Here is a 57,671-nt window from a genome sequence, read left to right as displayed (position 1 = left end):
TTAACGGTGGGGGTAATGTACTGATTGGCGGAGATTATCAGGGTTTGGGGACTGTGCCCAATGCTGCGCGGACTTTTGTCAGCAGCGACTCGACGATTAATGCTGATGCTATTAGTAATGGGAATGGCGGGCGAGTTATAGTTTGGGCTGATGAAACTACTCGCTTTCATGGCAATATTACAGCCAGAGGTGGCTTGTTTTCTGGGAATGGCGGCTTTGCGGAAGTGTCTGGAAAGCAATGGCTGGATTTTCAAGGATTAGTTGATTTGCGATCGACCTTTGGGATTGCTGGTACCTTATTGTTAGATCCTACTGATATTACTATTATCGTAGGTCCGAATACTGTTCCTACGGGGGATGCATTTGTTGACTCCGGCCCTCCTTCTGTGATTAATAATGGGAGGCTGCAAGCACAGCTAAATTTGGGAAATGTTACTATTTCTACGGCGTCAGGTAATACGGAGCAAGGCAATATTAACGTTGACGCACCGATCGCTTGGAATAATAATAATTCGCTGACTCTGAATGCTAATAATAATATTAATCTTAATAAGACCACTATCACCACTCAGGGAGGCACTATTACTCTGAATGCTGATAGCGATAATCTAAACGGTGGTTCTCTCAGTATCGTAGGTTCCACGATCGCTACTAATGGTGGTAATTTCCTGGGTAAGGGTCAGGGGACTCTTGTGTTCGGGCCGGGAATCAATGTCCAGAACAGCAAAATTAATGCCGGAAGTGGAAAAATTGACCTGAATGGTACGGGAAGAAAATCGACAGGGGGAAACAATGTCGGTATTTCTATTTCGGGTGCTACCACATTACAAACTACTGACAGCGGCAATATTACTTTCAACGGTACTGGCGGCAACGGGACAGATGGTAATCAAGGGATATCTATTGACGGCAGTACAGTGCGGGCTGGGGGAAGTGTCAGCCTGACTGGAACAGGTGCGGGGACAGGAATCGAAAATACAGGCGTTAATCTCAACAACGCTACAGTGGAGTCAACGGCGGAGAATGGGAATGTGACTCTGATCGGTGTTGGCGGTAATGGGACTCGTGACAATCGAGGGATATTCGTTGAGAACAGTACAGTGAAAGCGCTTTCTGGAAATGTCAGTCTGACGGGTACAGGTGGTGGGAGTGGGTCTTCCAACCACGGTATAGAGATATTAAATGATGCTACAATCCAAACCGCAGGCTTGGGAAAGGTGACGTTGACGGGGACGAGCAGTGCAGGCATCAGCACTACAGTCGCGAGCGGTAATTCCGGGATCAGGCTCTTCGAGGGCACGGTAAAATCGGAGAATGGAGATATTGTTTTAACCGGTACGAGTGTAGGGACTGGATTGAACACCTACGGGATTGACATGCCCCCGATTCTTACTACCATGGTACCGAGCACAATACAAGCTACGGGAACGGGTAATATTAGTCTCACGGGAAAGGCTAACAACTCCGATAATTCCATTAGACTCACCCCAGGTGTGATTGAGGCGACTTTAGGTGGCAATATTACTTTGACGGGCGATGACATTTCATTGTCATCAATAACTCAAATTAAAGGTACTGGGATTATCCAGTTGCAGCCGCTTACTCCCAGTTTAGATATTACTGTGGGTGGTAATACTGCGGACGCTCGTTTGAATCTCAGCAGTGCTGAACTCGCGCCTCCGGTTTTAAATGATGGGTTTTCCCAAATGATTATCGGGCGCACGGATGGGACGGGGAATATTGCAATTGACCCTGCTGGTGTTACTTTTAATTTCCCCGTCACAATGCAAGCTGGGACAATTGCAGTCGATGGAAACATTACAGGTGTAAACAACGCTTCAATTACTTTTAATGCTCCAACGACTAACTTAAACAAAAATATTCTCACCAAGGAAAAGAAGATTGACTTTGGTGGCAAAGTCTCTCTCGGTACGGGTTCTAATGTCACTCTCGATACTGGGCTAACGAATGCAGGCGACATTACTTTTGGGGGAACGGTTGACGGCGATGGCAACCTAGTTTTGACTACGGGAACAGGCGTGATTAATGTCAACGGGCCCATTGGAAATACAGTACCTTTAGGTTCCCTGAAAACAATCAATTCTTTGGATGTTAAGAGTCCGATCGATTTTTCGATTGAAACTACAGGCAATATTACTGTTGGTAGTATGAGAAATCCCGGAGGGGCGATCGCCCTTACCAGCACTAATGGCAATATTGATACGACAGCAGGGGCAATTGATACCACATCCACTATCGGAAATGGTGGCCCGATCGCACTCAGTGCTAACAATACGATTAACGCTAGCAATCTTAACTCTAGTTCCACTGCTGGTAATGGCGGAAAAATAGATATCACTAGCACAACTGGCGATATTATTGCAGCCCCAGGAGTTGTTTGGAATTCTCGTTCTAATTCTGGTAGCGCCGGAGATATTGCGATCGCAACTCCCAAGCAAGTTGGGATACAAGGCATTGATGCTAATGGATTGCCCGGTACTGGAAATATTACCATTAGCGGCAATGAGATTGGCTTTTTGGGAGGCCCAGATTCCGTGCAGAGTAAAGGTACTTTGTCAATTCAGCCTTTGCCAACTTTCGGAATCCTCTTCCAGACGGAACCTGCTGACGATGATCCACAGGCGATCGATTTAGGAACGCCGTTTTTATCGGCATTGGCTAATGGATTTAGTGAAATTGTTTTGGGAACTAATACTACCACGGGCAATATCACTGTAGAGGATTTGCAGGTCTCTTTTAAAGATCCTGTGACTTTCAATACTCAAGGCACTATTTCTGTAAATCCCGATAGCTCGATTTCGGGAACTGATAATGCTTCAATTACTCTCAACGCTACCACTAATAACTTAAGTGGCGATATTACCACCCAATCTCAAGATATCACAATTAACGGCAATACCTTAGTTGGAGATAGCGTCTTAGTCAGCAATGGCATTTCAGCAGGTGGCAATATTCTGTTTAACAATAACATTGATGGCACTGGCAATCTCACTTTAGAAACAGGTACTGGAGAAATTGAGGTTAAAGGCTTGATCGGTGACGCGACAGTATTAGGAAATCTCACCGTCAACAGTGCTGGTTCCACTACATTTAATGCTGTCAAGGCTACCAGTTTCACCACCAATGCTGGCGGTACAACCGAACTTAAGGGCAATGTCACTACAATTGGCGCTCAAACTTATGGAGATGCAGTTACAATTGCCAATAATCCGATTCTCTCCGGCAGCGAAATTACTTTCAATACAACTGTTGACGGTAGCAGCGATTTAACTGTGAATGGCGGTACTGGTAATGTTACCTTCAATGGTGCAGTTGGTGCTGTAACTCCGATCGGCAATTTAACAGCTAACTCTACAGGCACAACCGCATTTAATCAAACAGTCAATGCCGCGAGTTTGACTACAGATGCTGGCGGCACAACTCAAGTCAAGGGAAATGTTACTACAACTGGTGCTCAAACTTATGGAGATGCAGTTACAATTGCCAACAATCCGATTCTTTCAGGTGACAGCATTACTTTCAATAATACTGTTGATGGTACCAGCGATTTGACTGTGAAGGCGACTAGCGGTAATCTTACCTTCAAAAGTGCGATCGGCGAAACAACTCCTCTCACAAGTTTAACTGCCAACAGCAAGATATCTTTAGGGGGGAATGTCACTACAATCGGCAGTCAAACTTATGCAGATGCTGTGACGGTTGCCAATAATCCGATTCTCGCAGGCAGCGACATTACTTTCAATAATACAGTTGACGCACCTGGAAATCTCGGTATTGCTGCGGACAATGTTAATCTCAAAGGAACTGTAACAACCACCAACGACGGCACGCTCACAATTACCAATAAGGTGAATCTCAATATTGAGAAAAACCTGAACTTGGACGGTGAATTTATTCAAAATGGCGGTGGAACAGTTGCGGCTAGCGGAAATATTACAACAACTAATGATAACATTAGTTTTAGCAATCCAGTGACATTAAAAGCTCCTGTAACTTTTACACTGGGGGATGCAACTATTGCTTTCGGTTCTACTTTATCTGCAGGTAGTAACCCGCTGAATTTAACAGCAGGTGAAATTGATTTTGCCGGGAATGTTTCTGGTACGGGCGCGTTAACGCTGCAACCCGCAACAGCCGGACAAAATATTGTTGTTGGCGGAATTGATAACAATACTAGCGCTTTAGATTTGACTGCATCGGAAATTAGTTTAATTCAAAATGGATTTAGCTCGATCGCGATCGGGCGATCGGATAGCAGTGCAAATGTTAGTATTTCCTCTAATCTTACATTTTTAGATCCAGTAAATATTCAAACGGGAACGGGTACGATCGCACTTGATGGCACTCTTACCGGCAATGACAACAGTAGCATTGCTCTCAAGGCTGCCACAATTAATTTGAATGATGGCATCAATACCAATAAAAATCCGATCGATCTCAACGGCACTGTCACACTCGGCAACGATATTAATCTCACTACCGGCGGCGGAGATATTAAGATAATTGGTGCGATAGGTGGTAATCATTTGCTGAACTTAGATGCCGCTACAGGCAATGTGTTAGTGCAAGGAAATATCGGAGAAACAACGCCATTATCTGTTTTGAAGGCTACTGCATCAAATGCAGAATTTATTGGAAACGTTAACAGTAATTCTGGTTTTAATATTACGGGATTAAATACTAAATTAGGCGGTAATATTACCACTAATAACGGCAACCTTAATATTAGCAATGCTGTGGTTTTGACAAAGGATGCGGTATTTAGTACGGCAGGGGGAAATATTGCTTTGGGTGCGATCGACAGTGACAGCATTAATGCCCGCAACTTAACTCTAGCCTCCGGTAGCGGCAGCATCACTTTCAACGGTGCGGTGGGTGCCACCAGCAAGTTAGGAAATCTTGCGATCGAAAATGCTGGCAATGTGACAGGAAACTCGACAATTAACGCGCAACAATTGACTGCACTAAACACGGAAAAAGTCAATTTATTGGGAGATGTCACCGCCGCCAAAGTCGATATTACTGCCAAGGGTGATCTAACCGTTAAAAATATTACTGCTAATGGCGGAGAAATTCTATTTACAACTGGTAACAATTTCACCGCAGGCAATTTGAATACATCGGCAAACAGTGGCGGCAACATAACTGTTAAGGCGATAACTTCAATTACAACCGGACAAATTAACTCTAGCGGTATAGTCGGAAATGCCGGCAATGTGTTCTTAGATCCGATCGGCGATATTCAAGTAGAGTTTATCAATGCCCAAGGCGGTACAGGCGGCACCGGTGGCGATGTCACAGCAATAACAGGCAATTATTTCCGCGCTACGGGTACTTTTTCCACCCCACTGTCGCCGACGGGATTTGCTAGCATTTCTACTGCTGGCGGCACAGGTAGCGGAAATATCGCAATTACACACGCTGGGGGAGATAGAGGGACGCCGATTCAACCGTTTGTGGTGGGGGATGCTGCTAGCAACGGTACGGCGGGTGCAATTACCACGGGACAATCTACCATTACATCGCAGTCGTTTCCGCGTTCTAGTAGTGTTGGTAATATTGTATTTTCCACTGATGACGCGATCGACCCGCCGCCAACACCAACTCCCACTCCGGTAGAAACTCCGACTCCGACTCCGAGTGAAACTCCCACTCCGGTAGAAACTCCGACTCCGACTCCGAGTGAAACTCCAACTCCGGTAGTAACTCCAACTCCGACTGCAATTGTCACTCCAACTCCGGTAGTAACTCCGACTCCGACTGCAATTGTCACTCCAACTCCGGTAGTAACTCCGACTCCGACTGCAATTGTCACTCCAACTCCGGTAGTAACTCCCACTCCGACTGCAGTTGTCACTCCAACTCCGGTAGTAACTCCCACTCCGACTGCAGTTGTCACTCCAACTCCGGTAGTAACTCCCACTCCGACTGCAGTTGTCACTCCCACTCCGACTGCAGTTGTCACTCCCACTCCGCTAGTAACTCCCACTCCGACTGCAGTTGTCACTCCCACTCCGGTAGTAACTCCAACTCCGACTGCAGTTGTCACTCCAACTCCGGTAGTAACTCCAACTCCGACTGCAGTTGTCACTCCCACTCCGCTAATAACTCCAACTCCCACTCCGGTAGTAACTCCAACTCCGACTGCAGTTTTCACTCCCACTCCGCTAATAACTCCAACTCCCACTCCAAGTGTCACCCTAACTCCCACTCCAAGTGTCACTCCCGCTTCGATCGATCCTACGGAAATACAAGTGCCCACACCTGTGACAGCGCCAAAATCGCCCACAGCCGCCGATACACCCACACCCGAACCGTCAACCTCCGATGAACAAGACTTTAAACGCCCCGAAAGTCGATCGCTAGACAATCTCGGTGTTGCTGCTGCCGATCGTCGAGTTTTAACCATCGATCAAAGTATCATCAGTCAATTACCCGCTGGCATCGTAGCCTCTTCACTCGCATCCCAACAAGCACCAACAGTTAACCCTACTTCTAATTTAGTTCTGGGATATGTTCCGTCTCCCGATCGACTTTTTGAAGGTAACGACATACAGAAAACAGTCTGGGGAATCGAAGAAATGAGGAATCAAGAATTTGCAGAATACCTGGGGGTAGAAGCCAACATCCTAGAGGAAAAAACCTTGATTTCGACATCCCAACAAACTTTACAAAATATCGAACAGCAAACCGGCAAGCGGTCTGGTATTATCTACATGGTCTCGCGAGAAGATCAATTGGAACTAATTTTAGTTCCTCCCGCCGGGTGGCCGATTCACTACAGCGTCCCCGAAGCCAACAAAGCAGCTCTTTTCCCCACCGTCCAGGAGTTTCGCGCTGAAATCACCAATCCCGCAAAACGCGATACTAGCACTTATCTAGCCGCCGCTCAGCAACTATATAAATGGGCGATCGCACCCCTAGAAAAAGACCTACAAAACTTAGGAATTCAAACTTTATTACTGTCAGTCGATCCCGGATTGCGGAGCCTGCCCTTTGCCGCTTTGCACGACGGTAAAGGCTTCTTGATTGAAAAATACAGTTTTAGCCTAATTCCGAGTTTTAGTTCGACTAATACCGATTATAAAGCTGTTAGAGACGCCACAGTGCTAGCAATGGGAAGGTCAGAATTTGTTGACCAACAGCCCTTGCCCAGTGTGCCGATCGAATTGCAGGCGATTTCGGCTCAGTGGCAGGGCCCATCTTTCCTCAATTCTGCTTTCACTTTAGATAATCTCACGTCGGAACACACCAAGGGAGGATTTCGGATCGTTCATCTAGCAACTCACGCTGAATTCAAACCGGGAAAAGCGAGCAATTCCTACATTCAAATGTGGAATTCCAAATTGCAGCTCGATCGCATAGAGAGTTTGAATTGGCGCAATCCGCAGGTAGACTTGTTAGTATTAAGTGCTTGTAGAACTGCTATGGGCGATCGGGAAGCAGAGTTAGGTTTTGGAGGTTTAGCAGTAAAATCCGGCGCAAAATCTGCTTTAGGGAGTTTGTGGTATGTTGACGATGGAGGCACCTTGGCGCTGATGAGCGAATTTTACCATCAGTTGCGAGGAACCACAACTAAAGCAGAAGCTTTGCAACTGGCTCAACAAGCAATAATGTCCGGTAAAGTGCGGCTGGAAAACGGACAGCTAGTAACAACAGGCGGCCAGTTAAATTTACCTGCTAATTTACAACAACCAAACCAAAATTTTTCTCATCCTTACTACTGGAGTAGTTTCACCATGATCGGAAGCCCTTGGTAAGCTGCCATATTTTATACCAAATCCCGTTGAAAGATCGCGTTTATTCTTTAGTCCGCGCAGTCGGGCTTTAGTTGTGTAGTAGAGGTTTCAACCGCTGAACTCGCGAGAAAAAAGTTCTATTTCTGCTTCATCACCACCAAAGTAATATCATCAAAAACCTTCTGAGCGCCAATATACTGCCGCACATCATTAATTACAACTTCCCGAATTTCTTGGGCACAGCGGTGACGATTTTCAACCACCACTTGCCACAACCTCTTTAATCCGTACTGCCCTTTATTAATATCGAAAGCTTCAGGAATTCCATCAGTATAAAGCACCACCACATCCCCAGGATTTAACTGCACTTCTGCTTGAGCAATAAACTCGCCAATCTCTTCTACTAAGCCAATGGGAAAGCCTAAATCCATCGTATCTATGCACTCCAATTTCCCATCAGCGCGCACCACAATCATTTCCTCATGTTGTCCGCTTAATTTCAGGACGCCTCCGGCATAGTCTAAGATAGCTAGAGACATATTTCTAGAGGAGTCCATGCGCTGGAGATTATCATACAGAGTCTGGTTGAGGACATCCAAAAACTTCACTGGATCTGTTTCGTTAATTTTCTGAAGCGTCCTGACCGCCGTTTGTGCCATAATCATCAACACGCCGCTTTCTAAACCATGTCCCGTGACATCGCCAATGCTAATCTTGACTTGACCATCCTGTTGCAATACATCGTAGTAATCGCCGCCAACTTCGTCAGCCGGTTCCATGAAACCAGCTATTTCTAAGCCTTCAATTGCTGCGAATTCTGACTGTTTTGGCAACACCATTTGTTGCAGTTGTTTGACTATATCGAGTTCTGCACTCATGCGGATATTTTCTGCCTTGAGTTTCTGATTCAGGGTGCTAATTTCTTGATTCGCTTCAGCTAGTTGAGCCGTGCGTTCTTGAACTTTATCTTCTAAAGTGCGATATAGCAGGGCATTTTCAATGGAAATCGCAGCTTGAGAAGAAAGGACTTTGAGAATTTCTAGGCGATCGCGCGTAAAAGCTCCCGTAGTCAGATTATTTTCTAGATACAGAATGCCGAGCAGTTTACCTTGATTAATAATAGGAGCGCATAAGACTGACTTAGGCTGATTTTTTATAATATAGGGTTCGCTAGTAAAGACACCCTCTTTCGTAGCTTCTGATAGCACTACATCTTCCTGAGTTCTCGCTACATATTTTATCATCCCTACAGGAAGATTCTCGCTGCCTTCAATCGAAATACTTTGCCCAACTTCTACTTGTTCATTATCAACTTCACCTCTAGCTTCAATGGTTAAGTTATCCTTATTTGATAAGACAATAAAGCCTTTTTGGGCTCCGCCATTTTCCAGTAAAATTGTCATTAACTTCTCTAACAATTTGTTGCTCGCAATTTCACCAGCCAGAACTTGGGAAGCTTTGATAACTGTGGACAAGTCTATATTAAGATTTCCTCCCGTCGTCGAATAAGCTGTGCCCCTAGCTGTAGTCTGCAAATCAATTTGTTTCTTGGCAGATACCTTGGAGATTAACTGCGGATATTTCTGCTCTAAATCCTCTACTTTACGCTTAGCACCCCAAAGTTGGTAGCCATAGTGTGCCTTTTTCATGTAAAGTTTGGCAATTTCATTTTGGCTTTTCCCTAACCAGAATTTAGCGACTAATTCATTGCCTAAAGCTTCATTCTGAATGTATTCATTTTCATTAGCTGAACTAATAGCGCGATCGTATAAATCTATTGCTTCCATTTCTTTACCAGAAATACGCGCAATTTCTGCCTCGACCAACAGGTATTTGTGCAGAAAGTTTTCAGGACAGTTATCTGCCCAAATTTTCATCTGTTGTTGGTTGGTTTCAATTTGTTTTTGATAACTAATTTGTTCTGATTTGCTAACGGTTGGATAAACAGCCAGTAAAATTAAAGAATTATAGAAATTATTAACGGCATTGGTAATCATCCCTTGCACATAAGGTAACATTGTTTGAGCTTCTTGGATACAATGTAAAGCGATAACATTGTCACCATACAAGTAGAGGACTTGGGCTTTATAGGTTAAATAGTTACCCAGAGCAAAAAAGTTTTGATGAGTTTGACAATCTTCGATATAATCAGCTTCATTGAGGGATTCGCTGGCAAATTCTCTGGGTTTGGGACTCAAGCCACTTAAATTATAAATGAATAGTTGACTGGCAAGGATGGTATGATAAGCTAATAAATTTTTAGTTTTAGCTGTGAATTTTAAATAATCATTGAGAAGCGCTAATATTTCGAGAAGATTTTTACCAGAAACAAAAAAATTAAGCATTTGATGGAAGGTGATATAGCCGGCAAACTGTAGCTCTCCTGACTCCAAACCCGCTTGATAACCTTCGTTATTAATCGCTTCAGCTTCTTTTATGGGGAGAACCCAATGTTGGATGTGATTAGCCATGTTATTAGCAGCTTTCGCTTTCATGGATGAGTCATTAAAGCGCTTAGAAATGTTGAAACCTAAACGAGCAAATTCATAGCCTGAGCGATATTCTTGTAAAACTGAACTGAGGGTAAGTCCATAGCTGGTATAAGCTTTAGCGGAAGCAGCAATAGCACCGTATTTAATGCAAATAGAAGCCATTTTTGCCGCAATAATTCCATACAGTTCAGGGTTACTGAAATAAGCTGGTGGATCGGCGCTGACTAATAAAGTTAGGGCTGCTCTCATTTCCAGGCTCGTCATTTCTGGTTGCTCTTGTAGGGTGCTAATTTCCCCAGGTTGCCAAAGTTTTCGCACTTCTGCTAGTTCTTTTTGTAAAGCCGTGGTGAAATCTTTATCCGTTAACTCAATTCCCAATAAGTTCAAGGCTTGTCGAGCGGCGGTAATAGCTTTTTCATGTTTAGACATCATGGTTAACATGACTATTAAAAGATTATAAACTTCGGCTTTTTCTAACTTATTTTTGCATCTCTCAATTACCAAATAGATCAATTCTTCAGCATAATCAAAGTTACTGTTTAAATATTCAATTTCGGCTTTTTCCTTATGAAGTTGCAGGGTCAATTGATATTCTTCTTGCCAAAAATCACCACTTAATAAAGATATGCCGATCGTCAAATATTCTCGCGCCGCTAGATAAGCGGTTGAGTCTTTCGCTTTGCGGGCGGCGATTAAATTAAATTTGGCTAAGGCTATTTTTTCGGTTTGATCGGTAATTAACTCGCGCCCCAGATTAAAATGTTCAACTATATCGAAAATTTTTGCATCTCGCTCTGTCACTGGAGTATTAACTTGTAACAAGCGTCCAATCTTCAAGTGAACTGCTTTTTTTTCATTTTCACAAATTAAACTATAAGCAGCTTGCTGTACTCGGTCATGCAGAAATTTATAATCTTGAATTAATAGGTTTTCATCAAACTCCGATGCTGGCAATATGAATCCGGTCTGAATTGCTGCGAGTAGATCCGAAAAAATTACTTCTGGCGGTTCCTCACAAACAATCGACAGGGTACTTAAGTAAAAAGATGCGCCTATACAAGAGGCTAAACGTAAAACCTGCTGTGTGATAGGAGGCAGTTTCTTTAACTTGTAGATCATCAATTCTACGACATTATCAGTGATATTTTGTGCCTCTATTTGGGCAATATTCCACTGCCAACTCTGCTGCTGCACATCAAAACTTATCAGTTTTTCCGCGTGCAGAGTTTTCAGAAATTGGTTGACAAAGAATGGATTGCCTCCGGTTTTCTTCATCACCAGTTCTGCTAGGGATTCTACTGATTTATTGTCGCTATATAATGTGTCGGCAATGAGTTGGCTAATATTTTCTAGTTCTAAAGGTGCTAAAGTAATATAATTGATAGTTGCTCCTTCTTTAAGCAATCCATCAAGGGTCATGATCAAGGGATGAGTGGGGCTGACTTCGTTATCCCGATAGGCTCCAATTAAAAACAGATATTGCATATCTGCATCTGTCATCATCAGTTCAATTAATTTGAGCGTGGCGGAGTCGGCCCACTGCAAATCGTCGAGGAATATGACTAAGGGATGTTCTTTTGTGCAAAAGGCTCGGATGAAGTTACCCAAGACAATATTAAACCGATTTTGTGATTCGGTTGCCCCTAATTCTGGCACTGGAGGCTGCTTGCCGACAATCAGTTCCACTTCGGGAATTACATCAATAATCACTTGACCATTGACACCAAAAGCATCTCTAAGTTTTTCTCGCCATTGTTCAAGCTGTATTTCACTTTCCGTTAATAGTTGCCGCACTAATCCCTTAAAAGCGCTAACTACAGCGGAGTAAGGAAGACTCTTTTGAAATTGGTCAAATTTGCCTGCGGTGAAATAGCCGCGCAGTCGGGTATTTGGTTTGTGAATTTCGGCTACTAGAGATGATTTGCCAATACCAGAATAACCGGCTATCAACATCATTTCTATTTTGGATTGGGGATTGTCCCCTACTCGCTCAAATGCTGTTAGTAGTGCTTCTACTTCGGCTTCGCGTCCGTAGAGCTTTTGGGGAATTTGAAACTGGTCGGAAATGTCTTGAGTCCCTAAAGAGAAATCAGATATATTTCCTGTGGTTTGTAACTGATGCAAACATTCTGCTAAATCATTTTTGATTCCGAAACCACTTTGGTATCGCTCCTCAGCGGTTTTTGCCATCAGTTTCATTACGATATCTGACACGGGCTTGGGAATTTCTGGATTAACTTGATGAGGACAAATTGGCACTTTAGCAATATGACAATGCACTAACTCCAGGGCATCATTTGTTTCAAAAGGGAGTTTTCCTGTCAGTAACTCATAGAAAGTGACACCGAGAGAGTAAAAGTCGGTGCGGTAATCTAGGGAACGATTCATTCTTCCTGTTTGTTCAGGTGAAATATAAGCTAAAGTACCTTCTAAGACGTTAGGATTTTTTAGCGTAGGATTTTCGCGGGTGAATTTAGTAGAAATACCAAAGTCTATAATTTTGAGTTGCCTGATTTCTGGGTTGAAAATAATATTGGCAGGGTTAATATCTTTGTGGACAATATTCGCAGCGTGAATACTGCTTAGAATTTCAGCCGTTTTAATAGCAATGCTCAGAAATTTCTGTAGGGGCAATACTCCCGTGCCTGATTCCCTACGCTCATCCATCAACTGTTTTAAAGATGACGCGCCAAAATCCTCAAGGATGATACACAGGGTCATCTGATAGGGTTTTAATTCATAAGCTTTAATTACTCCATCGATATTCAGATTTCGGGTAATTTCATATTCCTGCTTATAGCGAACCAGTTCGGAGGGGGTAGGATAGTCTTCTTTGAGGAATTTAAGGATGACGGCTTGGTTGTCCTGTTGGCGGATGCCTCGATAGATAGTGGAGTTGGTACTTTCGTAGATTTGAGTGAGAATTTGGTAGCCGTTAATCTCGATCATTTTCAGGTTTCAATGATAGAAGAAAATGTTATTAAAGATAGTCAGCAATCATTATGGGCGAGCGGACTGATCCATTATAGTGGCAGAGGATGCTTTGATACCCATGCTAAAGGTGAAATCTTCACATTAATATACTGTCGCACATCCTCTATCACAGATTACCTCATGGCAATAGCAGGTAACTTTCATTACCTGCTAATTTACAAAGGAAAAACAAGAGTTTTCCGATTTTTATTGTTGGAGTATTTTCACGGTGAGAGTTTTTTTGTAAGTCCCATATTTTAAGTAGCAAATCTGTTCGTTAAACAATCATCTCTAACCCCCAGATGCTCTATCTAGGGTTCATCTGTCTCGGATTTGGTGCCGCAGTTCCGTAATTGACTCGACAGCCGATATTGAACAAACTCGAACTGCACTCAAGAGGGACAATCTGCTGATCGAGGAGGGCACTGCAACTGACATACTGGTCGTTATTAGTATCTCTTACCATACATTCGATCGGGTTAGCTCCCGATCGCGCCGCCCAACTCTTCATACCTACGACTGCAATGTTATGCTGCCAGTAGAATGCAAATAGCGACACTGCAAACAGTACAGCAACTGCTAATCCTGCTTTCAACTTCCAACTATTTAGGACGTTTCCCAAACTATTTTTCACGTTTTCCACCCCAGAAATTGAGCTTTCGGTAGTTATTTCTGGAGTTGGCAAGTTTGTTTGTGCTTGTTCTGCTGGAATTTCCGACATAATGTATCTCCTGTGATTGCTGGGACTTGGCTAATCTGGCAGTTGCCATCGCTATTGCAAACTTTATCAAATTTTAGCAAAACTAGCCTGTACCGACAACCGATTGGCGCAGCACCGCCGGGGAAGTATGTACATTCACCAAGGGCGGTCGCGATTTCTATGCCTTTTGAGGTATTGCCCAATTCGCGAACGGCTATTTTGCACTTATGGCAATAGAATTGTTGGCGATGTTCTTGGAAAACGGCTCAAGTGAATCAGCTTTTTTTTGAACCGCAGAGGGCGCAGAGGGCGCAGAGAAAGAGCAAAGAGAGAGATATATTGACTTTTACCAATCATTTATGGTTTGGATAGCAGTTCTAATAAGTCAGATTCCGAAAGTAGTTTGATTCCCAAAGATTGAGCCTTTTCCAACTTAGAACCGGCATCTTCTCCGACAACTACATAATCAGTTTTAGCACTCACAGAACTTGTGACTTTACCTCCTGCTTTTTGAATCAAATCTTTAGCTTCATCTCGTTTCAAAGTGGGCAAAGTTCCCGTCAGCACAAAAGTTTTGCCTGTAAGTTGTAAATTTGTGCTGGCTGAATTCTGATTTTTTACTTCTGACTGCAATTGTAATCCCGCAGTTTTTAACCGTGCAATTAAACTTTGATTGGCCGGCACTCGAAACCACTGATAAACAGCTTGAGCAATTTCCGGCCCGATGCCGTAAACGCCCTCAATCGATGCCGCCGATACCGCTGCTAACTCTTCCACATTTGCAAACCTTTCTGTCAGCAATTGAGCATTCACGCTGCCGACGTGGCGGATGCCCAAGCCGTAAAGTACGCGCGAATAGGGTTGATTTTTCGATTGGGCGATCGCACTTACCAACTTTTCTGCTAACTTCTTACCCATGCGTTCCAAACTCATCAATCTTTCCGCTGTCAAATCGTACAAATCCGCCGCAGAATGCACCAGATTGCTATCAACCATCTGCTGCACCAACTTTTCGCCAACACCGTTAATATCCAGAGCATCCCGGCTGCAAAAATGAATCAGCGAACCCCTCAAAATTGCTGGACAAGATGTATTGATGCAGCGAGTAACGGCCTCCCCTTTTTCCCGAACCACAGGCTGTTCGCATTCGGGACAGCAACTAGGCATTTGGAAAAGTTGAGCATTTTGGGGACGAAGTTCCGGCAAAACTCGCACAACTTCTGGTATAATTTCCCCAGCTTTTCTGACAATCACAGTATCGCCAATATGGAGATTTAGGTCGGAAAGTCGATCGCTATTGTGGAGAGAAGCCCGCGAAACCGTCGTCCCCGCCAAATGCACCGGTTTCAGTTCCGCTACAGGAGTCAGAGCCCCGGTTCTCCCTACTTGTACGGTGACAGCTTCTACAATTGTAGGGACTTCCGCCGCGGGATACTTCAGGGCGATCGCCCAACGCGGAAACCTCTGAGTAAAACCCAATTGTTTTTGCAGCAAAACCGAATTAATCTTAACAACAACCCCATCCGTCATGTAAGGCAAATTCCGCCGCTCAGTATCCCAATATTCGTAATACTCGCGAACCTCATCCAAAGAATAGCAAATTTTGCGATGGGGATTCACCTTAAACCCCATTCTTCGCAACAACTCCAACGAATCCCACTGCGTGTTACCCTCGTTACCTTGATCTAAATGCAGAGTATAAGCAAAGAAATCCAACCGTCGCTTATCCACAATTTTAGAATCCAACTGCCGCAGCGTACCCGCCGCAGCATTGCGAGGATTAGCAAACAATTGTTCCCCTGCTTTTTCCCGTTCCCGATTAATTTCCTCAAACACAGCTAAAGACAAAAAAGCCTCTCCCCGCACTTCCACAACAGGCGGCGGATTATCTAAATTGAGCTTTAAAGGAATGGATCGAATAGTTTTGACATTTTGAGTAATTTCCTCTCCGGCAAGGCCGTCTCCCCGCGTTGCACCGCGAACTAAAATTCCATTTTCATAGGTTAACGCTAAAGCAGAACCGTCAATTTTTAACTCGCAAACATAGGAAACCCCCCCCAACCCCCCCTTGCTAAGGGGGGGAGTAATTTCCCTATTTTCCTTATTGCTAATGGAAGATGTTATTCCATCAAGTCCCCCCCCTTGATAAGGGGGGGTTAGGGGGGGTGCATTTCCTTCTTGAACGGGGGTTAGGGGGGGTGCATTTCCATCAAGTCCCCCCCCTTGATAAGGGGGGGTTAGGGGGGGTGCATTTCCATCAAGACCGGGGGTTAGGGGGGGTACATTTCCATCAAGTCCCCCCCCTTGATAAGGGGGGGCTAGGGGGGGTGCATTTCCATCAAGACCGGGGGTTAGGGAAGGTGCTACCCTTTGCCAGCGTTCCTGCCATTTAGCAAATTCCTCAAAATTAAAAGCATTTTCCAAACTGTAGAGAGGAATATTGTGTTTGACGCTAAAAAATTGAGTAGCAGGCTGTTCTCCCACGCGCTGAGTCGGACTTTCCGCAGTAATTAATTCAGGATAATCTGATTCTAATTCTTGCAACTGGCGATAAAGTCGATCGTACACCTCATCTGGCATAATCGGCGCATCGAGAACATAATAAGCATAGCTAGCTTCCTGTAGCTGCTGCCTCAACTGTTGAATTTGCTGCTGAATCTCTGCTGCCATATCGATTTAAGGTTTTCAATTTTCGATGTTATATTTTTGATTATAACTCTCCATTTTAGCTCAAAAAAAAGGATCGAGCAACCTCTGTGCTGCCAGACCGATTTTTGATTGGAGATGATCAATGTCAATTTGAGCTAAAAACCAAGATATAGCAACTAAAAAATCAAAACTTATCCTAATTGTCACCCTGTCCAAAAACGGATATACTTTCCGACCAAAGTTGCCAGTCGGCCCAAACTTTCGACTCTTGTTCAACCTCCCCGATTCATCTATGGAGTAAATTTCAAATCCTTCGACTGATTGAACGCCGAACGTTGCGCCAAACCAGTCAGGCCACATTCTCAATTTTAAAATCCACTGACTCGCCTTTATAGCTGTAGAATTCAGCGCGTAAGCCATCACAAATTTAAGTCGGGAAACTCGGTAAATTTCTTGTTTTCCCCGGACATTGAAGGTTGAAGATTATCACCATCTTTTTCGATGTTCAAGTTGCTATTGGTGCGGGATTTGGTAAATTCTTGAGCGTTTGGCTTTGTGAAAGCGAGCGGTTCAGCGTGTTCTACCTGAAATACATTGGCGTAGAGGTTGGCAATAATTTGTTTGCCTCCTTGGGTTAATTCCAAGTAGTTCAAAGCTGCTGGAATGTAGGGAAAAACTCCATTCCAATAAAACTTGGCGTAATTTTGTCGCAAATCTCCCGGAGATTTGTAGCCCAAGATTTTATTAGTGCCGACTTCCTCAAATTCGTAGAACAAGGCACTTATTTTTCGCAGGTAATTTGGATCGCTCAACTGGCCGATCAAATCGGCGGCTCTAGCGAGTCCAGAATAATTGTTTCTGTCTTGATGAGTTTCGCTAGCAGGAACTGGGAAGCGCGTCAATTCAATATTGCGCTTGATTTGTTCGGCATCAATTAATGTGTGGCCGCCGAAGCGTTCGTCAATTACGAGTTTTCCTCGATCGACATGATAAGGAGTTAAACTGGCAGAAGTTGCCCCGATCGGCACAGAAACCATGCCCCCGTCAATACCCGTAGCATATAGTCCCACAGCTTCTTGGTCTTGGCGGCAAACACCTTTGACGTAGCCGATATCGTGACACAGCAGCGAGATCAGGTAGTGCAGCCAATCTTCCGGCGACACTCCACCTTCGCGAATATGCTTGCCCCGGAGAATCTCTTGTCCCACCAAAGCCACGAGCATTGTGTGTTCCACATTGTGGTAAAGAGCATCGCAATTAGCGATATTTTCCAGAGCCATAGTCCCTGCCCAGGCGATAATTTCAGGGTAGTCAGGCTTGTACTTGCCGTAGGTGCGACGGTAGCCGGCCTGCAACTCTTGCACAAAAGCGTCAATCAGGATAGCAGTTGCATTGAACATCATAAATTCTCTCACTCAGGCTGTAGTTACAAACTCGATCGAAAATATCTTGGCCTTGCTGAAAAAATAATTAATGGGCATTCCAGTAGGTTTGACCCCTCGGCGTTGAATTTTAAATTTCAGCTAGTCTTGTCAGGTCAGAAAATTTCTCTTTTGGCTATGCTTCCCAAGATAACCTAATTTCGGAAGCATCCGAAGCAACAGATCGATTTTTTGGTATTAAATGTTAGTGAAACAATTTACATCGTTTCACTGACTAATTATTAGAAGTCCTAGGTTTGAAACTTATGAACTGTCTGTTTCGGAGTCTCTCCACTGCTGCCCTGGGTACTCGGCGCTCGATCGCCCAAAAATACCTAGGATTGTGTGCATTCACTGCTGTTTGCACCGCCGCACCGGCAATGGGTGCCGAGCGAATTTACGTAACTTACGGGCCACTAGAAGAATCAGTTCCCATCGAATCTCTGGCACTTTTCGCCAAAGAAGGCAAAATAGACTCAAACTTGGACGGCTTCGCTCAGTACGTCAAAGCATCTCAGCTAGCTGAGATTCGCAGCGCCCTGCAAGCGAAGGCTGAAATCAGCCACGTGACGATCGCCCAATTTCTCTACACGCCTCAAGGAGAAGTGCTGCTGAAACGCTTGGGCCGAGTAATTCAAACCAAAGCTCGGCAGCCCGGATTTTATGCCATCCGAGCCGCCCTGATTTTAGCAGCCTCCGATCCAGAAGGCCTGACAATTCTCAACGTGCTGCGGAAATTCCCCACCTATGGCATCAGGATTGACATCGCCCGCGCCTTGGGTATCGCCAACGAGCTGACATCGCTGATCAACCGTTCCAATCAGACGATCGCCGGAGTCGCCCAGTTGTCGGAAGCACAAGCAGCCTTAGAACCCACCATACCGCCCGCCCAAATGCAGCAGCCCCAGCTACCTGGCCCCTATACTTGGAAAAAATCATCGGTAACTCTGACGAGTCCAAATCGCAATCGCACATTTGATATGGACATTTACCTACCACAGGGCAGCCCCCAACCGGCCCCAGTAGTAGTAATTTCCCACGGTTTAGGTTCCGATCGCATTTCCTTTCAATATTTAGCCAAACACCTAGCCTCCTACGGCTTTGCCGTCGCTGTCCCCGAACACCCCGGCAGCAACGCCCAACAAATCCAAGACTTAGTAACAGGCAGAGCCAATCAAGTAGCAGAACCAGCAGAATTTGTCAACCGCCCCCTCGACATCAAAGACCTGCTCGATTATTTAACCAAACTTTCTACAACCGATCCGGCCTACCAAGGGCAGTTCGACTTGCAGCGAGTCGGCGTCATCGGCCAGTCTTTCGGTGGCTATACGGCTTTAGCATTAGCCGGGGCAGGGATTAATTTTGCACAGCTAGACAAAGATTGCGGACTCGAGAACGATAGTTGGAACCTCTCCCTACTGCTGCAGTGCCGCGCCCGCGGCCTAGAGCGCAACCAGTACAATTTCGGCGACCCGCGCATCAAAGCTGCGATCGCCGTTAACCCGATCGCCAGCAGCATTCTCGGAGAAACAAACCTCAGCAAAATCCAAATCCCCGTCATGCTAATCGCAGGCAGCGCCGATACAGTCGCCCCCGCTTTGCTCGAACAAATTCAACCGTTCACATGGCTGACATCGCCCAACAAATATCTCGTACTGATGAACAACGGGACTCACTTCTCAACGATCGAGGAATCCCCTCAAAGCCTCTTTCTGCCACCACCACAGGCGATCGGGCCCGAACCAGCTTTAGCCCGCCGCTACCTCAGCGGACTCAGCCTAGCGTTCATGGAAAGCTATTTGAACAATAAATCCAATTTCCGCCCGTATTTGGAGCCATCCTACGCTTTAAGCATCTCCAGAGACACTCTCGGACTGAGAATTTTGCGATCGCTCACCCCCCAGCAACTCCTGCAGTTCAGGATTTCTCCACCTCCTCGCATCCCTGCCTCTCCACCTGCGATCGCTCCTGTTCCTCTACCTTCTCCACCTCCCATAGCTCCCGTTCGTTAGGCTTGAGGTGCGCCGCGTGTGCACGCTGTCATCTCTTTTCGTGCGGGGGCGATGGGCCATCTCTTTCCTCTCATCAGCTTTCCTAATCACACTCATCAGTTTAACTGTCGTCAAACCCCTTTACAAACCTTAACGATAGGCGTAATAATATAAACATCATCCGAACATTGACAACCAAATACAGCAATCATAAAACCATGACAACAACCTTACAGCAGCGCGAAAGCGCCAACGTCTGGGAACGCTTCTGCGAGTGGGTCACAAGCACCGACAACCGCATTTATGTAGGTTGGTTCGGAGTCTTGATGATTCCTACCTTGCTCAGCGCCACCATCTGCTACATCATCGCCTTCATCGCTGCTCCTCCAGTGGACATCGACGGCATCCGTGAACCAGTAGCAGGTTCCTTGATGTACGGTAACAACATCATCACAGGTGCTGTTGTTCCTTCATCTAACGCGATCGGTCTTCACTTCTACCCCATCTGGGAAGCAGCTTCCTTAGACGAGTGGTTGTACAACGGCGGCCCTTACCAATTGGTAATTTTCCACTTCCTGATCGGTGTATTTTGCTACATGGGTCGTGAATGGGAATTGTCTTACCGCTTAGGTATGCGTCCTTGGATCTGCGTCGCTTACTCTGCACCAGTTGCAGCAGCAACCGCAGTATTCTTGATTTACCCAATTGGTCAAGGTTCGTTCTCTGACGGTATGCCTTTGGGTATCTCCGGTACATTCAACTTCATGATCGTGTTCCAAGCTGAGCACAACATCCTGATGCACCCCTTCCACATGTTGGGAGTTGCTGGTGTCTTCGGTGGTAGCTTGTTCTCCGCCATGCACGGTTCCTTGGTAACATCTTCCTTGGTTCGTGAAACAACCGAAACCGAATCGCAAAACTACGGTTACAAATTCGGTCAAGAAGAAGAAACCTACAACATCGTTGCAGCCCACGGCTACTTCGGTCGTTTGATTTTCCAATACGCTTCTTTCAACAACAGCCGTTCTTTGCACTTCTTGTTAGGTGCATGGCCAGTAGTTGGCATCTGGTTTACCGCTTTGGGTATCTCCACGATGGCTTTCAACTTGAACGGTTTCAACTTCAACCAATCGATTATCGACTCTCAAGGTCGTGTCATCAATACTTGGGCTGATGTCATCAACCGCGCTAACTTGGGTATGGAAGTAATGCACGAGCGCAATGCTCACAACTTCCCGCTTGACTTGGCTGCTAGTGAAGTCACCCCAGTAGCTTTGGTTGCTCCTTCCATCAACGGTTAATTTTTAGCCTGAGATTGACAAAAAGCGCTCCTAGAAATAGGGGCGCTTTTTGTTTTGGGAAAAATATTTTTACTGCGGGGAGGCGAAGTATCGCAGCCGCCAAGGAAGTTATATCGAGTCCCTCGCTTCTGGTAATTCCTGTTAGGCTGGATTGATGTCGGCTTCTCGTGGGAGACTCACTCATGATAAATTCAAGTTTCTTTAAACATCACAATACATTCATAATTTTCTAAATCTAGAAATCGGTCAATTTGCAAAGTTCCTATTTGTTCAAATCCCTGTTTTTGGTGAAACATTAGGGAACGAGCATTAGCTATTGGCTGGGTAACAATAAACAGTGAAATAAATGAATTTGGAAAAACTTGATAAATTTCTTTATACATAAATCGAGCAACACCTCTACCCATCCAATCTACCTTTGTTGCGACTCTTTCGAGATAAAAATGCCTATCGCTGGTGACTCTTTTCTTAAAAACCTCATCTTTCCAGATAATTTTATCCAAGATTTCATCTGATATTTTGGGTTGTGATATAGCCACAAATCCCACAATTTCCCCATCGGTTTTAGCTGACACAAAATATTTGCATGAATTATTTAAGCTTTGGACAATCTCATCTTCAGTAATTTGTGTTAGCAAAAAGCCGCGATCGATCGACGTATTTTGACTGCGCGCATGAGAATTGTGAATATTGACGATCGCCTGTATGTCCTCTCCATCGGCTTCTCTAAAAGTTAGATATTCCATTGCATAGTGTGTAGGAACGCTGTCATACATTTACTATTTTAACGCTCAGGTTTATCTATTCTAACAGCTAGATATAGATCGCATACCAGATTTAGTTTTGTAAACATTTTAGGGGCGATCGCCTTCGGACAATATCATGACTGTAGGTATGTCTGCACTTGTGGGCGATCGCAAATAACTTCCCGGTAGCGTCGCAACTGCTACAGTGTTCCCCAACAAATCGAAGAACTCAAGGCCATAACCTGTTTCTAGACCCTCGACGAGTGCTATTGATTTACCAGTCCTCGCAGTTCCTTAATGTCGATGTGGATTCCTTGACGTTTCAGATATTGGCTCAAGTTAATCTGGATGAATAAATCTTTGAGCTCTTCAGCAATCTCTGCCGGGGGATTGCCAGATAACGCAGTTGCAATTAGACGTTCTGCAATTCGTAATTCGCCACATTCAATCGCTAAAGATGCTGCGCTGCGGTGAAGCACAGAACGAGTGGGTTCAGCATCAAGGGCGCTAGCGATTAAGGCTGCGGCCTGAGTTTCTTGTTCAAAGGCTTGGCGCGTCAATTGTGCAGCCAACTCCAACGCACCTCTTAAGCGGGCGACTGCCGCTGCTTCGGCTAAATCCATTGCTTGTTTGTGGAGCGATTGAATCTGGCTCATTGGAGTACGGTTCCTTCAGGATTTTGCTTGGCACTAATAATAGAAATCGGTCGGCTGAACTCTACTACAATGATATACGCTGGCAAGCCTTGTGCGTCTGAGGCGCGGGTTTGTTCAGTTTTCAGCTTGACTCTAGTATTGATTTGACTTTGATTGCCTTTGCGAATTCCAGAAACCTCTAGCCGAGCCATTCGCTCAAATGGCAATGTGGTAGCTGAATTTTGACTTCCTAACCAATAGTCAAATCCAGTTCCTTTGCGAGAGCGTTCAATGACTGTGAGATTTGTTAATTGCAAAATTAACAGGAATGCGATTCCATAAGCAGCCTGCTCGGTAGTATATTCTTCGTCATTCCAACATCGTCGGGTTTGCTCGGTGACTGGCTGCCAATCTAACTTGAATGTGGCAGAAAATTCTCCCTCAACTTTAAGTGTTGCTCCTGGTTGGTGAGCTTCATCGGTTAGACAAATCGCACCTGCTTCTGCGATCGTGGCTCCAAAGGCAGGTGTAATCGCAGGGAGTCCCTGGCTAAGGCTTTGTAAGTTTAAGATTTGAATCTGGCTCAAAGCGACGTTGCTCTATGGAAAGTAGATATTCAATTTTACTCTCAGTTGCGACAATTTGAGTCAATCGCCACTATTTTTAGACGATCGAGTTCCAAAATTCTTGATTCATAATTCTTCTGATTCGGGAAATTGTTGCTCGTATTGAGCTAGAATTTCTCGAACTGTTTCGGCGGCGATGTCTGATAAATCTGATTTAGAATAGATAGTCACCAAAACGATCGAATCGCTAGTTTTGAGGTAATAAATAGCACGGTAGCCCGCGCTTTTGCCTTTTTGAATGTCGCTGTTCTTAATTCTGACTTTGAAAATTTCGTACTCCATTACCGGAATGCGATCGCCCGGAAGTTCCCCCGCTTGAAGTTGTACGATTACAGGCTGAATGTCGTTGCGAATGTTGCGATAGCGTTTGCCTAAAGTTCGCAAGTCTCGTTGAAATCGGGGGGTGAGTTCAATTTGGATCGGTTGTGGATCAATTGTCATTAATGCCATCCCACAGTTGAGACAAGGGGAGAGTTTGTCCGGTAATTGCCTCATGGAAGCCTTGCTGAATCCCTTCGATGACAGTTTCAGTGGGGTCATCATCGGGATCGATATCAGTGTTTTGACGAATTTTTTGTTGCAGTTCTTTGAAGCGTCCTTTATAGATATCTTCCCATTTATCGGACTGCAAGAATTTGATGAAAGCTAAGACTTCTTGTTGCTGGTCTGGCGATAAGACCTTCACATTTTCCAAAATGGCTTGTTCTACGGTCATAATTATCCCTTTTTTTTGATTGCTCTTCTACAATCTAGTAACAACATTATATCAAACGGGTGGGTCAACAGCAATTTAAAGTTTGATAAATTACTAGGAAACTACTGCAAAATCTGTGTACTGTCGCATTGCAGGCTCGTGAAATGCCAACACAATATCTTCCTTGGGAACTCCTGCACGCACCAAATCCGTTGCAATCCCATCTTCTGTCCAGTCTTCTTCGATCCAGAATTTACCATCGCGAATCCGAACGTAAACAGTGATACCGGTAATGCGATCGCCCTTTTGCCAGCCAAGATTCATCCAGATGTAATGACCGTTTTGTTCGTCGGTAATTAAGAATGTTTCGAGGTCTGGTTGAGAAGGGCGATTATTGCACAATTCTAGATACTCGGTCAAAATACGCTTGATTAGTTTGGGATATTCGATTAGTTGATCCATTGCACAATTTTCTCTACTTCTGTATTTACGATAATTATTTTATAGATGACAAGCAGATAGTTTGGAATCTAACCAATGCAATCCCAATCCCCAGCTATTTCCACCAGGGACGATGACTCTTCTATGTCCTAACCAATATACAAAAGTATGGGGAAGATGACCAAGGGGAGCGCGGAGTTCATAGGTCATTCTACTATTAAATGAATCCCATTTAACGTATTCGCAGAATTTGTCATAATCTTTGCCCGCTTCTTGCCAAATAGACCTTTGTACTGAAAATCCGAAACGCTCATTTGAGTATTTTACCCAAAGTTGGTTAATTGTTTGGAGGTCTGTACAAGGAAAGTTTACCCAATCTGAATGCCCTAAATAGCCTAATTTTTCACAGCACGCTACCCAAAGTATAATTTGTTTAGTTTCGCAATCAGCTTCTTTAAACTTGCCCTCTGCTAAAAAATTGCATAATTGAGTGTAATCAGCTCCGCTTTCTGAAGCTAGATTAAGAAATTGGTTGTCATAATTTAAAGATTGAAAATCACTCATGGTCAGCGCCCAAGATATTTTGAATATGAGATTATTTGACTTGATACGTATGAATTTGCTTCGCGCCCGCTTCGAGAAACCCATGCTTGAGTTAATTATAGTTTTGTAGGGTGCGTTAGGCCGTAGCCGTAACGCACCCATACTAATACTAGCTGCCGCCAATCCGGGCGACATCACGAGCATTTTCTTCAAACGCAGCCGTCAGCGCATCATCACCGCTTAAACCCGATGCGATCGCCCTTTCAATAGCCTGCAACACCCGCTTATAATCCCTCGGCATCACCTTCACAAACACCGGCACCATCGAGTCCCAATTTGCCAAAACCTTCGATGCCTTCGCACTTCCAGTCAAATCAAAGTGAGTCTGAATTAACTGCCGCAAATCGCTAATTTCCTCAACATCCTCCAATTTTTCCAAATCCACCATCGACATATTGCAGCGAGTAGCAAAATCCCCCGCCTCATCCAAAATGTAAGCAACACCGCCACTCATACCCGCTGCAAAATTGCGCCCGGTTTCACCCAAAACTACAACTTTGCCGCCAGTCATGTACTCGCAACCGTGATCGCCAACACCCTCAACTACTGCGTTAACGCCGGAGTTACGCACCCCAAAACGTTCGCCCGCCATCCCTCGGATGAAAACCTCGCCGGATGTCGCGCCGTAAAGCACTACGTTACCGACAATCACGTTTTCTTCCGCGACAAAGGTAGAAGCCTGCGACGGATACAAGATGATTTTGCCGCCGCTGAGCCCCTTGCCCAAATAGTCGTTAGCTTCGCCTTCGAGCTCCAGGGTGACTCCCTTGGGCACGAATGCGCCAAAGCTTTGCCCAGCGCTGCCTTGGAAGTGCAGGTGCACCGTGTCATCCGGCAAACCTTCCCAGTTGCGTTTGGTGATTTCGTTGCCGAGAATTGTGCCGACAACGCGGTTGACATTGGTAATCGGTAGTTTGGCGTGGACTTTTTCGCCATTTTCGATCGCACCTTTGCACAAATCCAACAACACAGTCATGTCGATCGACTTTTCCAAACCGTGATCCTGCGCCATCTGACAATAGCGCCCGACATCCGCCCCAACCTCCGGCTGATAAAGGATTTTCGAGAAATCCAAACCCTTAGCCTTCCAGTGTTCCACAGCTTGCTGAGGTTCCAAAACATCAGTGCGGCCAACCATTTCATTCAGCGTGCGGAAGCCCAACTGCGCCATAATTTCCCGGACTTCCTGCGCGATGAAAGTCATAAAGTTTACCGTGTGATCGGGGTCGCCGGTAAAGTTTTTCCGCAGCAGCGGGTCTTGGGTCGCTACGCCCACCGGGCAAGTGTTCAGGTGACACACGCGCATCATGATGCAGCCCAATGTCACCAGCGGCGCGGTCGCAAAACCGAATTCCTCAGCGCCCAGCAAGGCAGCAATTACTACATCGCGGCCGGTTTTCATTTGACCGTCAGTTTCCACCACAATCCGGCTGCGGAGATTGTTGAGAACCAAAGTTTGGTGAGTTTCCGCCAGTCCCAATTCCCAAGGTAATCCCGCGTGTTTGATCGAAGTTTGCGGCGAAGCGCCGGTACCGCCGTCGTAGCCGGAAATCAACACGACATCGGCGTGGGCTTTCGCAACACCCGCCGCGATCGTCCCGACTCCAACTTCCGACACGAGTTTCACGCTAATCCGCGCTTCCCGGTTGGAATTTTTCAAGTCGTGAATCAATTCGGCCAAATCTTCGATCGAATAAATGTCGTGGTGAGGAGGAGGCGAAATCAAACCCACACCCGGAGTCGAGTTCCGTACCTTGGCAATCCACGGGTATACTTTTTTACCTGGCAACTGTCCGCCTTCACCGGGTTTCGCGCCTTGCGCCATCTTGATTTGCAGTTCCCGCGCTTGGGAAAGGTACAAGCTGGTAACGCCGAAACGCCCGGAAGCAACTTGTTTGATCGCGCTGTTTTTCGAGTCGCCGCGATCGTTCGTCCAAGTGTAGCGATCGGGATCTTCGCCGCCTTCACCGGTGTTCGATTTGCCACCAATGCGGTTCATCGCTACTGCTAGCGATTCGTGGGCTTCTTTAGAAATCGAACCATAACTCATCGCCCCAGTTTTAAAGCGTTTGAGAATAGATTCGATCGGCTCAACTTCCTCAATGGGTATCGATTCCCGCTGTTTGAATTGCAACAAACCCCGCAAGGTAAAATGCTGCTGGTTTTGTTCATTAACCAGCCCCGAATACTGTTTGAAAAGCGTATAACTGCCCTCGCGCACCGACTTTTGCAGCGCGTGAATTGTCTGCGGACTAAACAAATGCGCCTCCCCTTCTTTCCGCCACTGATATTCGCCGCCGACATCGAGAGTATGTCCGCTGGATGGGCGATCGGGGAATGCGTGGGTATGGCGCAAAATAGCTTCTTGGGCGATGACTTCGAGGTCTACGCCTTCAATCCGCGAGGCTGTCCAAGCAAAGTATTTATCGACTACGGATTTGTTTAAGCCGATCGCCTCAAAAATCTGCGCGCCGCGATAACTTTGAATTGTGGAAATCCCAATTTTCGAGGCAACTTTTGTCACACCTTTAGTTGCGGCTTTGATGTAGTTTTTGCAAGCTGTTTTGTACTCGACATTTAGCAGCAATCCTTCGCGGATCGAATCGGCGATCGTCTCAAAAGCCAAATACGGATTAATCGCGCCGCAACCATATCCAATAAGTGTCGCAAAGTGATGCACTTCCCTCGGTTCGCCGGATTCGAGCACGAGTCCCGCCCGCGTGCGCGTACCTTTACGGATCAAGTGGTGGTGCAGACCCGCAACTGCCAGCAGCGCCGGAATTGGGGCTTTGTCTGGACTGATTCCCCGATCGCTCAAAATGAGGATATTCACCCCGGAGGCGATCGCGCTGTCTGCTGCTGCAAAAACCTCGTCTAACGCTTGTTCAAGACCTTTTACCCCGCTTTTGGGGTCAAACAAAATCGGTAGTGTAATCGACCGGAAATTGCCCTCATTTACGTGTTGCAGCTTAGCTAATTCTTCATTGCTGAGAATTGGCGTTTTCAGTTCAATTAAATGACAGCTTTCCGGTTCCGGTTTGAGCAAATTGCGTTCAGCGCCGATCGTAGTTTCGGCAGAAGTTACAATTTCTTCGCGGATAGAATCGATCGGCGGATTGGTAACTTGAGCAAACAACTGCTGGAAGTATTCATAAAGCAGTTTTGGTCGATTGGAAAGCACCGCCAGCGGCGTATCCGCACCCATCGCGCCGACAGCTTCTACGCCATCTTTCGCCATCGGTGCTAACAGCAACCGCAGTTCTTCAAAGGTGTAGCCAAAGGCCATTTGCCGCTGCAATAATGTTTCGGGATGGGATTCTGCTACGGCAGGCGCATCTTTCAGTTTGGCGATTTCGACCATGTGCTTGTCGAGCCACTCGCGGTACGGGTGTTCCGAGGCAATTTGATGTTTAATTTCCTCGTCAGAGACGATGCGGCCTTCCTCGGTATTTACCAGGAACATCCGCCCCGGTTGCAAGCGACCTTTTGATACAATTCTTTCTGGGGCGATCGGCAAAACTCCGGCTTCTGATGCCATAATTACCAAGTCGTCTTTGGTAACGCAGTAGCGGGAAGGGCGCAAACCGTTGCGATCGAGTACGGCCCCGATCGATGTACCATCGGTAAATGCGATCGAAGCTGGGCCGTCCCAAGGTTCCATCAAGCAAGAATGGTATTCGTAGAAAGCTTTTTTCTCGTCACTCATGGACTCGTGGGCTGTCCAAGGTTCGGGAATCATCATCATGACGGCGTGCGGCAAAGAACGCCCGGCCAAAGTCAGCAATTCCAAAGCATTGTCAAAAATCGTCGAGTCGCTGCCTTCGATATTGATTAAATTGGGGATTTTCTTTAAGTCATCGCCGAATAGTTCCGACTCGAACAGCGATTGCCGCGCGTGCATCCAGTTAATGTTGCCGCGCATTGTGTTAATTTCGCCGTTGTGGGCGATGTAGCGGTAAGGGTGCGATCGTTCCCAGCTCGGAAAAGTATTCGTGCTGAAGCGCGAGTGAACCAGGGCTAGAGCGCTTTCCATGTCTGGATCGTGCAGTTCGGGATAGTAATCGCCGACTTGCACCGGCATTAACATACCCTTGTAGACGATCGTCCGGCAGGAGAGTGTGGAATTGTACCAGTAGGGGTCTGTGTTAGTCCTGCGGATGGCATTGTGAGCCCGTTTGCGGATGACGTACAGTTTCCGCTCGAAAGCCGCCTCGTCAATACCTGCGGCGCGCCGGATGAACACTTGCTGCATGAAGGGTTCGCTAGATTTGGCGGTGTCGCCCAGGGACGAGTTATCCGTGGGAACATCGCGCCAGCCCAGCACTTCCTGGCCTTCTTCTGCGGCGATTTCCTCAAAAATGCGTTTGCCGTTTTCCCGTTCAGTTCGATTTGGCGACGAGTAAATCGCGCCAACGCCGTACTCGCCGGCTTCGGGAAGTTCGATGTTTAGGGCCGCCGTTACTTTCTTGAGAAACTTGTGGGGTATTTGCATCAAAATCCCCGCCCCGTCTCCGGTGTTGGGTTCGCAGCCGCACGCGCCCCGGTGGTCGAGGTTCAGCAGGATTGTTAGTGCCTGCTCGACTATTTCGTGGGATTTGTTACCCTTCATGTGTACGATGAATCCGACTCCGCAAGCGTCGTGCTCGAACTGCGGATCGTACAGGCCTTGCTTTTGTGGCAGTCCGTTGTTGTTCATTTTGATGTGTCTCTCAAAGTGGTGAAAAGATGTTGATCTAGAGTAGATGGTGGGATGCCGATCGATCTAGTATCATTTATTATAGGTGGATCTACTGCATTGGGTAGATGCACGAAAAAATCAAAGCTGATGCGATCGAGCTAGCGTGAAAAAATAGTTACAGCCGATGAGTTAACTATGGAACCCGAAAATCTAAATATTTATGCTTAAACACTCTTCAATTATTAGCGCGTCTCCTGAGATTATGGGCGGCACTCCAGTCTTTGCTTTTACTAGAGTTCCAGTACAAACACTTCTGGATTATCTGAAAGCAGGAGAATCAATTGATGATTTTTTGGATGGATTTCCAACTGTGACTAAAGGGCAAGCTATTGGGTTGCTGGAAGAGGCTGAAAGACAGTTTGTTGGTAATTAGATGATAAATTGATATTGGCATTTTTTTTTACCGCAGAGAGCGCAGAGAGCGCAGAGGAAGAGAAGAGAGAGATGAGTAATAATGATTGAGATTGTAAAAAATGACACTGAAAGAATTAGAAAAACAACTCTTAGCCTTAACTCCAAGTGAAAAAACTCAGGCCATACAGCTATTAGCTCAAAGTTTAAGCAATACCTGGCAAGGAATTGAAAAAACTCCCGGCGTGTGTGGGGGCGATGCTAGAATTGCGAAGACTCGCATACCTATTTGGTCGATGGTAAATTATCGCCTTCTGGGTGCAAGTGATGTGCGAATTTTGCAAGACTTTCCTCATTTGAGTGCAGCAGATTTGGCAAATGCTTGGGCTTATGCTGAGGCACACCCAGAGGAAATTGAAGCAGCCATCGCTAGAAATGAGGAAGATTAACAAATGGTGCGTCTTTATGCAGATGAAAATTTTCCACTGGTAATCGTGGAATTACTGCGAATTTGTGGTCACGATGTTTTGACAGTGCAGGAAGCTGGAAATGCTGGACTGGGGATTCCTGATGAAGATGTGTTAGCTTTTGCTATTAACCACAATCGAGCTGTTTTGACGCGCAATTGGGATGATTTTAGACACCTACACCGTTTGCAACCCGATCATAAAGGTATCATTATTTGCAAAGAAGATTTGAATATTGAGAGACAAGCTACACTGATTAATGAAGCTATTTCTACTGTCGAAAATCTCACAGGTAAATTGATTCGGGTAATTCGTCCGCCACAGTGAAAACAAGCTGATTGCTCAACAACTACCCCAGCAGATTATAATCGACCTTAGAGAAGTATTAGCATTAGCCACAAAAGTCGAGTCGCCATAATCTCCCGACAAATATACCGATTCCCTATGCAATTTTTCTCAACCGCTCAATCCTCGATCGCCCATCAACCCTATAATAACTTTATGGCGTTGTTAGTGCGAGTTTATCCTCAGCGCTTGGGTGACATTCTCCACCAGCATTTTGCCTTCTCATCCACGATGAACCTTTCTGAAAAATTGCAAAAAGTCGATCGACTCAAAGCCTGGTTGGATAGCTTTCGTCCGCTTTCTCCCACCCTGGTTGCAGAATTGAAAAAACTCTACGACGTTCGGTTCACTTATCACTCCAATGCGATTGAGGGAAACACCTTAACGCAACGCGAAACCGAATTAGTCCTAGAAACCGGCATCACTGTCGGTGGCAAAACTTTGCGAGAACACCTAGAAGTCATCGGACATCGAGATGCGATCGACTACATTGAAATGCTAACGCGATCGGACACGGAGATCGGTGAATGGGAGATTAAACAAATTCACAACTTAATTATAAGGGCGATCACCCCGGAGGAAGCTGGACGCTATCGGCAGTTAGATGTCAAAGCCGCCGGTACCGAATACCTCTATCCGCCTCATTATTTGCTTTCGGGTTTGATGCCGGAATTTATCGAATGGCTCAACAGTGATAAAATCAAATCGTTACATCCGTTAGAGTATGCAGCCGAAGCACATCTTCGCTTTGTGTCGATTCATCCATTTCGGGATGGTAACGGACGGACGGGACGGCTATTGATGAATCTGCTGCTGTTGCGGGCTGGATATCCCATTGTGATTATCTCTAACCAGGTGCGTGCTGCCTACATCGATGCGATCGCAGAAGCACAGCAGCAGGGTTCTGGGATTGAGCCTCTCCTCGATCTTATTGTAGATGCGGCCCGATACTCGCTGATCGAAACCTTGCAAATCATCGCAACCGCCAGCGATAGCCTGGGTCAAGGGCTGCCTTTCTATCAAGAGATGCTAGCCGTTTTGCAACAGCAGTCTCAAAAGCTGGATTAGAATTCACCAAAAATCCGCTGCTATCAAAATTATTCATCTCTCTCTTCTCTTTCTCTGCGCCCTCTGCGGCCTCTGCGGTTAAATCATTCCGAAACCACCGTAAATCGTGCAAGATGTCCCATTAAATAAAGAACCAGCCGCCACAGATAAAGATTTGATGTAGATTGGGGCGATCGAACCCATAACAGGTGACAACTACTATGGTGCTTTTGCTATGGTTGTTAAGGCAGGTCGATCGGGCTGAGCACAAATCTTGCAAAACTCTACAGTCGGCTAACCAGTCCCCGCAGGTGGGCTTCGGTTTTAACTATAGATTAGTTAATCTCAAAAAACAACGTCGTTTACCAAAGGATTCAGCAAGCAATCCTCAAGGAGTGAAAATCATGGTTCAGATTCAAGAAATTTCTCAAGTATCTACCCTGCACGCACCTGCAGCACCCAACGGAATAGCCGCTACAGAATTGCGGCCTTGGGGCTCATTTACGACTCTAGAAGAAGGCCCAGGATATAAAATTAAGCGGATCGAAGTTAAGTCGGGACACCGCCTCAGCCTGCAAATGCACCACCACCGCAGCGAACACTGGATTGTGGTTTCAGGTACTGCAAAAGTTACTTGTGGCGAAACTGAACAAGTTCTGTTTACAAATCAGTCTACCTACGTTCCTCAGTGCATTTCTCACCGCCTGGAAAATCCGGGAGTTATCCCTCTGGTTTTAATTGAGGTGCAGAATGGCGAATATCTCGGAGAAGATGATATTGTACGCTTTCAAGACGATTATGCCCGTACTGAAAAGGCTAAGTAACTCAAGTTGCTAAAAATATAGGAGTATGGTGCGCGGCGCGGCGCACCCTACATTCTCCGCGTAAGGTACACGCCTAGGCACATTCTACCTTTTCAAAACTCAACATTACTTCCCAATTACCAATTACTCATAATGATTCATCTGAGCAAAACAGCAGCAACTGAAGTAACGCGCCTCAAGTCGAAGCATCCGAACCCCAATGCTTTATTTCGTCTGGGCGTGGAAGCGAGCGGCTGCTCCGGTTTGTCTTATACAATGGCATTTGACGATGCGCCAGCCCCAGAAGACGCTGTATGCGAGTCGGAGGGAATTTCCGTTGCGATCGACCCCCAGCACTTAAAATATCTCAATGAGCTCACCTTGGATTATTCAGAAGACTTGATGGGCGGAGGTTTCCGATTTCACAATCCCAATGCCGCCCAAAGCTGTAGCTGCGGCAACTCCTTTTCTGCTAAGGAATAACCAACCTGTAGGGTGCGTCAATCGATTTTAGATTTTAGATTTTAGATTTTAGAGGCGACCCCACGGATAAATGCGGGGGCTTGAGGATTTGCGATTTGCGATTTTGGATTGATTCCACGGATAAATCACGTGGCGGGTACCATCAAGAAATTCTTGGTCAGTTGCAGATAATTCTTCAATTCTAAAATCTAAAATAGATTGACGCACCTGACACAATAAGCAATAACCAATATGATTTAGAGTGCGTCAGTTGCAGATAATTATAAAATCTAAAATCTAAAATCTAAAATCTAAAATCTAAAATCGTATGATGACACTCAAAGACTTAGAAAAAGTCCAAAAAACCTTCAAAGAAGCCGGTCAAGACTACCAAGTTGAACTAGAAAGCGGGAGGATTATCATTGTGGGCCCGTCAGACATTGTATCTAGCGAAATAGGTGTAATTTTCAGTTGGCTGCTCGCCAATTGGGTTTATCCCCGCCGTTTGGGTCGAGTTTTTGACTCCGCAGGCGGCTTTATTTTACCTGATGCTAACCTTACAGCACCTGATGTTTCTTTTGTTCGAGCGGCACGTCTCAGGCAAAGTCCCCGTTATTTTGGAGAATTAGTCCCAGATTTAGTAGTAGAAATTAAATCACAGAGCGATCGCATTAAACCGCTAGAAAAAAAGATTCAGAATTTCCTAGAACTCGGAGCGCAAGTAGGAATTTTGATCGATCCAGATGAAGAAACTGTTACAGTTTATCGTCAGGAAGGTGAACCGATTGTGTTGGGAAATGAAGATATTTTGACTGTCCCCGAACTTTTCCCTGGTTGGGAATTGCCAATTGCTGAACTGTGGCCGCCAATTTTTACTGAAGCAGAAACTCAAACTGAAGCCTAATAAAGTTTATGCAGATTTTACATAGCCAGAAATGCGAAAAACCTCTCTTCTCTTCCTCTGTGTCCTCTGCGCTCTCTGCGGTTAAATAATTCCTATGCAACCGTAAACGATATCAGTGCAATGGAAAAGCTTTCAATCAAGCTGGCGTACCGAGAATAATCCACTGCATTAACTGCTCCCACTCTGGAGATTGAGCTAACAAATCTGCATCGAATTCATTTCCCGCATCCTGCGAAAACTCGGCGAAAGCTTCCGCCCAATTAATTACCGTTTCCACAGGCAAATAAGGCGTATAATTCCAAGAACGCTGCAAAAACTCTACCATCTCAACAGAATGACCGGTGCGGTACAAATACCAAGCAATCCAAACTAAGGTACTGTACTTGATTTGCTTTTCCAACAAACGTATTTTATCCGGCAATTCGGGGCGGGCAAAAAAATTGTCCATGACTGCGGCGAGGGATTTAGCCTGCGGTAAACCTTTGTACATGGCGCTTTGTTCGTGCTGGCGGTAGCAAACAGTTACTTGCTGCAACCACTCTGCTTCGCATCCCATTAAGGCTAAACGCAGCACTAAATCTGTATCTTCCGCCGGGGGAAATCGAGGATCAAATCCGCCGGCGCGCTCTAACCACTGACGGCGAAATACCATCGCGCTGGGTAATACTGGTTTCCACCGCAGCCACATTTCTAAGTCTAATTTAGGGACATTTTGCCAGGGTTTGACATCTTTTAGCGGTTCGCCTATACTATTAACTAGACGCCAGCCGCTGTGAACTATTCCTAGATTTGGTCGCGCTGCAAATACAGCCATTTGTGCTGCTAATTTGTCGGGGAAAAAGTAGTCGTCAGCATCGAGAAAGGCGATAAATTCTCCTCGCGCTAGCTCGATGCCGTGATTTCTGGCAATCGAAACTCCTCGATTTTGTTGGTAAATGTAGCGAATTCGATCGCCATATTTCTCTAAAACTAATCTAGTGTCATCTTTGGAACCGTCGTCTATGACAATAATTTCCCAGTTAGTATAGGTTTGGTGCAGAACGCTATCTACGGCTTGGCCGACGTAAGCTGCACAGTTGTAAGCCGGAATTACTACGCTCACCTGCGGGGTGCGATCGATCGTAACATTACTCATAATTAATTATCTTAAATTCGATTGCGTCTTTATTTTACAATGAGTGTAGGGTGCGTCAGGAACTGACGCACCCAGCAAGGGGTTATTGTGTTCATTAATTTTGGTTCAAGAATTTGCCAAGGTAAGTTGGTGCGAGTTCAGTAAATCATGGGGGCGAATAGCTGAATGGTAGCGATCGCCTTTTACCTTCAAATACTTGTCAACTATTTGCAAAACCTGTTCGGGATTGGCTGGCTTCCTCAAAAAATCGGAAGCACCTGTCAATTTCGCTCGCGTGCGGTCAATTATACTGTCTTGACTGGTCAAAAACACGATCGGAGTTTCCCGAAAAGCAGGTGTCTTTCGCAAAAAATTGCACAAAGCAAAGCCACTTGTCTTCGGCATCACCACGTCCATAAAAATTAAAGCAGGCTTTTGTTTGGCGAGGAGGCCCACTCCCTGCATGGGATCTTGAATTTTTAGGACTCGATACCCTTCCGGCAATAAAATTTGCTCTAAAAATTCGCATACTGTCGGACTGTCATCGATACAGGCAATCAAAGGGCGACCCGGCCCTGCGATCGCCGCCGCCAGGCGCCACTGTTCTATAGGCGACGGCAAGTCTGGTACTGTTCGGAAATTTACTAAACCCTGCTTGATGTAATTAACTAAAGCGCGAGTTGCCACTGTCACGCACTGCTTTTTCTTAAATGCAATATCCCAAAGAGTATTCTCGCCGTTGAATACGTTACCCAAAGCGATCAAAGAATTAGAACTAAATCGATTTTGCTGCAACTGGGCCGACGGTTTTAAAAGCGGTGCTTGTTCTGGATCTACAAGCCACAAACCCATTGCTTTCCACTTTTGCCAAATTTCTTCTGTACAACACAGAATTTTTTCTACTTCTGTTAAAGACAGCAGCAAAGAAGAGGTAATGGTAGAAAAATATTTCTGGGAGGGACGCCACTCCCGGCGCAAACCCGATTGACCGATCAGAGCAAATAACACTTCCGAAAGGCTGGTGTGGACGATCGCCCTAGCTTGTTCCAGACTCATTTCGCTGGCTGCTATCCCTCGCTGAAGCAGTTGATATTCCCACAGTTCTCCAGCATTGAGGTCTCTGAGATCCACTTGAAAGTTTCGACAGTGTTGCCCGATCGCCCTGTACCAGCGTCTCGCTCTGTGCGCTCCTCCCGTGGCATACACCAAACTACCCTGAAAAAAGTAAAGTTGCCACTGTTGTTCCCCTTGCTCTAACACCAGTTTCCCCGTTGCTTGTTTCTGGCTGAGTACAGCCAGAGTATGGGACAACATTTTGTATCCGATTGCGGTAGCAGACATATCAACTCGCATCCCCTGTACTCTGTTTGTACCATTATATAGCTGCTGAGTTTTGAAAGATAACAGTAATTTTACTGAATTTGGGTTAAAAAACACCACTAATTGTGAGAATTTAACCCTCTTAGGGACTGATTCCCCCCAGGAGTTTTAGCCATGAGGATGTAACGGCTATTTGCCCTATTAACTAATCACTAAAATCGGGATTCTAACTAATAACTAATTGCCTTCGCTATCTGCAGGAGGTACTGGATCGTAACCCCCTGGATGAAAAGGATGACAGCGCAAAATCCGCTTAACTGCCATTGAGCTGCCGCGGGCCGCCCCAAATCTTTCTATTGCTTCGATCGCGTATTGCGAACAAGTGGGCTGAAATCTACAGGCGTTAGGCAGGTAAGGAGAAATTCCCATTTTGTAGCCTCGGATTAATCCGATCAGCAATATTTTCACAATTTTTACCTCAGCGATTGATTAGATTAATAGGCCAATCTCGTCCGGTACCGCTGTAAGCTAGGTGCATCGAGAGCATTCCCAGCGGTTAGAGTTCCGCCAACTTTTTCTGTACCAATTATACCTTTTTTCATTATTATTTTAGATACTTAAAGCACAATTTGAGGAGATAATATGGTACTTGTCTCTGAGTTGGCTACTTGACCGATACCTAAAAAATTACCGTCTCGATCGTACACCTGCAAGGGATAGGGATGTTCGGGTATGGGGTTGTGGGGGGGATGGTTGCTACTTTCCTCCTCCGATCCGATCGACGTTTCGGGAATCGGGAGGCGCTGTCCTTGAAACCAGCGTTTGGTATATTCAGGGGAAAGGACGATCGCACCTAAATGTCCCAAAACCGCCGATGGCAAAATCGGGCAAAATTTATTCTCCTGCAATTGCAGTTCTAATTCTTCAAAACTGAGACTTTGGTCGATCGAAAAACCGCTACTTTCGGTGCGAGTCAAACAAGCCAAAGTACCGCCTGTATTCAACAGTGCACCCAAATCCCGCGCGATCGCCCGAATGTAAGTACCCGCCCCGCAGGCGATCGACAAATCCAATTCAGGAAAATCCCCCGGCCGCCAATCCAAGATTTCTAGTCGAAAAACCTCAACATTTCTAGCAGCAACTTCCACCGTTTCGCCTTTTCTCGCTAACTCATAAAGGCGTTTTCCTCCCACCTGAACCGCACTAAAACTCGGCGGAAATTGCTCGATTTTTCCTAGGAATTTTGGCAGTGCAGATTGCACTTGTTCCAAACTCAACTCTGGCACCGGTCGAGAATGGATAATTTCTCCTTCTAAATCGTCAGTAGCAGTAGTTAAGCCAAACCGAATCGTGCCTCGGTAAGCTTTATTGTGTTGGAGATATTGCAGCAGTCTGGTTGCTTTGCCCAGGGCGATCGGCAAAACGCCAGTCACAGCAGGATCGAGGGTTCCTCCGTGTCCGACTCGCTTGAGTTTCAATAGTCGGCGCACTCGCCCCACGCAGTCGTGAGATGTCATGCCCGCAGGTTTGTTGAGATTAAGAAAACCGTCAGTAGTCATTAGGAAGTTCGGCAACGGATTTTGTAACGGATGTAACGGATATAACAGATGTCAGGAAGAGGGAAGATGGAAGATGAAAAGTTTTGAGTTTGCTTTTTTTCGCAACGCGAAAGCTAACGTTACTTGCAATGCAAAAGCGGTTTTTAGTTAACAAGTTAAACATTGAAAACTTAAAACTACAAAGTACCCGCCAGCCCAATTATCAATTCTCAATTCCCCATTCCCAATTAAAGAATAAAGTCGGCCTGACTGATAGAAGTGCGGGCAACTCCGAATAAAGTAGCCAGAGTTTCCTTGGTGCTTGTAAGCTGAATAATTGTACTGGGCGAAGTTCCTGCCCCAGCGGAAATGGTGATTTCGCCAAAAGTAAGGCCGGCAGTCAAGCGAATTCGATCCGTACCATCAGTAAAATCTGTAATCACATCCCCGTCTGCCAAACGCCCGATCGCAAAAGTATCGTTTCCGGTGCCGCCAGTTAAAGTATCTTGGCCGCGATCGCCCGATAAATAGTCATTGCCGATGCCACCAAACAGCGAGTCATCGCCGGCACCCCCAAACAGCGAGTCATCGCCCGCGCCTCCCAACAAAGTATCGGTGTCTTGGTTGCCAAACAGCAAATCATTGCCATCGCCGCCCAGCATTGAGTCAGAACCTTTGCCACCGTATAAAGTATCGTCGCCGGCGCCGCCCAAAACGCTGTCGCGGCCCGCACCGCCGAACAGCAAATCATCGCCAACGTCCCCCAGCAGTGAGTCATCGCCGTCGCCGCCGTAGAGGGAATCGTCTCCGCCTAAGCCGAAAATGCTGTCAGGGCCACCCAAACCAAATATCAAGTTAGCGCCCGCAGTACCTCTGAGGGAGTCGGGGCCGCTGGTGCCGCGAGTGCCGCCAAGTGCCCCTCCGGGACTGGTACCACCGCCGGTGGGGGTTGGGGTTGTGATGGGAATTGGCACAAGTGGCACTGCTGATGGCATGATTCTGAAGATGGGTAGAAATTTGCAATTCTAACTTAACTTAAAAGCGGAAGTTATATGCTCGCCAACCGCCGAGATGAGAAATATCGATCGCATCCGTCACAGCATAAGATTCGCACAAAAAGCCCTGCACCGTCGAGCCGTCCTCCAACACCAGCGTACCAATTCCCAGCGGCGGGGGAATTTTAGCGACAAATCCGCCGAAAGCCGCGATCGACAACTCCCAAACTTCCACCTCGATCGCGCTACCGCCCTCTATCTGACGCACCAATCCCGGCTTGCCCAGAGCAGTACCCGTCAAAGCGTACAGCTTGTAAATCGGGCTGGTACGGCAGGCGCGAACCAAAATGCCTCCGAGCTCGATTAGTTGATAATTCAGCGGCTCACCGCTCAAATGAGCGCCAACCACGGCTATTTTGACTCGTTCTTCTGAGTCAGATTTGGCTGCGATAACGGGTTCCGGGACGGTTGGCAGCTGCAGACCGGTTGCGCCCAAAGTTCCCCCCAAGCTAGCGTGGAAAGCAGATCCCAGGCTGCAGAGCGATAGATCGTGCCACGCAGGAGCCATCAGTGTCAATCCTGCGGGCAATCCGCTGCTTTGAAACCCGCTGGGAACTGCGATCGCGCACAAATCGAGCAAGTTCGCAAAGTTCGTGTAGCGGCCGAGATTGGTGTTGAGCGCGATCGGCTCGGCTGCAACTTCTGCGACAGTATAAATCGTGCCTGTCGTGGGAACAGCCAAAACATCCATTGACTGCCACTGAATTTCAGCTTGCTGGCGGAGTTCGGCCAACCGATACGACGCGCGGTAGGCAGAGACGGCATCGTAGCGTTTGCCGCCGCTGATAATTTCGTAGACGATCGGATCGATCGCATCTGGGTGCGCGTCGAGGAAATCGCCGATCGCAGCCAACCTTTCTGCTACCCAAGGCCCGCCGTAGAGCAGTTCGGCAGCATCCGCAAAGGGTTTGAAGTCAATAGATGCGATCGTGCAGCCCAATGATTGCAAGCGCGCCAGAGCATCTCGGTAGCGCTGTTCGGCTTCTGCATTCCCAAAAAATTCGAGTTCGCCGTCTGCGGGAATTCCCACCCGTAAGCTGGATAAATCCGGCAAAACTTTCGTTTCTGGGCGACGAGAAAACGCATCCTCAGCGTCAAAACCGCTGGCTACTTGCAGCACGGAGGCCGCATCCGCACAGGTGAGAGCGAACACAGAAACGCAATCGAGCGATCGCACCGCTGGTAGTAGGCCGCGAGTGCTGATCGAGCCGCAACTTGACTTCAGCCCGACAATGTTGGTAAAAGCAGCGGGAACCCGCCCCGATCCTGCGGTATCGGTACCCAGAGCAAAACTTACCAATCCGGCCGAGACTGCTGCGGCGGAACCGGAACTCGATCCGCCGGGGATGTAGCGCCGATCAAACGGATTGCGGCAAACTCCATAGGGCGTGCGGGTTCCCACTAATCCTGTGGCAAACTGATCCATGTTTGTTTTGCCGATCGCGATCGCACCTGCCGCGCACAGGCGCTCTACGACTGCGGACGATCGCGCTGGAGTGCGAGCAAACGCAGGACATCCCGCCGTAGTCGGAACGCCCGCCCAATCGAGATTATCTTTGATCGCAAAAGGTATTCCGTAGAGCGGCAACTGCTGCGGGTCTAGGTTTTCCAAAGCTTTGGCGCGTTCGAGGGTTTCCGCCAGCGGTGCTAAATAAATCCATACTGCCGGATCTGCATAGCGTTCGATCCGATCGTACACGCTGGCGATCGTATCTGCAGGCGCGATCGAGCCGGTGCGGTAGCGATCTAGCAGCGAATGAATGTCGAGACTGTTGCTGTAGTTAAATTTTTCCATAGTGCACGGTCAGTCGATTTTAGATTTTAGATTTTAGATTTTAGATTGAAGATTTGACTTCATATCATTTCTGGTTATATGAGGATGATTTAACCGCAGAGAACGCAGAGAACGCAGAGGGAGATCGGAGAGAGATGAATAATTCCAATGCTAACGGATTTGACTTCACAGGCTGTGTTAGGCGATCGTTATTACAACAAATAGAATGTTAGTTTACCGCATTGTCGATCGTACTCGCATCCAGTCTAGGACTCGAAGTATTTCTCAAGAAATCTTCAACCATGACCTTGCTGGTTTCGTCTTTTTGTGCAGATAAACTTCGCGATCGACAATCGCCCCATCTCATTGCCCGGTTTAATCTTCCAAAAATTTTAATTTTACTTCGAGAAAAACGGTTTTTTGTAACATTTTACACATTTTTGCATCAAGTTTGCTGTTAGGGTTTGAAACGTAGCAATCTAGTAAGATTGCACGCTACAGTATGCTTATCTTTAAAAAAAGTAAGTGAATTGCAGCAATCAACAGTCTAGGATAAATCCCTGAGTCCGCCAGGGAATGAATTCCCTGTCTAATAGTTAAAGTCCTCTGAAGAGGACTAATGAGTTTAAAATTTTTATTAGTCCTCTTCAGAGGACTTTAGCTTTGAGACAGGGGTTTCAACCCCTGTCGGACTAGGGGTTTAACGTGGAAAGTTGAAATCAATTGGCTTTTGGAGTGTCCCTACAAGGGCTAGGTACCTTACCTGAAAAGTGCTGTATACAGACAAAAACCGAAAAAATTTAACCGCTTCTAGGGTTCCGATTTGAATCAGTTTCTAAGTCAGCTTAGAAAGTTCAAGTGCTGGTCCGAGAGAAGCAGACTGGTCATCCCAATATTTTATTAATTTGAGGGAAACACTAGCCAGTTACACGGCGGGATAAAAGCCCGGGAGAAACGCGATCGGTCAGCAAGACTCGGTTCGTTAGCTCTCGGGCTTTATCCTTGTATATCAAGGGGGTTTGCGGAAGCTAAGGAAGCCAAAGAAGGTGCAAAAGCTCGATCGACATATTCACCTCTAACCAGCAACCAGAATATGCTATGAATATCCGATATTGCTCCCCCAAAAGAATGCGATCGCCCTTGTCCTACTGCGCCCTATTTTTTATCACCTTGTTTTTCGCTGTCGGCTGCGTCAACCCAGCAATTTATATCAAAACCACGACTGAAAGCGAAGCAGCTTCTTCAGTAAGTGCTAACGCAGTTCGCCTCGGATTCAGCGCGTGGCCCGGCTGGTTTCCGTGGCAAATTGCTAAAGAACAAAAGATATTTGAAGCCAACAATGTTGCTGTAGACTTAAAATGGTTTGACGGCTACTTAGAATCGATCAGCACCCTCACAGCAGGACAGATAGATGCTAACAGCCAAACCCTCGGCGATACCGTAAACTCTATATCAGGCGGCGCCGACCAAGTAATTGTTTTAGTCAACGACAACTCGACGGGAAATGACAAAGTGATTGTCGCCGAAGGCATCAATTCCGTTGCCGATTTGAAAGGCAAAAAAGTTGCAGCCGAGGAGGGTACTGTCGATCACTTTCTATTGCTGTTAGGGCTGAGAAAAGCAGGTTTATCAGTGCAAGATATTCAATTTGTACCGCTGGAAACCGGCAAAGCTGCGGCAGCTTTCGTCGGAGGACAAGTCGATGCGGTGGCAGTATTTGCGCCGTTTACCACGCAAGCCTTAAAGCGAAAAAACAGCAAGGAACTGTTTAGTTCCAAAGATTTTCCGGGGGCGATTTCTGACCATTTGGTATTCACCCGAAAGTTTATCGGCGAACACCCCGATCGAGTGCAAGCCCTGGTCAATTCATGGTTTGCAACATTGGAATACATGAAAGCCAATAAAGAGAAATCTTACGAGATTCTCGCCAACCGCGCCGGAGTTAGCGTTGAGGAATACAAAGAATATGAAAACGGCACTCAGATATTTACGATAGAGGAAAACTTGAAAGCCTTTCAACCGGGAAATGACATGACATCATTGCCGTTTGCGGCTTCCGAAATGACTAAATTTCTCGTCGATGTAAATTTAGCAAAAACCCAACCAGATATCAGCACCTTATTTGACGATCGCTTTATCAAAGCTTATGCAGAAGGTAAAAGCTAGGAGGCAGAATTTACGATTTTGCAGACACAAAAAACTTTCAACAAAATTCTTTTTTTAAATACCAAAAAGCTACTAAAATTACTCGCTCAACCATTCTGCAATTAAATCATGCCACCAAATCCCGAACCGCGATCGATCCAATCCCACCTCAAGCAAAAAAGCCTAAATCCCACCGTTTTCTGGCGGATTGCGGAAGAGATACCACAACCCCTCAATATTGGGTTAACGGTAACATCGATCGCACTGCCGCTGCTGCTGTGGTGGCTAGTAACAACCTTCGCCGACGTAGACCCCAAATTTTTGCCTTCCCCCGCCAAAGTTTTAGAGGCATTTGGTCGGCTGTGGAACACTCGCGAACTTTTGAAAGACACGGTAGCGAGTTTGTGGCGGGTGGGAGTGGGCTTTCTGTTCGCCTTGGTTTTTTCCATACCAATTGGCGTCCTGATGGGCAGTTTTCCCAGTATTCGCGCCTTGCTGGAACCCATGTTCGGCTTGATGCGATATATGCCCGCACCAGCATTCATTCCCCTGCTAATTCTCTACTTGGGAATCGGCGAAGAACCCAAAATAATGCTGATATTTATCGGCGTCTTTTTCTTCAATTCGCTGATGGTGATGGATACAGTCAAGTTTGTTCCCAAAGACTTGATCGAATCTACTTATATGTTGGGCGGAAATCGCTGGGAAATCCTAACTCAAGTTATTTTTCCCCACGTTTTGCCGGGAATTCTTGATGCTAGCCGCATCAACCTAGCTGCGGCTTGGCAATTGGTAATCGTCTCCGAATTGATTGCGGCAACCGAAGGCTTAGGCCGCCGGATCAGCGTCGCAGGTCGATTTCTCCGAACCGATGAAATTTTTGTGGGGCTGATTGTCATTGGGGCGATCGGACTGACTTTTGACTTGCTTTTTCAATATCTGCTGCGGGTTTCTTGTAAATGGTCAAGCCAGAAACAGTAAGCAGATTTTGAAGGAAGAAGGAAGTTCGGCAACGGATTATGTAACGGATGTAATGGATGAAAGAAGGTCGTGCTATCAACCTAAAATTAAAAGACTCGATTCCTATCGTTTTTAGTCCTAAAATTGACCTACTTAGGGACTCCAACAATCCATTTTTTACTTACAATACAGAGGATAAACTCATGTTTCTACAAATCAACAACCTGCACAAAAACTTTGAAACAAAAAACGGTAAATTAGTTGTCCTCAAGGACATCAATATGAGCATCAAGCAAGGCGAATTTATCTGCGCGGTAGGCGCATCCGGTTCGGGCAAATCTACTCTTTTGAGGCAGATTGCGGGATTGGACAAGCCAACAACAGGGGAAGTGAAAATTGATGGCAAGGAAGTTGTTTCGCCTGGGCCGGATAGAGGTATGGTATTTCAGCATTACACTCTTTATCCTTGGATGAACGTGCAGGAAAATGCTGAGTTTGGCCTCAAACTTCAAGGCGTGTCCAAGAAAAAGCGGCGCGAACAAGCGAGCTATTATTTGAGTGTGGTAGGATTGACGCAGTTTGCTTCGTCGCTGCCGAAGGAATTGTCGGGCGGGATGAAACAGCGGGTGGCGATCGCCCGCGCCCTCGCTTCTGAACCTAAAGTGTTATTAATGGATGAACCTTTCGGTGCCTTGGATATCCACACTAAAGAATCGATGCACGAATTCATGCTCGATTTGTGGCGCCGCACTCAGATTACAATCTTTATGATTACCCACGATGTCGAAGAAGCGGTGTTTCTTTCCAATCGGATTTATGCTTTGGGTGCTCGTCCCGGTACAGTGAGAAAGGAGATGTCGATTAATTTGCCCGATCGCACTCCCAGCATTAAACGCCACGCCAAATTCCACGATTACCGCGACGAACTCATGGATTTGATGCGGAAACACGGACAGGAAGCAGTTGCAATGGCTGCTTAAATAGAAATAGGTTTGTAGTTGCACTTTTTGCACCCGCGCAACAGTACAACGGCCAACCTAAGTAAGTGGAAACTTAACATCTTGCACCATTGTCAATTACCTATTTAGGAACGGGCAAGATGCCCGTTCCACAAAACTCAATTTTATTGTGGAACGGGCATCTTGCCCGTTCTTAAGAATGGTGCAAGATATCAGTGTAGATAAATATTACTTTGGGAGAAGGTGAGTTTTGCCACTACAAAATACTATTGTTTTGTTTCCCTCACCCCCCCCAAATACATCAAGAGGAACTTATGGTGCAACTATCGATCGACACAAATTCACAAATTGATTCTGACCTCGTATTAATGCAAGAAACCGTACCGGGCGGCGCGTACTGGTCGGGGGTCATCAAGCGGGGAAACACCCTGCGAATCACCGATTTAGAAGGCTCTCGCGGCGTTTCCATGCTGTGCTACAACGCCGACAATGCGATCGAACGTTTCAACGCAGCAGACACCGCCAAAATTCAATTCAACGCCTTTCTCAAACAAGGCATGGTGCTTTACACAGACATGGGGCGCATCCTATTTTCTATCACCCAAGACACCTCCGGCTGTCACGATTTGCTAGGAGGATGCAGCAACGCCATTAGCAATGCGAAAAAATACGGCGAAGGAGACTGGAAAAACTCCCGCGACAACTTCCTCAAAGCCCTAACTCGCTGGGGATTGAGCAAAAAAGACATCATGCCCAACCTCAACTTATTTACTCGCATTGCCATCAAACCAGACGGCACGATGGAGTTTCGCGAAGGCTGCGAAAAACCCGGTAGTTTTATCGATTTGCGATCCGAAATGAACGTATTGACAATTATCTCTAACTGTCCCCACATCCTGCATCCGGGTTCAATTTACGATCCAAAACCCATCCAAATTCAGATTGTGAAATCCCCCGCAGCCGCACCAGACGACTTGTGCCGCACCGCCAACCCGGAAGCCGTGCGCGGCTTCATCAACACCGATGCTTTATTCGTGCAATAGACCCGATTACACAACTCAACTTTGTCCGCATCAATCGGCGGTAAAAAATTCTGCAATTCCATCACAAAAAGTGAACCATGACTGCAACTACTCAACAAATCCTCGATCCAAAAAATGCAATTTATAACGAAGTTTTACCCGCCAGACATCCCTGGTCTCGTGTCATCAAAAAAGGACAGATTCTTCGTATTGTAGATTTAGGCGGAAATCAAGCAGTAGATTTTTTAGTTTACAATGCCGATGACCCTTCCGAACGCTACAGCGCCCCCGATACGATCGTCCATCAAGGCAACATCTTTGTCACTACAAACAGCAAACTCATTTCCAACGAAGGGCGAGCCATGATGACCATAATTGCTGACTCCTGCGGGCGGCACGATACCTCCGGCGGCGCCTGTAGCTGCGAAAGCAATTCGGTGCGGTTTGGACTAGATAAAAAATACCAGCACGCCTGTGTTGAAAATTTCCTCGCCGCAATTCTTCCCTACGGTTTGGGTAAGCGAGATTTAGTCAGCAATATCAACTTTTTTATGAATGTTCCGGTTAGCGAAGACGGCACGCTAGAAATTGTTGACGGCATCTCTGATCCGGGAAGTACAGTTGATTTGCGAGCCGAAATGAACGCGCTGGTTGCTATTTCTAACTGCCCTCAAATGAACAATCCTTGCAATGCTTACAATCCTACGGCGATTCAGTTGATTATTTGGGATGCGGTGTAAAGGTAGGGGGGCACTGCCTCCGCAATTTCTTTAGGGGCGGTATCTCGTGAATTGGTGTCAACAAAGACTTTAAACGTAGTACCAATTTGCTGTCTGACGATTAGGGTTCGATCCCCCCTAGCCCCCCTTAATAAGGGGGGGACAAGAACACTCAAAGTCAACCCCTACTCCCCTTAATAAGGGGGAAGAGCGCTCAAAGTCCCCCTTATTAAGGGGGATTTAGGGGGATCGAGACTGGGCTACCAGCAAGAGATACAGAGGGTTTCAGGCTTAAGTTGACACCAATGGCTCTCGTGCTCACCCCACAACAAAATTTAATGTTTGTGGAACAGGCATCTTGCCTGTTCTTCAAGATAGTACAAGATGTAATCAGACACCAATTACCAATTACCATTAACAATTACCAATTACCAATTAAGAATTACCTAAATGTTTAACAAAGTTTTGATTGCAAATCGCGGTGAAATTGCCTGCCGAATTATCCGCACGCTCGATCGCCTCGGAATTGCTTCGGTAGCAGTATATTCTGAAGCCGACGCCCACGCCAAACACGTTTTCGCCGCCAGCGAAGCCGTTTGTATCGGTGCAGCCGCCGCAGCCGAGAGTTATTTGCGGTTCGATCGCATTCTCGAAGTTGCGCGCCAAACTAAAGCTCAAGCTATCCATCCGGGTTACGGCTTTTTGAGCGAAAATGCTGAATTTGCCGAAGCTTGTGCAAGCGAAAATATTGCATTTATCGGCCCGACTCCGAGTCAGTTGCGCTGCTTTGGATTGAAGCACACCGCGCGGGAAATAGCCGCTGCAAATCAAGTGCCGCTAACTCCCGGAAGCGAACTTTTAGCAAGTTTGGAGGATGCAGAAAAGGCGGCTGGGGCGATCGGCTATCCGGTGATGCTCAAAAGTACCGCAGGCGGCGGCGGCATTGGTTTGCAGGCTTGTTTTGGCGATCGAGATTTGGCAGAAGCCTTTGAAAAAGTACAGCGTTTGAGTCAAAGCAATTTTAAACAAAGCGGCGTTTTTTTAGAGAAATATATTCAAACAGCCAGACACATTGAAGTCCAAATCTTTGGAGATGGCAAAGGCAATGTCATAGCCTTGGGCGAGCGAGATTGTTCGGTGCAGCGGCGCAATCAAAAAGTAATTGAAGAAACCCCCGCCCCTGCTATTAGCGACGAACAGCGAAATCAGTTGTACGGTGCAGCAGTGCGGTTGGGAAAAGCGGTCAATTACCAGTCAGCGGGTACTGTTGAATTTGTATTTGATGTCGAGGCGAAACAGTTTTATTTTTTGGAAGTCAACACGCGCTTGCAAGTTGAACACGGCGTTACTGAAGCTGTCAACAACATCGACCTTGTTGAGTGGATGGTAAGACAGGCTTCTGGGGATTTGTTCCCCCTGGAAGAGTACCGCTATCAACCGCAGGGACACTCAATTGAGGTGCGAATTTATGCGGAAGATGCCGGCAAGAATTTTCAGCCTAGTTCCGGGTTGCTGAATCAAGTTGCGTTTCCCGAAAACGTCCGCTGCGACAGTTGGATAGAAACCGGCACGGAGGTTACTCCTTTTTACGATCCGCTGCTAGCCAAAGTAATCGTTTGCGGCGATAATCGAGCCCAGGCGATCGCTCAACTGAAAGCTGCTTTAGATGCCAGTGAAATAGCGGGAATTGAAACTAATTTAGATTACCTCCGCCAGATTTTGGACGATTCCCGATTCAGCCGGGGCGAACTGAGCACGCGCTTTTTAAACTCTTTTGAATACGCACCTTTAACGATCGATGTATTGGATGGGGGAACCTACAGCAGCATTCAAGATTATCCGGGGCGGATTGGCTATTGGGATGTGGGCGTGCCGCCTTCTGGGCCGATGGATCATCTGGCATTTCGATCGGCCAATCGTTTAGTAGGAAATCCCGAATCGACAGCCGGATTGGAATTCACAGCGACAGGCCCAACTCTGCGCTTTAATGCCGATACAGTTATTAGTTTGACTGGTGCAACTATGAAGGGAACGCTAAACGGCGAATCGGTGCCGTTTTGGACAGCTATTCCCGTAAAAGCTGGCAGCATTCTCAAGTTAAAAGCCATTCAAGGCGGCGGCTACCGCACTTATTTAGCAGTCAAACACGGCTTTAATGTCCCCGATTATTTGGGCAGCAAATCAACTTTTGTACTGGGCAAATTTGGCGGACACGCGGGCCGCACGCTGCGTCCGGGAGATGTGCTTAAACTGCATCAAACTGCTACTCTGGAAGCGGAATTATCTTTGCCTGCGGAACTAATTCCCACCTACAGCAATAATTGGGAAATCGGCGTTTTGTACGGGCCTCACGGCGCGCCGGATTTCTTTACTGAGTCAGACATCGAAATGTTTTTCTCTACAGAATGGCAGGTGCATTACAACTCGACGCGGACGGGCATTCGGCTGATCGGCCCGAAGCCCACCTGGGCGCGTCAAGACGGCGGGGAAGCGGGTTTGCACCCGTCTAACATTCACGATAATGCTTACGCGATCGGCACGATCGATTTTACGGGCGATATGCCTGTAATTCTCGGTCTTGACGGCCCGAGTTTGGGAGGTTTTGTCTGTCCTGCTACTATTGTGCAGTCGGAATTGTGGAAAATCGGGCAACTGAAACCGGGGGACAGCATTCGCTTTCACTGTTTGAGTTTTGCTGAAGCTTTGCAGCGGGAATTAGCACAAAATAGGCAAATTGCTACTTTTAGTTTGCCTGTTTTTGGGGAAAATGCGGAGGAATTGCCTGCAGTTCCCGCTTCTCCAATTTTGCACGAAATTCCCGAATCTCTGGGACAGGTTGCTGTTACTTACCGTCAAGCTGGGGATAAATATATTCTAGTTGAATACGGCCCGTTGGTGCTGGATTTAAATTTGCGTTTTCGGGCGCACGCATTGATGGAATGGCTAAAAGCAAATCCGTTGCCTGGTGTTATCGAATTAGTGCCGGGAATGCGATCGCTCCAAATTCACTTTGAGGGCCGCCAGATTTCGCAACAGCAGCTAATGCAGGCGCTGATTGCGGCGGAGGCGGAACTTCCGGCGATCGAGGATTTGGAAGTGCCGGCGCGAATTGTGCACTTGCCTTTATCTTGGGAAGATGAATCGACGCTGTTGGCTATTGAAAAATATATGCAGTCTGTGCGATCGGATGCACCTTGGTGTCCCAGCAATATTGAGTTTATTCGCCGCATAAACGGGCTTGAGGGCATCGAACAAGTCAGAGAAATTGTATTTAATGCTAGCTATTTAGTAATGGGTTTGGGAGACGTTTATTTAGGCGCGCCCGTCGCAACTCCCCTCGATCCGCGCCACCGTTTGGTTACTACTAAATACAATCCCGCCCGCACTTGGACTCCTGAAAATGCAGTTGGCATTGGCGGCGCGTATTTGTGCGTTTACGGGATGGAAGGGCCCGGAGGTTATCAATTTGTCGGCCGCACGGTGCAAATGTGGAATCGGTTCAAACAAACGGCTGATTTCCAGTCTGGTAAACCTTGGCTTTTGCGCTTTTTTGACCAAATCCGATTTTATCCGGTTTCTCATGAGGAATTGCACCGCTGTCGGGAAGAATTTATTGAAGGTAAATTTAAATTAAAGGTTGAGAAAATCACTTTTAATTTGAGAGAATACAATGAGTTTTTGCATTCTATTGCTAACAGTTCGGCTGAATTTAAAGCGCAGCAGCAGGCGGCATTTAATGCAGAGCGCGATCGCTGGGCCGCCTCCGGGGAATTTGACGCTGAAGCTGCCGCAGAATCCTCGGCGGATGGGGCTTCTGACACGGCGGCGGAGGTTGTTTTGCCGATCGACTGTGAGGCTGTTGTCGCTCACGTTTCGGCTAATGTTTGGCAGGTGCTGGTTAATGTGGGAGATGTGGTTGCTGAGGGCGATCGTCTGTTAATTTTGGAAGCGATGAAAATGGAAATTGCTATTACTGCTGATGTTGCTGGCACTGTGGCTCAATTGTTTTGTGAAAAGGGGCAAACGGTGACAGCAGGGCAAATTCTAGCGGCTATTCAACCGAATTAATCCCTCTGGTGTCAGGAGTGAACACTTACGCGCTTATGCGGGAAACACTTCTGTAATGAGGCACACTACTATCGTCTTTTAAATGCCGAACAGCTTATCGCCCATGAGTCCTGGCGCAAAACAAAGGATATACTTAGGAATGAGAATTAAATAATTTCCACTCTTGAAAGTGGGATGGGCGTCCCGCCCGTCATGAGTGGACGGGCGGGACGCCCATCCCACAATAACAATTAAAATTGTAAGTTATTTAATTCGCGATCCTTACCTACAACTCGTGGGATCAAGATTTCAAAATAAGATTGAATCAAGCTTTGGTGACTTGGTTGATCCTTGTGGGTTATGCCGCAGGTTTGTTGCTCAAATACTTACCAGATAAAGCAAAACAGTGGTGGTATTTTCTGGATGAGTCCTCGATGTCTCCGGATAATAATTTAGCAGAACTTTCTCTATGGCTAGCTGTAACTAAACGGAAAGTTTTTGGCGGCTCTCGTTCGATGAAACGATTTGAGGAAACTGCTAATCTCCGCTCGTGTGATTCAAACCTGTCGTTTTCAAGCTCGTTGAGTAATGGCTTTTTTCCGTGAGGCTATTTCTGCACATTCTTGTGCCTTGCCTATGCCGCTCGTTTATTCCCATTTTTCAGACCTGAATCCTTACACTGCAATAATAGCTTCAATTAAATTCATGGAGCTATGCACAGAGTTTGGATAGAACGGGCGATCGTCCCCTAGCCTCGCGCCGGTTCTATTATATAATCATCCGGTCAGAATAAATCCGCCCGGCCTGGCTTCTAGCCGTGGGGAGTGTCAATTTGCGACTCAAGCCCAAGCGCAGCGAGTGTTAGAGGCATATCCGGGCGATCGGTTTAAGGTCGATCGACATCGAGACTCGATCGCTTGCGAAACCCTGGGTTAGATTTTATCTGCCAACAGCCTCGGTTAATGATGAAGGCTTTTTTCGGTGATTGTACGAATTGAAGAACACAAATCGATCGGCTAAAATTGTCTAATTGTTGAGCTTGCGGTGCGGGTGCAGCTATGACTTACAGCTTGAGAATTGCCGATTTGCCAACGAGTGAACGGCCACGGGAACGGTTGATGGCGGGTGGCCCGAAAAGTTTGGCAACTGCAGAATTGATTGCGATTCTCCTGGGTACTGGTCAGGGCCCCGGCAAACTTTCCGCCGTAGGGCTTGGACAGTATATTTTAAATCAGTTGAGTTTGCATTCCCGCGATCCTCTGGCTGTGCTACGCAGTATTAGCGTTCAGGAGTTGACGCAGATTCACGGGATTGGCCCGGCTAAGGCGACTTCGATTTTGGCTGCGGTGGAGTTGGGGAAGCGGGTTTTTCAGTCGCGGCCGCCGGAAATGGCTGTGGTTGACTCTCCCCAAGCGGCGGCTGATGCCCTGAGTCAGGATTTGATGTGGCAGTCTCAGGAACGTTTTGCTGTGGTGTTGCTGGATGTGAAAAATCGGCTGCTGGGTACTCAGGTAATTACGATCGGCACAGCCACGGAAACTTTGGCTCACCCACGGGATATTTTTCGCGAGGTGATCCGCCAGGGGGCGACGCGGGCGATTATCTCGCACAATCACCCATCGGGGATTGTGGAACCGAGCCCGGAGGATATTGCTTTGACGCGACAGTTGCTGGCGGGAGCGCAGTTTTTGTCGATTCCGCTACTGGATCACTTGATTTTGGGGAATGGCGATTTTCGGAGCTTGCGGCAGACGACGACGCTTTGGGACGAGTATCCCCAGGGTGATTGAACTCTTCTACTTAACTAATTTCATTACTATCATTAGTTATTTGTATCTTTGGGCTCTCGAACGGCTGAATCAGCCCTGACAGCAGGCAAATTTTCCGGCTGGAGTCCCCCGCGAGAGCCTGTTTTGGGTGAATGTTGCTGCTGATACTTCGTTTCGATCGCAACTCGGTTAATCTAGTATACGTAGGCTGAAGAGGTCGCTAATCCGATTTTTTTTGAGCATACTAAACGTATACTGAACCAGCACCTAAAGACCCACTTATTAAGAAATTATTAAATGGGATGTAAAATACACGGTGTGGTGATAGGAGGAGAACTGTGTTTCTGAGACTTGCAGAACAACACCGTAAATTCGTTCAAGATTTGGTAATGAACCTCCAAGCTTTAGCGATCGTGCTAGAGCATCGGGGTTATCTGGCATCCTGCTACACTTGCGGGGGTCAGATGAACAGTGCCTCATTTATGGTCAGTTTGACGGACAACCATCTGATTCGATTTTTAGTGTCAGATTACGGTATCACTTGGACTGAGATGCGGGACGACCGCGAACTCATGAAACTAGAAGGTGCAGAAGCGATTAATCAGTTACAAGAACTGGCAAATCTCGTAAAGTATCAAATCCAACCTTCGGAAGCTACTTTAGCGACGGCCCAGTGAGTGTAGCGATTGCACGGTTCCGAGGAAGGCGACGCAAGAAAGTGGCTGCTTGTCTGCTAAAACCGAATCCCCAGCGAGTTAGTTGGGAGGATTCATTTAGGTGCACAGCGATGGCTGCTCAACAGCCAAGAGTGCTATCAGGGTGCCTTGAGACTGTTTAGCGATCGGTCGATCGAAGTGAGCCTGGGCAGACGGCATACTTGATGCCAGAAGTCTCAAACTTGGAACCTCTAGTTTTTTTTCAGCAGTTGATTCTCCCTTGAGAACGATTAGCAAAATGTAGAAGTGTGACGGCTCGTCGGCTGCGATGTTAAATTTCCCCTTGGGCATTCAAAAGTCAAGGAATTGAAATTAACTTTGAGCAGGCAGGTATAATTTAACATCCAGAGTGAGGATGAGGCTGTGAAGATTGGGCAAAAGGCAGCCCACGGGGTGTGATGTGCGGGCGAATGGCGTTTATTTTTGCTCTTAGATTTAGCCGATCGGGCTAATAATTAACTTGAAGCAGCATCACTGCTGTAAAACATCTCACAGCCGGCCCAAGCCGGCTAAGTTTTGCGTATATCTAGGCTTTTGGCCAATGTTGGGCTGTTAGGTTAAACGGCTCTTTGAAGTGCACCCTCGCACTTGCTACACTAATATTTTATAATATTTTAATGATTAGTCTGAAAATATTTATCGCCAAGTTTGGAGTCAGTATCAAATGGTAAATTTAAGCGAACTACTAGAACCCATCGCCAGTCAATTTCGCAGTCTAGGAATTCCCGAACCAATTACCCATTGGGGACACCCTGTAATGATGGGGATCGTGGTAGTGGCGATGGGCAGTTTTGTCGGGTATACGGGATGGCAGGGACGTTTGGCAACCGATAAAGATGTCGCACTCAAAAGTCGATCAGATCACCGCAAGCTTGCACCGTGGATGTTTCTGTTTCTAGCTTTGGGCTATACAGGCGGCTTGCTGTCGCTGGTGATGCAGCACCAGCCAGTCATGGAAAGTCCGCATTTTTGGACTGGTTCGGCAGTGCTGGTTTTGCTGGCTGTTGGCAGCTTGATTTCGCTAACGGGTTTTGGGGGCAATAAGCTGGCACTGCGCGCGGTTCACGCTTATTTAGGCACGACGGCCCTTGCACTTATGGTGCTGCACGCGGCTTTCGGTTTAAAATTGGGGCTGTCTATTTAGAAAAGGAAGAGGAAGGGGAAGGGGAAGGGAAAGAATATAAGGAAAGAATTTTTGCCATAACTTACGCACGGGTAGCCAGAAACCGGGTTTTTTACCCAAGTTCACGGCGTTTAGCCCTTTACTCCGCCTGAAAAACCCGGTTTCTTTGGTAAGGAGTGCATAGGTTGCCCTGAAATATTCCCCCTCTAAATTGCTAATTAATGAATCAAGCAACGGGTGTCATCTTCTGTCTTGCCTACATTTTGGGATTGATTTCTACAGCGGTTTCTTGGGGTAGATACGGGATACTTGCTTTGGGAATAACGGTAGCGATCGCCCTGCCGAAATTGTTGCGGAAATATACTAAAAATTCTGTCAAAGTTACTAAGAAAAGACGCAGCCGACAAAAAGAAAATGCTCTTGAAGCACCCTTAGATGCGAGGGAAGAGTTGAGTTTGTTGGAGATGCTGCCGAGAGCGAAATGGGTGTGGGCGGTTGCTGGTTTGCTGGCATTTCTAGCTAGCGTTTATTTTGCAGTTCGATCGCCCCAACCGGCCATAGATGACATCAGCAAACTGATTCCGGCTGGCGGCAACACTCAAGAAGTGGCAGTGACAGTTCGCGGTAGAGTTGCCAGTACGCCTCGACTGACTCGATCGGGTCGATCGCAATTTTGGCTAGAAACAGATTTAGTTAGCGAAATCAACGGCGGCGAGGGAGGAGCAGTTGTAAACCGCCCAGTATCCGGCAAACTCTACGTTACAGTTCCCCTGCTGCAAGCAACGGGTTTGTACGCCGACAATACGATCGCAGTTGTGGGTTCCTTGTACAAACCGCAGCCACCGTCAAATCCGGGGGCTTTTAATTTTCAAGCATATTTAGCCAGAGAAGGAGCTTTTGTAGGGCTAAAAGGTCGTCAAATTGACTGGAAGAGAGAAAAGGCGATCGCGGATGTAAATCGAGTTAACAGCCAAACGGCTGCTTTCTTGGAACCAAGCGGGATGCAGCCATCGAAAATTCAAGCGATGCGGCAGCGGATCGTGCGATCGCAACTATCACAGTTAAATGTTCCCGAAGGGCCCTTGATCAGTGCGATCGCCCTCGGCAAACAAGCAGTAGATTTACCTTACAACATCCGTGACTATTTTGTGCAGGCTGGATTAGCCCACGCAATCGCAGCTTCCGGCACTCAAGTTTCGATGGTTTTGGCTTTAGTTCTAGCTTTAACCAGGCGTTTTTCCAAACAATTGCAATTTAGCTTTGGCGTCGGTGCTTTATTTTTGCTCGTGGGATTAACTGGCTTTGAAGCTTCAGTATGCCGCGCTGCTTTGATGGGATTTGGGACACTATTTGCTTTGGTGCTCAACCGCGCAGTTAAGCCGCTGGGATTGCTGTTAATTGCTGCTACTATTTTACTGCTGGTTAACCCTTTGTGGATTTGGGATTTAGGTTTTCAACTAAGTTTTTTGGCAACTTTGGGGTTAATCGTGACAACGCCACCACTGATGGCAAAATTGGACTGGATGCCGCCCGCGATCGCTTCGATTGTTGTGGTTCCAATCGCCGCTTCAGTTTGGGTGCTGCCGCTGCTACTTTACATTTTTAGCGTCGTATCACCTTACAGCATTTTAGTTAATATTATTGCCGCTCCTTTGCTGTGGATTTTGAGTATTGGGGGGATGGTTAGCGCTTTAGCTGGATTGATTTTTCCGCCCGCTGGCAGTGTTTTAGCACAACTGCTGGACTATCCGGCAAAGGGGTTAATTGCGATCGCCCAATATTTCTCGCAATTACCCGGTAATTCTGTAGCTGTCGGTCAAGTATCGGTGTTTCAGCTAATCGCGCTTTACAGTTTAATTTGCTGGGTTTGGATCGGGGGAAGAAGGAAGAAGGAAGAAGGAAGTGCGGCAACGGATTCTGTAACGGATTTAACGGATAGAAGGAGGAAGGAAGAAAAAAGACGGAAGCCGGAACCAGTCCGAGGAAAAAATCAGGAAAAGGGGAAAGGGAAGAAGGGGAAAAGCAGAGTTATTGCGCTGCCGAGTTTTTCATCTGCTTGGATTTTACCGCTGGCGCTGGTGGCGGGAATAAGTATCATAGTTTTGCCAGCTTGGCACGTTCAAGCATCTTTATTTCAAGTTACTTTGCTGGCGACATCTGGCGAACCTGTTTTAGTAATTCAAGATAGGGGAAAAGTGGCGCTAATTAATAGCGGTGATGAAAATACCGTAAGGTTTACAGTGTTGCCTTTTTTGCAGCAGCAAGGAGTTAATTCTGTGAATTTTGCGATCGCCACTCACGGTCATTTAGGATTGAGCAGTGGTTGGGGAAAATTACTAGCACGCTTGCCAATAAAAACCTTTTATGATAATAACGCTCCCAAACAAATTTACCGTAGCAACAATCAGGAATTTATGACGGCTGTGCAATCTCGCCAAGGCGTTTACTTTCCTTTAGAAACTAACAGTACAGTTGATATGGGTGCGACGCGGTTGCAGTTGGTGAATGCGGAGATTCCGGTGGTAGAATTCCTGGTGGGAAATCGAACTTGGTTGCTCGTCGGTGAAATGACACCGGAAGCGCAAAAAAAATTGGCAGCAACGGGAACCTTGAAGCCGGCTCAAGTGCTGTGGTGGTCAGGAAAAGCCCTGACGGCTGAGTTGTTAAGCGCAGTTGGGCCACAAGTGGCGATCGCCTCTGCTAACGAAATCGACCCAGAAACCGCAGCCCAACTGCGCCAAAGCAAAACCCAGATTTTCTGGACAGGGCGCGACGGAGCCCTCCAGTGGACTCCAGCAGGGGGATTTAAGACCACTTTGGAATCTGAAGAAAATCAAACTTCTTTTTTATAAAGATTTACAATCTGGCACACTGTGCGGTAAAATACTTTTAGCTCACATCTCAAATCAATTGGAGAGGTGGCAGAGCGGTTGAATGCGGTAGACTCGAAATCTACTTTAGGGGTAACTCTAACGTGGGTTCAAATCCCACCCTCTCCGTACATCCCTTACTCCACAAGGCTTTGAGGCTATCCGCTTTTTTAGCCATCTGTGCAATTTATCGGCAGTGGTATACAAAAGTGGTATATAAACCACTCTTGTATACCACTTTTTGCTTTCACTCCACCCCGCATCAGGGCGATCGGTCAAGACAAAAGTATTTCTAAAATTGCCTCGAAATCTATTTTAACTACCAGCCGGGAAGTCCCGGGCGTATATTCAGAGGGGATGAATCTGAGCGCTAAGCGAAGTACCCCGAATG

General features: G+C 46.6%; 40 protein-coding genes, 1 tRNA gene, 1 pseudogene and 1 riboswitch (1 of these 43 running past the window's edge). Of the genes and pseudogenes, 22 read left to right on the top strand and 20 right to left on the bottom strand.

The features are described from left to right. Positions 1 to 7,781: the 3' portion of a CHAT domain-containing protein gene (locus QUB20_RS11355; RefSeq protein WP_333291355.1), read on the top strand. It extends 988 nt beyond the left edge of the window; 7,781 of the gene's 8,769 nt are visible here — the last part of the coding sequence; its start codon lies off the left edge, out of view; the stop codon is at positions 7,779 to 7,781. Positions 7,782 to 7,897: 116 nt separating this feature from the next. Here the strand turns inward: QUB20_RS11355 and QUB20_RS11350 are convergent, their stop codons facing one another. From QUB20_RS11350 to QUB20_RS11335, 4 genes are all read right to left on the bottom strand, one after another. Further along, positions 7,898 to 13,201: an AAA family ATPase gene (locus tag QUB20_RS11350; RefSeq protein WP_333246949.1), complete on the bottom strand. Its 5,304-nt coding sequence runs from the start codon at positions 13,199 to 13,201 to the stop codon at positions 7,898 to 7,900. Between the two features lie 331 nt (positions 13,202 to 13,532). Then, positions 13,533 to 13,946: a hypothetical protein gene (locus QUB20_RS11345; protein WP_333242985.1), complete on the bottom strand. Its 414-nt coding sequence runs from the start codon at positions 13,944 to 13,946 to the stop codon at positions 13,533 to 13,535. Positions 13,947 to 14,282: 336 nt separating this feature from the next. Continuing rightward, entirely contained in the window at positions 14,283 to 16,595 is a 2,313-nt protein-coding gene (gene ligA, locus QUB20_RS11340) for an NAD-dependent DNA ligase LigA (RefSeq protein ID WP_333246948.1), read from the bottom strand. Between the two features lie 398 nt (positions 16,596 to 16,993). Beyond that, positions 16,994 to 17,974, bottom strand: a complete 981-nt coding sequence (locus QUB20_RS11335; RefSeq protein WP_333246952.1) for an Npun_R2479 family HD domain-containing metalloprotein — start codon at positions 17,972 to 17,974, stop codon at positions 16,994 to 16,996. A 287-nt stretch (positions 17,975 to 18,261) separates the two neighbouring features. On the opposite strand from QUB20_RS11335, the gene QUB20_RS11330 reads away from it, so the two are divergent. Both QUB20_RS11330 and psbA read left to right on the top strand, forming a co-directional pair. Beyond that, positions 18,262 to 20,007, top strand: a complete 1,746-nt coding sequence (locus QUB20_RS11330; protein ID WP_333246947.1) for an alpha/beta hydrolase — start codon at positions 18,262 to 18,264, stop codon at positions 20,005 to 20,007. 197 nt (positions 20,008 to 20,204) lie between these two features. Then, on the top strand, positions 20,205 to 21,287 hold the full coding sequence (gene psbA / locus QUB20_RS11325) for a photosystem II q(b) protein (protein WP_333070606.1): 1,083 nt from the start codon (positions 20,205 to 20,207) through the stop codon (positions 21,285 to 21,287). Between the two features lie 191 nt (positions 21,288 to 21,478). On the opposite strand, the gene QUB20_RS11320 is transcribed toward psbA, so the two are convergent. The 8 genes from QUB20_RS11320 to gltB all read right to left on the bottom strand — a co-directional run bounded on the left by QUB20_RS11320 (position 21,479) and on the right by gltB (position 29,728). Next, positions 21,479 to 22,063, bottom strand: a complete 585-nt coding sequence (locus QUB20_RS11320; protein ID WP_333246944.1) for a GNAT family N-acetyltransferase — start codon at positions 22,061 to 22,063, stop codon at positions 21,479 to 21,481. A 236-nt stretch (positions 22,064 to 22,299) separates the two neighbouring features. Next, the gene (locus QUB20_RS11315) at positions 22,300 to 22,689 is read right to left on the bottom strand and encodes a hypothetical protein (protein WP_333242973.1); all 390 of its coding nucleotides are present in this window, start codon (positions 22,687 to 22,689) and stop codon (positions 22,300 to 22,302) included. Continuing rightward, positions 22,686 to 23,255, bottom strand: a complete 570-nt coding sequence (locus tag QUB20_RS11310) for a hypothetical protein (protein WP_333246942.1) — start codon at positions 23,253 to 23,255, stop codon at positions 22,686 to 22,688. The genes QUB20_RS11315 and QUB20_RS11310 overlap by 4 nt, the downstream gene beginning before the upstream one ends. A gap of 105 nt (positions 23,256 to 23,360) precedes the next feature. Next, a complete protein-coding gene (locus QUB20_RS11305; protein ID WP_333246940.1) occupies positions 23,361 to 23,735 on the bottom strand; it encodes a type II toxin-antitoxin system RelE/ParE family toxin in 375 nt (124 codons plus the stop codon). Next, on the bottom strand, positions 23,725 to 24,009 hold the full coding sequence (locus tag QUB20_RS11300; protein WP_333246938.1) for a hypothetical protein: 285 nt from the start codon (positions 24,007 to 24,009) through the stop codon (positions 23,725 to 23,727). Before QUB20_RS11300 ends, QUB20_RS11305 begins: the two co-directional genes overlap by 11 nt. Positions 24,010 to 24,102: 93 nt before the next feature. Next, positions 24,103 to 24,450, bottom strand: a complete 348-nt coding sequence (locus tag QUB20_RS11295; RefSeq protein ID WP_333246936.1) for a XisI protein — start codon at positions 24,448 to 24,450, stop codon at positions 24,103 to 24,105. A 39-nt stretch (positions 24,451 to 24,489) separates the two neighbouring features. Beyond that, positions 24,490 to 24,993, bottom strand: a complete 504-nt coding sequence (locus tag QUB20_RS11290) for a GUN4 domain-containing protein (protein ID WP_333246934.1) — start codon at positions 24,991 to 24,993, stop codon at positions 24,490 to 24,492. A gap of 148 nt (positions 24,994 to 25,141) precedes the next feature. Next, positions 25,142 to 29,728 (bottom strand): glutamate synthase large subunit, encoded by a 4,587-nt coding sequence (gene gltB, locus QUB20_RS11285; RefSeq protein ID WP_333246932.1) that lies wholly within the window; start codon positions 29,726 to 29,728, stop codon positions 25,142 to 25,144. Between the two features lie 202 nt (positions 29,729 to 29,930). On the opposite strand from gltB, the gene QUB20_RS11280 reads away from it, so the two are divergent. The 7 genes from QUB20_RS11280 (at position 29,931) to QUB20_RS11250 (ending at position 34,149) form a co-directional block, all read left to right on the top strand. Next, entirely contained in the window at positions 29,931 to 30,143 is a 213-nt protein-coding gene (locus QUB20_RS11280) for a DUF433 domain-containing protein (protein ID WP_333246930.1), read from the top strand. Between the two features lie 100 nt (positions 30,144 to 30,243). Beyond that, positions 30,244 to 30,570, top strand: a complete 327-nt coding sequence (locus tag QUB20_RS11275; protein ID WP_333146890.1) for a DUF433 domain-containing protein — start codon at positions 30,244 to 30,246, stop codon at positions 30,568 to 30,570. 3 nt (positions 30,571 to 30,573) lie between these two features. Next, complete coding sequence (locus QUB20_RS11270) at positions 30,574 to 30,915, top strand: DUF5615 family PIN-like protein (RefSeq protein WP_333246928.1); 342 nt, start codon at positions 30,574 to 30,576, stop codon at positions 30,913 to 30,915. Between the two features lie 117 nt (positions 30,916 to 31,032). Then, complete coding sequence (locus QUB20_RS11265) at positions 31,033 to 32,001, top strand: Fic family protein (protein WP_333246926.1); 969 nt, start codon at positions 31,033 to 31,035, stop codon at positions 31,999 to 32,001. Between the two features lie 383 nt (positions 32,002 to 32,384). Then, entirely contained in the window at positions 32,385 to 32,804 is a 420-nt protein-coding gene (locus QUB20_RS11260; protein WP_333055108.1) for a phosphomannose isomerase type II C-terminal cupin domain, read from the top strand. A 132-nt stretch (positions 32,805 to 32,936) separates the two neighbouring features. Beyond that, positions 32,937 to 33,266 (top strand): iron-sulfur cluster assembly accessory protein, encoded by a 330-nt coding sequence (locus QUB20_RS11255; protein WP_333246924.1) that lies wholly within the window; start codon positions 32,937 to 32,939, stop codon positions 33,264 to 33,266. Between the two features lie 310 nt (positions 33,267 to 33,576). After that, positions 33,577 to 34,149 carry a Uma2 family endonuclease gene (locus tag QUB20_RS11250; RefSeq protein WP_333154570.1) on the top strand — a complete coding sequence of 191 codons (573 nt, stop codon included), beginning with the start codon at positions 33,577 to 33,579 and terminating at the stop codon, positions 34,147 to 34,149. Between the two features lie 136 nt (positions 34,150 to 34,285). On the opposite strand, the gene QUB20_RS11245 is transcribed toward QUB20_RS11250, so the two are convergent. From QUB20_RS11245 to QUB20_RS11215, 7 genes are all read right to left on the bottom strand, one after another. Beyond that, positions 34,286 to 35,284: a glycosyltransferase gene (locus tag QUB20_RS11245; RefSeq protein WP_333246922.1), complete on the bottom strand. Its 999-nt coding sequence runs from the start codon at positions 35,282 to 35,284 to the stop codon at positions 34,286 to 34,288. Between the two features lie 105 nt (positions 35,285 to 35,389). Next, entirely contained in the window at positions 35,390 to 36,577 is a 1,188-nt protein-coding gene (locus QUB20_RS11240) for a response regulator (RefSeq protein WP_333291353.1), read from the bottom strand. Positions 36,578 to 36,820: 243 nt separating this feature from the next. Then, positions 36,821 to 37,051 (bottom strand): membrane protein insertion efficiency factor YidD, encoded by a 231-nt coding sequence (yidD, locus tag QUB20_RS11235; protein WP_333242926.1) that lies wholly within the window; start codon positions 37,049 to 37,051, stop codon positions 36,821 to 36,823. A gap of 149 nt (positions 37,052 to 37,200) precedes the next feature. Beyond that, positions 37,201 to 38,142 carry a tRNA pseudouridine(55) synthase TruB gene (gene truB, locus QUB20_RS11230; protein WP_333246918.1) on the bottom strand — a complete coding sequence of 314 codons (942 nt, stop codon included), beginning with the start codon at positions 38,140 to 38,142 and terminating at the stop codon, positions 37,201 to 37,203. 227 nt (positions 38,143 to 38,369) lie between these two features. Then, positions 38,370 to 39,116 carry a calcium-binding protein gene (locus QUB20_RS11225; protein WP_333246916.1) on the bottom strand — a complete coding sequence of 249 codons (747 nt, stop codon included), beginning with the start codon at positions 39,114 to 39,116 and terminating at the stop codon, positions 38,370 to 38,372. A 40-nt stretch (positions 39,117 to 39,156) separates the two neighbouring features. Beyond that, positions 39,157 to 40,971 (bottom strand): allophanate hydrolase, encoded by a 1,815-nt coding sequence (atzF, locus tag QUB20_RS11220; RefSeq protein WP_333246914.1) that lies wholly within the window; start codon positions 40,969 to 40,971, stop codon positions 39,157 to 39,159. Positions 40,972 to 41,179: 208 nt separating this feature from the next. After that, the gene (locus QUB20_RS11215; RefSeq protein WP_333055115.1) at positions 41,180 to 41,317 is read right to left on the bottom strand and encodes a hypothetical protein; all 138 of its coding nucleotides are present in this window, start codon (positions 41,315 to 41,317) and stop codon (positions 41,180 to 41,182) included. Positions 41,318 to 41,749: 432 nt separating this feature from the next. Then, positions 41,750 to 41,904: riboswitch (guanidine-I (ykkC/yxkD leader) on the top strand. A 144-nt stretch (positions 41,905 to 42,048) separates the two neighbouring features. On the opposite strand from QUB20_RS11215, the gene QUB20_RS11210 reads away from it, so the two are divergent. The 9 genes and pseudogenes from QUB20_RS11210 to QUB20_RS11170 all read left to right on the top strand — a co-directional run bounded on the left by QUB20_RS11210 (position 42,049) and on the right by QUB20_RS11170 (position 53,248). After that, a complete protein-coding gene (locus QUB20_RS11210) occupies positions 42,049 to 43,116 on the top strand; it encodes an ABC transporter substrate-binding protein (protein WP_333246912.1) in 1,068 nt (355 codons plus the stop codon). Between the two features lie 108 nt (positions 43,117 to 43,224). Then, positions 43,225 to 44,076: an ABC transporter permease gene (locus QUB20_RS11205; protein ID WP_333246910.1), complete on the top strand. Its 852-nt coding sequence runs from the start codon at positions 43,225 to 43,227 to the stop codon at positions 44,074 to 44,076. A 182-nt stretch (positions 44,077 to 44,258) separates the two neighbouring features. Then, positions 44,259 to 45,035 carry an ABC transporter ATP-binding protein gene (locus tag QUB20_RS11200; protein WP_006630934.1) on the top strand — a complete coding sequence of 259 codons (777 nt, stop codon included), beginning with the start codon at positions 44,259 to 44,261 and terminating at the stop codon, positions 45,033 to 45,035. 293 nt (positions 45,036 to 45,328) lie between these two features. Next, on the top strand, positions 45,329 to 46,057 hold the full coding sequence (locus QUB20_RS11195; RefSeq protein ID WP_333246908.1) for an urea amidolyase associated protein UAAP1: 729 nt from the start codon (positions 45,329 to 45,331) through the stop codon (positions 46,055 to 46,057). Positions 46,058 to 46,134: 77 nt separating this feature from the next. Then, on the top strand, positions 46,135 to 46,776 hold the full coding sequence (locus QUB20_RS11190; protein ID WP_333246906.1) for an urea amidolyase associated protein UAAP2: 642 nt from the start codon (positions 46,135 to 46,137) through the stop codon (positions 46,774 to 46,776). A 429-nt stretch (positions 46,777 to 47,205) separates the two neighbouring features. Then, positions 47,206 to 50,823: an urea carboxylase gene (gene uca / locus QUB20_RS11185; protein ID WP_333246904.1), complete on the top strand. Its 3,618-nt coding sequence runs from the start codon at positions 47,206 to 47,208 to the stop codon at positions 50,821 to 50,823. A gap of 335 nt (positions 50,824 to 51,158) precedes the next feature. Beyond that, a pseudogene (locus tag QUB20_RS11180) lies at positions 51,159 to 51,384 on the top strand (IS66 family transposase); the annotation flags it as partial. 476 nt (positions 51,385 to 51,860) lie between these two features. After that, the gene (radC, locus tag QUB20_RS11175; protein WP_333055122.1) at positions 51,861 to 52,592 is read left to right on the top strand and encodes a RadC family protein; all 732 of its coding nucleotides are present in this window, start codon (positions 51,861 to 51,863) and stop codon (positions 52,590 to 52,592) included. Between the two features lie 317 nt (positions 52,593 to 52,909). After that, positions 52,910 to 53,248, top strand: coding sequence for a DUF1815 family protein (locus QUB20_RS11170; RefSeq protein ID WP_015176985.1), 339 nt, complete (start codon positions 52,910 to 52,912; stop codon positions 53,246 to 53,248). A gap of 96 nt (positions 53,249 to 53,344) precedes the next feature. Here the strand turns inward: QUB20_RS11170 and QUB20_RS11165 are convergent, their stop codons facing one another. Continuing rightward, the gene (locus tag QUB20_RS11165; protein WP_333055123.1) at positions 53,345 to 53,578 is read right to left on the bottom strand and encodes a hypothetical protein; all 234 of its coding nucleotides are present in this window, start codon (positions 53,576 to 53,578) and stop codon (positions 53,345 to 53,347) included. A 373-nt stretch (positions 53,579 to 53,951) separates the two neighbouring features. Between QUB20_RS11165 and QUB20_RS11160 the strand changes: the two genes are divergently transcribed. The 3 genes from QUB20_RS11160 (at position 53,952) to QUB20_RS11150 (ending at position 57,409) form a co-directional block, all read left to right on the top strand. After that, on the top strand, positions 53,952 to 54,431 hold the full coding sequence (locus QUB20_RS11160; protein WP_015176986.1) for a DUF4079 domain-containing protein: 480 nt from the start codon (positions 53,952 to 53,954) through the stop codon (positions 54,429 to 54,431). A 200-nt stretch (positions 54,432 to 54,631) separates the two neighbouring features. After that, complete coding sequence (locus QUB20_RS11155) at positions 54,632 to 57,262, top strand: ComEC/Rec2 family competence protein (RefSeq protein ID WP_333251299.1); 2,631 nt, start codon at positions 54,632 to 54,634, stop codon at positions 57,260 to 57,262. A 60-nt stretch (positions 57,263 to 57,322) separates the two neighbouring features. Continuing rightward, positions 57,323 to 57,409 (top strand) — tRNA-Ser (locus tag QUB20_RS11150). Positions 57,410 to 57,671 lie beyond the last annotated feature (262 nt).

Source organism: Microcoleus sp. B4-C2 (assembly GCF_036705265.1).
Lineage (GTDB): Bacteria > Cyanobacteriota > Cyanobacteriia > Cyanobacteriales > Microcoleaceae > Microcoleus.
This window is presented reverse-complemented; position numbering and strand designations above follow the sequence as displayed.

Coding starts and splice junctions, on each gene's coding strand:
- QUB20_RS11335 (WP_333246952.1), bottom strand. CDS start 17,974: ATGTTCAATGCAACTGCTATCCTGATTGACGCTTTTGTGCAAGAGTTG.
- QUB20_RS11315 (WP_333242973.1), bottom strand. CDS start 22,689: ATGAGCCAGATTCAATCGCTCCACAAACAAGCAATGGATTTAGCCGAA.
- QUB20_RS11265 (WP_333246926.1), top strand. CDS start 31,033: ATGCAATTTTTCTCAACCGCTCAATCCTCGATCGCCCATCAACCCTAT.
- QUB20_RS11350 (WP_333246949.1), bottom strand. CDS start 13,201: ATGATCGAGATTAACGGCTACCAAATTCTCACTCAAATCTACGAAAGT.
- QUB20_RS11260 (WP_333055108.1), top strand. CDS start 32,385: ATGGTTCAGATTCAAGAAATTTCTCAAGTATCTACCCTGCACGCACCT.
- psbA (WP_333070606.1), top strand. CDS start 20,205: ATGACAACAACCTTACAGCAGCGCGAAAGCGCCAACGTCTGGGAACGC.
- QUB20_RS11290 (WP_333246934.1), bottom strand. CDS start 24,993: ATGAGTGATTTTCAATCTTTAAATTATGACAACCAATTTCTTAATCTA.
- QUB20_RS11205 (WP_333246910.1), top strand. CDS start 43,225: ATGCCACCAAATCCCGAACCGCGATCGATCCAATCCCACCTCAAGCAA.
- uca (WP_333246904.1), top strand. CDS start 47,206: ATGTTTAACAAAGTTTTGATTGCAAATCGCGGTGAAATTGCCTGCCGA.
- QUB20_RS11190 (WP_333246906.1), top strand. CDS start 46,135: ATGACTGCAACTACTCAACAAATCCTCGATCCAAAAAATGCAATTTAT.
- radC (WP_333055122.1), top strand. CDS start 51,861: ATGACTTACAGCTTGAGAATTGCCGATTTGCCAACGAGTGAACGGCCA.
- truB (WP_333246918.1), bottom strand. CDS start 38,142: ATGACTACTGACGGTTTTCTTAATCTCAACAAACCTGCGGGCATGACA.
- QUB20_RS11165 (WP_333055123.1), bottom strand. CDS start 53,578: ATGCCCAAGGGGAAATTTAACATCGCAGCCGACGAGCCGTCACACTTC.
- atzF (WP_333246914.1), bottom strand. CDS start 40,971: ATGGAAAAATTTAACTACAGCAACAGTCTCGACATTCATTCGCTGCTA.
- QUB20_RS11195 (WP_333246908.1), top strand. CDS start 45,329: ATGGTGCAACTATCGATCGACACAAATTCACAAATTGATTCTGACCTC.
- QUB20_RS11330 (WP_333246947.1), top strand. CDS start 18,262: ATGAACTGTCTGTTTCGGAGTCTCTCCACTGCTGCCCTGGGTACTCGG.
- QUB20_RS11250 (WP_333154570.1), top strand. CDS start 33,577: ATGACACTCAAAGACTTAGAAAAAGTCCAAAAAACCTTCAAAGAAGCC.
- QUB20_RS11215 (WP_333055115.1), bottom strand. CDS start 41,317: ATGAGATGGGGCGATTGTCGATCGCGAAGTTTATCTGCACAAAAAGAC.
- QUB20_RS11245 (WP_333246922.1), bottom strand. CDS start 35,284: ATGAGTAATGTTACGATCGATCGCACCCCGCAGGTGAGCGTAGTAATT.
- QUB20_RS11240 (WP_333291353.1), bottom strand. CDS start 36,577: ATGTTGTCCCATACTCTGGCTGTACTCAGCCAGAAACAAGCAACGGGG.
- QUB20_RS11155 (WP_333251299.1), top strand. CDS start 54,632: ATGAATCAAGCAACGGGTGTCATCTTCTGTCTTGCCTACATTTTGGGA.
- QUB20_RS11280 (WP_333246930.1), top strand. CDS start 29,931: ATGCTTAAACACTCTTCAATTATTAGCGCGTCTCCTGAGATTATGGGC.
- QUB20_RS11275 (WP_333146890.1), top strand. CDS start 30,244: ATGACACTGAAAGAATTAGAAAAACAACTCTTAGCCTTAACTCCAAGT.
- QUB20_RS11270 (WP_333246928.1), top strand. CDS start 30,574: ATGGTGCGTCTTTATGCAGATGAAAATTTTCCACTGGTAATCGTGGAA.
- QUB20_RS11160 (WP_015176986.1), top strand. CDS start 53,952: ATGGTAAATTTAAGCGAACTACTAGAACCCATCGCCAGTCAATTTCGC.
- ligA (WP_333246948.1), bottom strand. CDS start 16,595: ATGGCAGCAGAGATTCAGCAGCAAATTCAACAGTTGAGGCAGCAGCTA.
- QUB20_RS11200 (WP_006630934.1), top strand. CDS start 44,259: ATGTTTCTACAAATCAACAACCTGCACAAAAACTTTGAAACAAAAAAC.
- QUB20_RS11345 (WP_333242985.1), bottom strand. CDS start 13,946: ATGTCGGAAATTCCAGCAGAACAAGCACAAACAAACTTGCCAACTCCA.
- QUB20_RS11210 (WP_333246912.1), top strand. CDS start 42,049: ATGAATATCCGATATTGCTCCCCCAAAAGAATGCGATCGCCCTTGTCC.
- QUB20_RS11225 (WP_333246916.1), bottom strand. CDS start 39,116: ATGCCATCAGCAGTGCCACTTGTGCCAATTCCCATCACAACCCCAACC.
- gltB (WP_333246932.1), bottom strand. CDS start 29,728: ATGAACAACAACGGACTGCCACAAAAGCAAGGCCTGTACGATCCGCAG.
- QUB20_RS11320 (WP_333246944.1), bottom strand. CDS start 22,063: ATGTATGACAGCGTTCCTACACACTATGCAATGGAATATCTAACTTTT.
- QUB20_RS11300 (WP_333246938.1), bottom strand. CDS start 24,009: ATGACCGTAGAACAAGCCATTTTGGAAAATGTGAAGGTCTTATCGCCA.
- QUB20_RS11305 (WP_333246940.1), bottom strand. CDS start 23,735: ATGACAATTGATCCACAACCGATCCAAATTGAACTCACCCCCCGATTT.
- QUB20_RS11255 (WP_333246924.1), top strand. CDS start 32,937: ATGATTCATCTGAGCAAAACAGCAGCAACTGAAGTAACGCGCCTCAAG.
- QUB20_RS11295 (WP_333246936.1), bottom strand. CDS start 24,450: ATGGATCAACTAATCGAATATCCCAAACTAATCAAGCGTATTTTGACC.